Genomic DNA, 56,326 nt, shown 5'->3' on the forward strand with positions numbered 1-56,326 from the left:
CGCCGGGGTGCATGGGAATGGTGACGAGGCTGACCTCGATCAGGTCGAGGGCCGAGATCGTCCGGCCACCGCCTTTACGTGGTGCGGCCTTTTTGGCGACAAAGCCGACCGAAAGACCGCGAACAGCGCCGGACCTGACCAGCGCGTGAACCTCACGGGCGCGGGCGACCTCGTTCACCAGAAGCGCGCCTTTTACCCGGAACCCTTCGGCCTCTTCATGGGCTTCGGTCCATGTGCCGATCGGGTCGCCGTGGTCATGGGCAAACAGCATGGGCAGCGGCAGCGAGGCACCGGCAAAGGCACCCTTTTCGATCACATCGCCGATCCGGTCGGGAGTGCCAAAGGGCCATGCAAGGCCCTCGATTGCGCCGCTGTCATCGGTGACGGCGAGCTTGGTTTCGATGAAGAAACGATCCATGGGTCAGGCCTCCGGCGTGCCGTCCCCAACTTTGGGGGCAGCATCGGTGTTGATATGCGGATTGGAAAAGGTCTCACCGCCTTCATAGGGCGGCAGGTCAAGCCATGACCGGCCCTCATTGGCGTTGAGCACCCTTGAAGAGATCAGCGAGGAAATGGCGGTTGCCCGGTCGGTAAGATCGGCGCGGGTCAGATCGTCCCGGTCGAAGACAATGCGATAATCGGCACGCTCTTCCGGCAGGAACAGCGCCACGCGCAAAGCCCCTTCCAGCGCCCGAAGCCAAGGCTCAAGCGTGTAAGACAGGAATTCCTTGCCCATCTGTTCGGAGTTCGACCATGTGGCGCGCTCAAGGTCGTAGATCATCGACGGCGGAACGCGGAAGCCACGGGCGATTTCGAGGATCTGGAATTTCCGGTTTTCCAGAAACTGCGCATCGGTGGAGCTGAAGGTGATCGGGCGGAAGGTTGCCCCGTCCCACAAAATGGCCGTGCGGCCGGAATTATCCGCGCCCTCATGCGCCTTTTTCCAGGCGGCGGCCATCTTCTTCAGGCCCTCGTCACCAAGGCCCTTGACCATTTCGATAACACCGGCAGGCCGCGCGCCATTCCTGAACAGCTTGCGGGCATGGGTTTCCATGTCCTTGGCCGTACCGATCGCTTCAGCAGTCAGCGACAGACAGGACCGGCCAAACGGCCCGCGCAGATAAACCACGTTCTGCGCATCTTCGATCCGGTTGTTGATCCTGAAGCGCGGCTCCTGCCGCCCGTCCGTCGAAACATCGACCATCACATGCGACGGCTCGTAGCGGATGATCTCGCGGACCTCGCCGCCAACCCGGTTCACCCAGGCAACGCCACCCTTGTCGTGGGTCAGCGCCGTGGCAACGAGATCGCGGATCAGTTCGAAGGTGGATGTCCAGCCATTCGGCCGGTCGGCGAGAAGTGCGGCAACCGCGTGATTGCTATCCGGCGTCCATGTCGCCCCGTTGCGCTGTTCCACCCGGATATCGAGCGTTGCGCAAGCTTCAGAAATCAGGCGAATGGCCGATTGCACGGCCGGGACCGTGAGCGCCACGGCAAGCGAGACAGTCGAACCGGCAACACCGCCGCCGGTAAACAACGCAAATTCGGCGTCCGAGGGATCGCCGAGGCTCTTCTGATCAGTGCGGGAAAATGGCCATATCTTCATAGACCATTTTATGCGCCCTCAAACCAACCGCCGGGAACTGGACAACTTGGGACATTTGAGGACATGGGAATGAGATTTGACTCGCAGTCAAAAAGCTCTTTGCATCATCTAAGATGATGCCATCCTTAACCACCGATTTGGAAACACTACACTCCAATATAAATTATTGAATAAATTAATTTATCTGCATAAGATATTTAAGTTTTTTGAGGGGGGCATAACTTGGCGCGACCGAGAATTGAAAAATTTGACAGCCTTTGGGAAATTTTAAAAGAAATTGAGGCTTGGGGTAATATAGAAGGCAAGCGCTCCATCTACCGAGGCCATACAAGCTATCAGCATCGACTTCGACCAGGCATTTTCAGACGTCAAAATGAGAGAATAAAGAACAATGAAAGACACGTTTTTCGAGAATTAATAACTCAACACCCACGTGATTTCGCCGATGATATCGGTGTATTTGAAAAATTGGTTCGAATGCAGCATTACGGGCTTCCGACGCGTCTACTTGACGTAACATACAACCCATTGGTTGCAGTATATTTTGCCTGTGAAATATCGTCAGGTAAAGATGCTGAAGTTATTGCAATACATGTTGATGAAGACCATTTCAAGTATTTTGATTCAGATACCATCAGGTGTATATCGAATCTAGCTAACTTATCGCAAAGCGAAATTAGAGAAATTAAAGATTGCAAAAAATCAGACGAATTAAATAAGTCTAATTCTGGAGCACGTCTATATGATTTCATTATGCAGGAACGACCAAATTTTAAACAGAACATAAATATTGAGCATCTCAAGGATACGTATTTAGTCTCTCCGCGATTGAACAACCCGAGAATTCAATCTCAAGACGGAGCTTTTTTTAATATTTGGAGTCAATGAAGAGTTGGTTTCCAAAAAGAATGTGTTTGATGTTAAAAAAATAAGGATAAAAAAGGAATGTGTCGGCGACATTCGTAGAAGTGTTGAACTTCTAGGATTTACAGAATCAAAAATATACCCAGAATTAAATAAAACAACAGAGGTTATAAAAAGAAAATACGGTTTAACCATATAATCATCTTGATTAAAATACAAGTATATTTAATAATATTAATACCAAATAGAGTATATCGAAATTATATCTACGATCAACTTAGAGGAAAGCTCCGGAGCCATTGCAAATCATTAAATGGCGGGGCAAGCCGTTGGCGATCAGAGTTGATAATGGCTCGAAATACGTCAGTTCAACGCTCACCGAATGGGCTGAAGCCCAGGGAATCGCTCTGAATTACATCCAGCCCGGCAAGCCTCAGCAGAATGCCTATGTCGTGCGTTACAATCGAACGGCCTGACATAAATGGCTTGACCTATATATTTTTGACAGCATAGCGGAGGTGCAGGAGATCGCCACAATGTAGCTTTGGACATATAACCACGAACGGTCCAACATGGGTATTGGCGGCATCACACTCGCTCAAAAACTGAAAATAGCCGCGTGAATTCTCCCGCTGGATCCCGTTAAAATGGGGAGGATCACATCAGCATTAAAGACAAACAAGAGATAAAGAGAAATTTTTATTTTTGGGAATCGTCCCGCTCTGCTAACTTAATTTCCGATCCAATTCACATTTACAGAAAAATGTTTGCACCGAGCACAAAATGGAACAATGCATTTTCTGCAAAGCTCGGCTTGATGAGAAAACAAGCCCTGAACACATCCTTTTGCAGTCCTTAGGTGGGCGAAAAACTACTACAGAAGTAATCTGCAGCAGCTGCAATAACAGTTTCGGCTCTAGCATCGACAGCGCTCTCGCGAAATCGGTAGAACCTTTCAGAAACATAGCTAATTTCAAATCGGGAAACAGACGGCCTGCTCCTTCAATTTCCGGCATCGAAGCAGAGGGTAAAAGATACAACCTTCGTCCCGGCGCGATACCTATCCCTATAGAAAGCCAAAAGATAACCATCACGGAGAAATACGGACAAAAACAAATCTCCATAAGCGCCAATAGCGAGGCAGAATTCGAACGTCTATTACACTCTGCGATGCTAAAGCTAAAAGTGCCAAAAGAGAAAGCCGATTCCTTCAAAGAAGATTTCCTGAAAAGAGTGACAATTAATTCAACTCCAGCCCCACTCTTCGCGTTCAAATTATCTTTTGGCGACGATATATCACAGCGCTCAATGGCCAAATCCTGCTTAGTGCTTTGGGCCGATGCCGTTGGCAATGCAGAAATCTCGAACCAGCGATACACAGATGTTCGTGAATTCATTCAAAATGGCACAGTTCCCGATACAGGTGGAAATTTCATAAGGATCGACACACGTCCGCTTCCGCTTTTGGACCCAAAGTTCGGCACAAACCCAAATATCATCTGGGTAGGGAGCGACAATCAAGGTAGAGTTGTAGGGTATTTTCGCCTGTACGGAGCGATTGGTTGGCAAATTGAGATTGCAAGTGAAGGGGCGGCAGCCAACGTATTGGCTTCTCTCGTCTCGAATCCAGAAGATCCGGCCATTTGGTCCGATGATGCACGGGATCTGGAAAAGTTAACTTTTGCTTGGGCCACACAAAGCCCGGGAGCGCCAGACTTCGAGGCAGTCACCCAGTGTTGGGGCAAGCTAATCGAAACAGCAAGAGAGCGTTCTCAAAAGGAGATGATTTCGCGAATAGTTGATAATGCATTTAAACGATCAGGTGCAAAAGAAGGGGAATACCCAACAGATCAGCAACGAGATTTTGTTTTTCTAGAAATTGCATGGGAACTCACCCATGCTTTGATGAAAATCCCTTACTCAAAACCGCTTAAGCCACCTTCGAACTCAAAATGAAACATAGTCCTTCCAAGCCCGACACCCCTTCGAAAAATAAGTAGTTGTTTTAGTTTATTTTTTCCAATTAGAATATTTTTCACACTGACCTACACCCGCCGGTCTGGCCTGTATGCCGAAAGTTCATGACCACCCCCCGGCTGGCACGAGCGATCTGGACCGGCATTGCGGCATCTTCAGCTATCCACCCCGCTGTGCCAGCCTGTACCGACCTTGTGCCAACCTAGCGAATGAGGTCGGCACTGATAGACACCATTAAATTCAATTACTTAAGAGTCCCTGTGTCGGCTGTGTCAACTGTGTCAACCTAATTCGAAGATACATGCGCACGCACGCATACGGACTTATGAAAAAGGTTGGAACAGTCGACACAGTCGACACACCCGTTGATTTGATTGGCTTTTTCAAATCAGCAGGTCGACACAAGGTTGGCACAAGGTCGGAACATGAGGAGGGTCATTCACCCCAAGCAATGGGCTGCCCCATCGCTGTCTCCATCTCAGCGCGGCAATCGGCCAGAGACGGCAGCAGATATATCCGAACTGGCGGCCCGGATACCTCCCCTTCATCGCTGACGCGTTTGCGCATGTCAATGAAATTGGGCATGATCTTCTTCAACCGCATATGAAATTGCGTTGCTCCGGCCTTTCGTCGAACGCCAACGCGCTCAGCAGCATCAAGATAATCACGGAACACCTGCGCTTTCTGTACGTATTCAGGCCAGCAATCGTGCTTCTCGGTCGGCGTCCCGGCCTGCAAGCGGTCGAGGAGCCACGTTTCAATATGGTCGAGCGATTGTATCTTCTGCGATAGCAAGGCGTCCGTCTTCGGTATCTGTCGCAGGTTCACCGACGAAAGGTCGAGCCTCAGCAGGTCGTACAGCAGCGCTGCCCTACCGCCCGCGTCAAGCTCCTCGTCCATCTGCCGAAAATAGTTGTGGTCATTGGCGCAATTCGGCTGAACATCGAAGACGGCGAACCGTCGTTCATCCTTGCCCGCAGGGATCACCCACGCCTCGTTACTGGTCATCAACAGACGGATGAAATTCGGCAGTTGCACAGGGTCAACGCCCTTGGCTTCGATCATGTGTGTCTTCGACGTGATCAATCCTTTCAACCGGCCTTCGGCATTCTTGTCCCCGGCCCACACAGCCTCTTCCGCCTGCAATAACAGGCACGCGCCCATGTGAGCGTTGAAATTGCCAGTGATGTAACGCGGGTCGTCCACCTGAAAGTAATGCTCCCCGAGGAGAGAGCCGATCACCTCGCCGATTTTGGATTTGCCAACACCCATCCCGCCGCGCAGGACAACGGCCGTCCCCGGCTTCTCTCGCGGTTTTTGGACCATCTGCGCGAACCATGCGAAAAGCCACCGATACAAGCCCTCGTCACCGCCGCAGACGTTCGTCAGCATATGGTCACGAAAGATCGTGTACTTGCCGCCGCGCTCAGGCAACGCCGAGAATCCCCGCCACAGATTATAATGTCCCGGCTTACCCGGTGCATTCGCCACATCCGGGAAAAACTCAATTCCGGCATATTGCCGTCGATCCCAATCATTCAGCCAGGCACGCGCCCATGTGACGTTCTTCTCTTCACCGTCAGCGTTGACCACCTTGGTGAACCGGTTTTGAAAAAGCGTCTCAAAGGCATCTTTCCGCAGAAACGATACCGTGCCGCCTTCTTCCATCAGGATAGAAACGCCCGATCCCATCTTCACGACGGCATATCGGGCGTTCATATTTTCAACGTCATAGTCCCCTTCAAGTGGAAGCCAGCTTTTCTTGCCGTCCGTCTCGGCGTAGTGAACACCGATAGCCCGGCCATCTGGAAAGATAACCTGCCCCTGTCGGGCAATAATCTCCTGTTCCAGTTCATCGTCGCTGATCCCGCTCGCCTCGCGCTGCTTACGCGCTCTCTCAGCGATTGCCGCCCGTGCTTCTGGCGACAAGCCGCCAACCTTAACCGTCATCGCCACAATCACCTCGCTTCTGCTTCAGCCGCTCCAAGGCCTTTCGTTCCATGCGGATCGGCGAGGTTCTCCCGCCGATCTTGTAAGCTTCAATCATGCCCTTGGCGTAGAGGCGTCGAACGGTCTTTTCGGAGCACCCAAGTTCGTGGGCGATTTCGCCGACGCCAAGCGGGCGGTCATTCTTTTCCATGCCCGCTCCCGTTCTCGTCCATGATCTCGGTGATATTGCACACATGGTTGCGCGACACTTTGAGGCCTGAGGCAATTCGCCCCAACCGTTCGGCAACGTATCCGTCACACTCGCGGCGCAACGCCTCCACTGTCTCAATCGCGCCGGAAATGGACGAAGCCGCGTGCGCGGCCTCATCCCTCATGTCAGAATAGCTATTCTCATTCATCGTAATCATGCAGCGGCGAGCCTTTTGTTCTTCTTTTGTTCCAATTCACTTTCCAACCCGTCAATGGCGGAATCGAGAAGGTCAAGAAGCAGCCAAGAAATTCGCCCGATACTGCCGGCTTCGCGATCATCCTTGGCCGCACACGCCAGACTTATGACTTGGGCATAGTCACGTGCCTCGCTGACGATATCAGCCACGGTCACCAGTCCAAGCGGCTTGTTTTGGGTGCTGCTCATGACAGCACCTCTTCAATGTCCTTTTCCAAGCCCGTCGTCATTCGGCGCAAATGCCCGACGACAGTGCTCATGTCACCGGCGCGGATCATAAGGCCATCATTGAAGGTGCTCTCCGGAAGCGCCCGGCACCAGTCACGAACGAAATCGTCAAACTCTTCGACGTCCCTCTCAAACATCTGCATCAACGCCGCCAGTTCGCGCATAGCGCAACCAATTTTGACTTCGGCAGCCAGCAATCGGCCACCTATTGCGGCCAAGCTCGCTTCTGTGCTATTTGCACACTCGTTCATTTCGTTATCCTTTGGATTGAACCATGCCCTTGGAAGTTGGCGCTTCGCAGGGGCTTTCTTTTTTTTCGGCCAGAGATCAGGCCACCGCGCCGGTGAAAAAGCGATCCAGCTCGCCGCGCCGGGCAACCCAGCGATCACCGATTTTTTTGGCAGGAAGCTCGCCTTTACTGAGCATGTTGTATGTCACCTGACGCGATTGCCCGATGACCTTGGCGATATCCGCCGCGCCCCATACGAGGTCGAGTTTTTCATTTTCTGTCACTGTCGAAACTCCGTGTTAACGTTCGATAGGCATGACTACAGCCTGTAGTCATTGAATGTGATGACTACAGGCTGTAATTATCCCCGTCAACGATTTTTTAACGGCAGATTGTAGTTATGAGTGATCAACAAAGAGAACTGTTGGCAAATATCGCTCCGTTTGGCTTGCGAATGCAGCCCGAGCTCAAGGAAAAAATCAAGCAAGCGGCCGAAGACAATGGGCGTTCGATGAATGCTGAGATCGTGCAGCGACTCGAAGACAGTTTTGAGTTTGCGGACCTAAAGTACGTGCTAGAGTTTGTGGCATCTACGAACGGACGTAGAGTGGGTGAAGAAGTTGCCTTCCGTCTCCGCCAATCATTTGAAGCCGAAGAACAAGACCAAGATCCGAAAATTAGAGCAGAAAAGGCGGCACTCAGCGGCGACCTTAAAGCTTTGGCAAAGGAAATTGGGGATTTGCGTTACGAATTCGATACGTACGTTGAAGACACCTACGGCCATCTTGGAAGAATCATACGAGATGCTGTGCGTGAAGCGCTAGATCAAGCTGGATCTGGGAAATGAGCGTCCGCAAGCGCACATGGATCAATGCCAAGGGCGAGGAAAAAACTTCATGGGTGGTCGATTACGTCGACACCCAAGGCAAGCGCCGCCTGAAGACCTTTCGCCTCAAGAAGCAGGCCGACCAGTTCGCGACAACGGCAGCGGTCGAGGTGCGTGAAGGCGTCCATGTTGCTGACAGCGCCAGCGTCACGGTGAAAGAGGCTTGCGACTTCTGGACGGCAAGCTGCAAGAATGCTAACCTCGAAAGATCGACACTTGCGGCCTATCGCACGCATGTCGAACTGCATATCAAGCCATTTATCGGGGACACGAAACTATCCGCTCTCACTATTCCAATGGTCAGAACCTTTGAGGATGACTTGCAGGAAAGTGGTCGGTCGCCCGTCTTGCGCCGCAAGGTCATAGCCAGCCTCAGTTCTATCATTTCAGACGCACAAGAACGCGGCCTCGTCGGACGTAACATTGTTCGCGACCTCAAGTCGCGCCGACGCGGCAGCGACAACAGGCTCGCCAAGCGTCAACAGCGCAGACTTATCGTCGGAGAAGACATTCCAAGCCGCGAAGAGATCAAGGCGCTAATAGGCACTCTGGACGGCCGCTGGCGACCGCTTATTCTGACAGCGATCTTCACCGGCCTACGAGCATCAGAATTGCGTGGCCTTCGGTGGAGCGATATCGATTTTGACAAGCGCATGCTTCGCGTTCATCAGCGGGCCGACTTCTTCAACGAGATCGGCCGCCCGAAGTCAGCCACAAGCGAAAGATCGATTCCCCTGCCCCCAATGGTCATCACCGCCTTAAAGGAATGGAAGCTCGCCTGCCCGAATGGTGAGCTGGACCTCGTATTCCCGAACGGCAAGGGCAACATTGAGCAGTTGAACAACATTGTCCGGCGCGGCCTGCAACCGGCCGAGATTGCCGCTGGCATTGCTTTCGACACCGGCAAGAAAGACAAGAGAGGCGAGCCGATCATGAAGGCCAAATATCCCGGCCTTCACGCGCTGCGCCATTTCTATGCCTCATGGTGCATCAACAGAATCGAAGATGGCGGCTTAGGCTTGCCGCCCAAGCTCGTCCAGGAGCGCATGGGACATTCGACAATCGGCATGACGATGGACGTCTACGGCCACCTGTTCCCGCGCGACGATCACGGTGACGAGTTGGCCGCCGCAGAAATGGCGCTTCTTTCGTAAAATTGACGCAACATAGACGCAACATGAAAGCCACCTATTGAGTTTATATCATTAAATTCAATGTTTTATTTTTCTTGAGAATTTATTCCGATTCCAAAGGTCACAGGTTCGAATCCTGTCGGGCGCGCCATTGACCTCTCGCCTCGCTCCAAAAGGGAGCATTGATCTGGCTCCGTCAAGTCGAACGGTTAGCTAAGCTTTTCATCAGCCAGAAAGAACGACCTGAGCCGCTGACAGCTTTTCCCGGTCATGACGACCGGTCCGTTATCGCAGCAAAAAGCCCCCGCCGCGAAACGACGAGGGCCTCACAATCGGCAAAAGCTGAGATCAGCCAACCAGCCTTTCGGCATCGGCATTGTCCACGCGGCGCTTGGACGCATGTTTGCGCTCGGTCTCATCAATGCTCAGAAGCTTGAAAATATCGGCGCGGCGACGGACGAGGTCGGCGACAGTGTATTTTTCGAGAACCGCGAAGAAAGCGTTGAGCGCCTCCCGCAGTGCGGAGTTGAGACCACAGCTATCCACCAGCGGGCAATCAACATCGCCGGAATCATCGAAACACTCCGCCATGGCAAAGTTTTCTTCGGTCACCCGCACCACATCAAACAGGGTAATCTCAGCCGCCGGGCGCCCGAGACGGACCCCGCCATTGCGGCCCCGCACCGTTTCCATGATGCCGGCCTTGTGCAAGGGCTGGATGATCTTGAACAGGAACAGTTCCGATACGCCATAGGCCCTGGCGATTTCCGGAATCCGGCTCAGATTGCCGTCATTGGCCGCGCAGTACATCAGCATCCGGACTGCATAGTTGGTTTGCTTCGTCAGGCGCATGCCAAACTCCTTCCTAGAATGTCTCTACCTTATATAGCGCGTTTCCTTGTTTGGAACAATTCCAAAAAGCGGAATATTCCTCTTTCTCCAAAAAGGGACGGCATCGCCGATACTTCGCCATTCATGAGCAATAAAATCAAGTTAAAAGATGGTCAGTTGCCTGCACCGTTGCGCCACACAGTCCATTCCGGCCGCAAGGCAGCTGGCAAGCCGGTTGGGCCAGACATGACAAGTGGATTTACGCTTTCGTGCAAGGCTGCTATCGTCCCACCTGAGGTTGCCAAGCGCATGAAACCAACCCGTAGCTGTGGCGGTTCGTCCGCCGTCCATGGGACAAAGCCAGGAGGCTCGATTGCCCGATACAACCGGACAGAAACGCGACATGTCAATGTTGCGCCCGACCGCGCTCAGCCTCAAGCTCGAGCGCTTTCCTGCCGCTATGCGGCTCCTGCACTGGCTGATTGCCGCATTGGTCTTGTGCATCTGGCCATTGGGCTTCGTGATCCACCTCGTCAAGAACGAAGTTGCGCTGACCTTCTACACCCTTCATGAAAGCCTCGGCTTTCTGGTTTTGTGGCTGATGCTGATCCGGGTCGGCAACCGTCTTTTGTCGCGTGTGCCGGCAAGCGAGGGCGCAGCACTGGAACGCCTGGCCGCCACGACCGTCCACGGCCTGGTCTATCTGTTGCTGATCATCATGCCGGTAAGCGGCTTTCTTGCCACCAATGCCCATGGTTTCCCTCTCCTCTGGTTTGGCACTATCCCGATCTGGAGCCCGATCGGCAAGACACCGGATATTGCCTGGACGCTTTCCGCCATTCATTTCTGGAGCGCTTGGATACTGCTGGCTCTGATCGGCCTGCATATCGCCGCAGCCCTGTTCCACCATCTCATCCGGCGCGATGCCACTCTCTACAAGATCCTCTGAGACCCGCCATGCAATCTGTTGATGTGTCGCCCGAGCGCTGGGCGCAGCTTCTCGCGCGCCGCAATCGTGCCCTGCAACCTCAGCCTGTTGCCTTCGATACCGCGGATGCGGCTTGCGCCCTTTACGGACCGATTGCAGATGCAGGAGGACCTTTCGTGCTGGCTCAGGTCGGCCAGTCGCTTGACGGCCGGGTGGCAACGCAGACCGGTGATGCCCGCGATATTTCCGGGCCTGACGGGCTCAAACACCTGCACCGCTGCCGGGCGCTGGTTGACGCCGTCATTGTCGGCATCAACACCATCAAGGCGGATAATCCACGTCTTTCCGTGCGCCTCGTCACCGGGCAGGATCCTGTCCGCGTGGTGATTGACTGCCATGCAGCCCTTGATGGCAGTGAAGGGCTGTTCCATGATGGCGGCGCCAACATCGTCGTGTTCCAGAGTGTGGAAGCGCCACTGCGCGCCTATGCCAATGCCGAAGTGATCCGGCTTCGCCCCACAGCCGTTGGCCTTGACCCCGGCACCATGCTTGAGAGGCTGAACGCGCGCGGTCTCACCCGCATTCTCGTTGAAGGCGGCGCCAGAACGATCCGGCGTTTTATCGCCGCAGGCCGTGTCGACCGGCTGCATGTGGCTGTCGCACCGCTGATCATCGGTTCCGGGCCAAGCGGTCTCAGTCTCGCGCCCACGCCAACCCTTGCAGAAGCTCTTCGTCCGCCGACCACTGTCTATGATCTCGGCAGCGACACGCTGTTTGACTGCAGCCTGCGCCCGGCAACACGATCAGTCCGGTAGCGACAGCAGATCGAAATGGCCGACATGACACAGGCTTCCCGGCTGTTCGATCATCGCCAGCCGGAAGGACAGCCAGTCTTCGACAGCGCTCATGTCGATCATGCCGACCTCCCGCAGGGGCTGGCGGAAGCCTTCCAGAAAAGCGCGCTGAAGTGCAGCTGCCGATGCATCCAGCACCCACGGGCTCTTGCGCAGAAAGACCGTTCGCCCCTTTCGTGAAAGAGCAAGCGCCAGCGCCATGGTGGCATCCGGGCCGAGTGCCGGGCCGAAGCCCTTGTCGCCACGCTGGTGGAGATTGAAGCCGTCGACAACCTGGCTGTCCAGCGGATGAGCAATCGTCCAGTGCAGCAGGCCATTATAGGTAAGCGCGGCATAGAGCGCGCAGCCAGCGTCCGAAATTTTCGTGGCTATCGCGGTGCAGAAGGCATCTGAACAGAGATCAAACAGCGCCGAAGCCGTCACAAGAGCAGTGCCTTTGAGCGGCAAGCCTTCAAGATCGGCAAGATCATGCAGGAGACACTGATTGGCCACAGCGCTGCCAGCGAGCCGCTGCCGCGCCGCCTCAAGCAGCAAAGGGTCATTGTCAACCATCAGCCAGCGCGCTTCTTCAGGCAGGGCCGGCCCAAGCGCCCGAAAGGTCGCGCCCGTGCCACAGCCGATATCGACGACGCCCTCACCGGGACAGGCGGCGACATGACGCGAAAGCATGGCAATCAGATCCGTATCACGCGCGGCGCGGTCCGCCGCTTCGCGCAGATCAAGCCAGACTGCATGAAAGCCGCTCATGCCCATCCCTCCAGAACATCGGACACGATCATTGCCGTTTCATGCCAGCAAGGCAATGCCTGTCCCGCCTTACGTGCTGCGGCGGCCATCGCCTCACGTGCTGCGGCATTTTCCAGAAGCTGGCGCAGCGAAACGGCAAAGGCAGCAACATCATCGGCCGGTACGAGAATCCCGGCCGGTTTCGCCACAAGCTCGGGCACCGCGCCAGCCGCACAGCCAATGATCGGAAGACCATGGGCCAACGCCTCGGCAAAGGCCATGCCGTAGCCCTCGTGACGGCTGGCAAGCGCGAAGATCTGCGCTTTGCGCCAATGGGGCTCCAGCGCCTCAACCGCGCCGGTCAGTTCGATGCGATGGCCGAGACCGGCAATTTCAACCTGCCGCCGCAGGGCTGCAGCCGTCCTGCTGTCAAAGACATCACTGCCGACAATGGTCGCCGTCCAGGCAAGATCCTCAACCGCCTTCAGCGCCGCGATCAGCACATCATGACCCTTGCGCGGCGTCAGCGTACCGACAGACAGGATCTGCGGCGGCATAGTACTGCCCGTCACGATATCGACCGGGTCAGTTCCGGGCAAGGCGACCGCGATCTTCTCGGCCGGAACACCATAATCCGCAGCCAGCAGGCGCGCGGTTGACGGTGACGTCGCGATCACACCGCAGGCCGAGCGCAGCGCCATGCTTTCGCTCTGGCCAAGCTCCACCTGCTCGCAACGTCCAAGCCCGGTTTCGAGCGCCAGCGGATGATGCACAAGCGCGACAATACGAAGCCGTGAAGCCTCGCTTGCCGCCCAGTCGTCCATCACGCCAAAGGCAAGGCCGTCAACAATAACAAGCGCACCGTCAGGCAAGCTGGACAGCAGGCAGGCCGCTTCTTCACGCACGGCATTATCGGGCGCCGGAAATCCCGCGCCAAGTGCCACGCGATGAACCTGCCAGCCGAGCGCTTCGAGCCCGGCGATCAGGCGTCGGTCATAGCCATAGCCGCCTGTCTTGGCTGTCAGCTCTCCCGGATAGGCGAAATATAAGCTGCCCTTCAAAGATCGGCCTCATACCATCCGCGTGCGGCATGCGATTCGTGCAGCATCACCCGGATCCGGCAGATCCGGTGACTGCCCGTGCCGAGCCGCCCTTCACCAACAGCCATGCGCAAACGATCAAAAATATGCTTGGCGACAACCTCAGTCGTCGTCACCTTGCCAACAAAATCCGGCAATTCATCAAGATTTTGATAGTTGAGCGGCTTCAGCACGCCCGCCAGCACAGTGGTTGCCGCACCGATATCGACCGCCAGGCCATCGGCATCGAGATCACGGGTGAAGAAGGCTGCATCAACGACAAAAGTGGCACCATGCATGGCCTGCGCCGGACCAAAGACAGGCCGCGGCAGACTGTGGGCAATCATGATGTGGTCGCGAACCTCAATGGCAAACATCTACTCACTCTCCTCAATAGACAATACGGTGACAAAGCGTTGCCGGATCCGCCAGGATCGCGGCGTAACGCGAAGCCAGCGCCGGAAAATCGGTCTCGCCGGAAATCAGCGCATCGAGCCGGTCATCGGCCAGAAGCGCGAGTGCCTTTGCCATGCGCCGGGAAAATGGCCAGCGAGCCCGGCGGCCCGCCGGCACGGCGCCCACCTGGGAGCTGATGAGCGAAAGACGCCGGGCGTGAAACGGCCCCCCCAGCGGCAGACTGACATTCCGGTCGCCATGCCAGCTTGCCTCGACAATCCGCGCCTCTTGCCCGGCATGTTTCATGGCGTCGCCAAGCGCCTCGCCCGAGCCGCTGGCATTGATGGCCACATCGAAACCATCCGCCATGTTCCCATCGCCAAAGGCAATGCCCAGCGTCTTCGCCAAAGCCGCCCGCGCCGGATTGGCGTCGACGAGCAGAACGTCAGTACCGGGAATGGCATTTGCAAGGAAAGCAACAAGCGCGCCGACAACGCCGGCGCCATAGACAACCACCTGATCGCCCGGCTGAACCGCAGCATCCCAGATGATATTGAGCGCGGTTTCCATATTGGCGGCCAGCACCGCGCGTGCCGGCGAAATATTGTCGGGCAGAGGTGCCAGCATGGCGGCAGGCACAACAAAGCGATCCTGATGCGGGTGAAGACAAAAGACCATACGGCCCAGCAAGGCTTCCGGCCCCTTTTCCACGCGACCAACGGCGCAATAGCCGTATTTCACAGGAAAAGAAAACATCCCCGCCATATTCGGCCCACGCATGCGTTCCCGCTCGCTTTCCGGCACGCGCCCCTGAAAGACAAGCGCTTCTGTACCCCGGCTGATGCCAGAATAACACATGCGCACCAGCGCACTGTCCGTATCGGTAAGAGGCAGCCCCTCACTTCGGATCTCGGCCGCGCCTGCAGAGACGAACCACAGCGCCCGCGCCACACCACCGCCCACATGGCCATGCTGACTGATATTCAATACGCACCCTCCCCTGCCGGCAGCAAAGAAGCTGTTCGCCTTTGCCCGCACCCGCAATCTTCAGCCTGTCACGCGCAAACCGGCACAGCAACTGATGGGTGCACTTTAATCTGCATTATACTTGCCAGTCCCCACCAATATCGTAATCTGATATGCTATAGGAGCGAAATTACAACCATGTGCCTTGAACGACGTTTTGCCGACACACCAGACAGGGCAGGCCCTTGCCTATGAAACAAGGCGGACAAATTCCTGCGGCAACCGGCCCTCAGCCCGCAAGCGTGACGCGGTTGAGCCGAGGGCTCCTTGTGGATACGGTCTTCGCGCTTATTCTGGCCTATATTCCTGCGGTCGTCTTCTATCTCATTATCGGCGCATGGCTCTCGATTTCAATCACCACGATAGCCACGGCATCCATTGCGCTGCTGCTGCTTTTCATCCTGCTGCCGCTCGGCCTTACCGCCCACGATCATGAACGGTTTGGCTACGCCAATTTCGTCACCGCCCTTAGGGCCGCGCTAACGGTCTTTGTCGCCGTCACTCTACTGGTCGGCCAGATCTCGAACGGCAACGATAAAACCCTGCCAACGATCCTCGCCGTCATCTTTGCAACGCTTGCTCTGGACGGTCTTGATGGCTGGCTTGCGCGCCACTTCCACCAGGCCTCCGCTTTCGGAGCCCGCTTCGACATGGAAATCGATGCGCTGATGATCCTGGTTCTGTCGGCTGCGGCGCTGCTTTTAGGCAAGGCAGGCTTCTGGGTTCTGCTGATCGGGCTGATGCGCTATATCTTCGTCATTGCCCAATGGATCGCGCCCTTCATGCGGCGCCCGCTACCGCCATCTTTCGCTCGCAAACTGATCTGCGTGATACAGATTGGCGCACTCTGTATCATATTGCTGCCTGCCGTCATGCCGCCTGTCTCTGCTCTGATTGCCGGCCTGGCTCTTGCAGCACTCGCCTTCTCCTTCCTGCGCGACACCGCCTATCTGCTGCGCCATCGCAATGATGCCGGGACGCCCGTTCATCAGGATTGACAAGACGGACCCACACGGCAACAACCACAGCAACCGAGATGCGCAAACGGCGCATTGAAGATAGCCAGGGCAGCGCAGAGGACGGTTCAGCATGACGAATGATCAGGGCGACAGCCACCGCCAGCGGTCTTTCGGCAGCGCCGGCCTTGCCGCAATTGCCTTCGTCGTCATCGCCTTTATCGTTCTGACCCTGCCCGACTATCCTGCGGCCCTCGTACCGGCAACCTTTTTGCGCATTCCGCTGGAGATCCCGCTTGCAGGCCTTGCTTTGCTGCTGCTGCCCCGGCGCATGGCGCTTGCCCTCTCCGTCTGCCTGACCGCCATCATCGCCGTATTGCTCTTTTTGAAACTGGCCGATCTCGGTGTGCAGGCTGCCTTTCGCCGGCCTTTCAATCCCTATCTCGACTTCAAAATGCTGGCCGATGGCTGGAATGTACTCTCGGGCGCCATGGGAACCGGCAAAGCCGCTCTTTCGATTGGCGCAACGATCTTTGGCTATATTGCCATTCTCTACGCCTTCTGGCGTGCGCAAAAACGCATGGCAGGCGCGGGCCGGGTCGACGCCCATGTGACAGCACTCGCCTTCGTCGCCATCCTCGCCCTCGGCATTGTGCTTGTCATGTTGAGCCAAGTCGTCGCCGTTGGCTCTTTCGCCAATCTCAGGAGCCCGGCCTATGTGAGTGCCAGGATCCAGCTTGTGCTGCGCTCTGTGGCCGATATGCGCAGCTTTGAAACCGAACTGTCGAGAAAAGACACGCTCCCGCCATCCGATCAGCTGTTCCAGGCGATAAAGGGGCGTGATGTCGTCCTGATTTTTGTGGAAAGCTATGGCCGAAGCGCCATCGAAGATCCGCGCTATAAACCCGTTCTCGCCCCGCGTCTGCGTGCGATCGAGAAAGAGCTCGATAGCGCCGGCTTTTCCGCAGCCAGCGGCTGGAGCCTGTCGCCAACGATGGGCGGCCTCAGTTGGCTCGCCCACGGCACTTTGCTGTCCGGCCTGTGGATCGACAATCAGGCGCGCTATGACCGGCTGATGATCAGTGACCGCAAAAGCCTCAACCGGCTGTTTCACCAGGCCGGCTGGCGCACCGCCGCCGTCATGCCCGCCATCACCATGGACTGGCCGGAATCGTCCTATTTCGGTTATGACAACATCTTCACCGCCACCGATCTCGGTTACCAGGGCAAGCCCTTCAACTGGATCACCATGCCGGATCAATACACGCTCTCGGCCTTTGACCGGCTCGTGCGCCATGGCGAACCGGACGACAAACGGCCAGTGATGACTGAGATGGCGCTTGTTTCCAGCCACGCACCCTGGACACCGGTGCCAAAACTGATCGACTGGGCCAAAGTCGGCGATGGCCGGGTCTTTGATGGTCAAGCCACCAGCGGAAAGACGCCGGCCGCGGTTTGGTCCGACCCGGATGATATCCGTCGCCACTATATCGCCACCATCGACTATTCAATGCAGACGATCGGCGACTATATCGCCCGTTTTGGCAATAACGCTGTCTTTATTGTGCTTGGTGATCACCAGCCTGCCCCGCTTGTCACCGGAGAAAATGCCTCACGTGACGTACCGGTCCACATCATCTCCAGCGACCCGCAGCTGATCGCCAAATTCACCGGCCATGGCTTCACCGCTGGCATGATCCCGAAAAGCACGGATCCAGACCTGCCGATGAATATGCTGCGCCAGCGGCTGATCAACCAGTTTTCAGCACCCTGAAATAGCCCCCGGCATTCGCCGGGACTGACAGGATCTCGCGGCAAAACAAACAATGAAATCGCTGATCTCGTTCAAAAAGATTGAACAGCACTCTCGCCAGACAGCGACGCGTGCTTGCCTGTTGCCGGACGGTCGAAGAATTGCGCTAACCCGTGCCAAGAGGACCGAGAGACGGCCGGCCAAAAACCACAGGCTCCTGCTGAAGCGAAACACCGAAACGGGCGCGGACACGGTCCCTGACGAGCGCGGCCAGAGCCTCAACATCCCGGCTTGTCGTCGACGCACCATAATTGACGAGAACCAGCGCATGCCCTTCAAACATGCCAACCGGTCCGAGCCGTGCTCCCTTCAGCCCACATTGTTCGATCAGCCAACCGGCCGAAAGCTTGATACGGCCGTCATCCTGCCGGTAGCGCGGCCCACCGGCAATGGCATCGGCAATTTCCGGTGATACAATCGGATTATGAAAAAACGAGCCCGCATTGCCGAGCTGCCGCCAATCCGGCAGTTTCGACGCTCGAAGCGCCGTCACAGCTTCAAAGACAACCTCTGGTGACGCAGCGGATGCCAGATGCTCAAGCCCGGGATAGTGGCAGCGTGGCGACCATTGACGCGGCAATGCAAGTGAAATCGAAAGGATGACAAAGCGATCGGGATGCGCCTTGAAAAAGCTGTGCCGGTAGGAAAAGGCACAATCTGCCCGACAGAAGCGAACCATCCGGCGTTCACGCAGATCATAGGCTGAAAGCTCATGAAAGACATCCGATAGCTGAACCCCATAGGCGCCGATATTCTGTACCGGCGCAGCACCCGCAGTGCCGGGGATACCGGCGAGGTTTTCAAGCCCGCCTATGCCCTGACTGATCGTCCAGCGCACGAAATCGTCCCAATTCTCGCCGGCTCCCGCAGTAACAACAAACCCGGAGGCCGTTTTCTGCAGGCTCCGATGGCGAATTTTCATGACGCCGACCAGTCCCTCAATCACTTCATCGAGAACCACATTGCTGCCGCCCCCGAGAAGATAGAGCGGCAGCGCCTGCTGCTCCGCCATCGCCGCTATCGCCTCGACATCGGCAAGGCTGGCGATTTCCAGCCCACCCTTAGCGCGTGAAACCAGCCCCAGCGTGTTGGCACGCGAAAGATCGTAACCATTTCGAAAACCGGAGGAACCATGTGCGGAAGAATCGGTGGTCATATCACCTCAGGTAAATTACGGCACCGACGGCCTTCAAACCGCGAAGCCCGAACGCGTTGTGATCCATGCGCTCAGGCACCACAGCAGCAAAGTGGTTGATCCGTCCGTAACAGTTCGAAGCGGACAACACTGGCTGCAGCCTATCGACCCTCCCTCCCCCGTGCAAGCCATCGACGACATATGTGTTGACTTGAGCCCCAAGTTTCCTCGAGCCAGTAGGAGAACCCCAGGGGTGATTGACGTGGTCCCGGAACGGCGCTTACCGTCCTCCATCGTAGCTGGAGGTTTACTTGGGATAGAGCAAAACGGGCCGCCAGGGCGACCCGTTTTCAGAAGCAGTTTTCTTGTTTCAGCCGGTTTACGCGACAGCGCGCGCCAAAGCACACTGGGACCAGAGGCTGTGCAATGCCTCGACCAGATGGTCGATATCCGCATCGGAATGCAGCGGCGTCGGCGTGAAGCGCAGACGCTCGGTCTTGCGCGGCACGGTCGGGTAATTGATCGGCTGGACATAGATGCCGAACTGGTCCAGCAGGATGTCGGAAATCCACTTGCACTTGGCGGCATCGCCAACCATGACCGGAACGATATGGCTCGGATTATCCATGTGCGGGATGCCGCGTGCATCCAGCCTTTTGCGAAGACAGTGGACACGCTCCTGATGACGGGCGCGCTCCATCTGGCTTTGCTTCAGATGGCGGATCGACGCGACGGCACCAGCGGCCAGTGACGGCGGCAGCGCTGTCGTGAAGATGAAGCCAGAAGCAAAAGAACGAACGAAATCGATCAGCGCCTGTGAGCCTGTCACATAGCCGCCCATAACACCAAAGGCCTTGCCGAGCGTTCCTTCGATCATCGTCAGACGATCCATCAGGCCTTCGCGTTCAGCCACACCGCCGCCGCGCGGGCCATACATGCCGACGGCATGAACCTCGTCGAGATAGGTCATGGCACCATATTTGTCGGCGAGATCACAGAGCTCCTTGATCGGCGCAATATCACCATCCATGGAATAGACAGATTCAAACGCAATCAGCTTCGGCGCGTCGGGATCAGCTGCCTTCAGCTTGGCTTCGAGATCTTCAAGGTCATTATGCTTGAAGATCACGCGGGGACACTTGCCGTGACGAATACCCTCGATCATCGAAGCGTGGTTGAAAGCATCAGAAAAGATGATCAGGCCGGGGATTTTCTGGCCGAGCGTGCCAAGCGTCGCCCAGTTGGAAACATATCCGGAGGTGAAGATCAGCGCCGCATCCTTGCCATGGAGATCGGCCAGTTCCTGTTCCAGCAGGACATGGTAATAATTGGTGCCGGAAATATTGCGCGTACCGCCGGCGCCAGCGCCGCAGGCATCAATGGCTTCCTTCATCGCCTCGATCACGACCGGGTTCTGCCCCATGCCGAGATAATCGTTCGAACACCAGACAGTCACGTCTGATTCAACGCCATCCTTGAACCGGGTGGCGCGGGGAAATTCACCGCGATGCCGTTTCAACTCGGCAAAAACGCGATATCGTCCCTCGTCGTGCAATCCGTCGAGTTCGCTTTTGAAGAATGCTTCGAAATCCATCACTCAAGTGCTCCCGAGCGCCATCGCCGTGTTTTTAATCCGGGCGGCAGACGCATCAACTAGCCGGGCACTTCGATGGTCCGGCTTCTCATACTGGCAAAGCCTCATTTGAATTATTCCAATAAGGCTCTACACGCAACAGGCCTTGCGAAATCTTGATCGAGATCAAGTGCGGTGAATTTCTGTATCTTCCGAAATGACTGAAGCCCCGGCTGAAGGCATTTTTCAAGTCATTGTATAGACTTGTCATTTCGAGACCTGTGCCCGTCAGACCGGCAGGGGCGGCAGATTGACGCAAGACAGGCACAATGCCTGACAAAATCGTAACAAAAGCATGCGCCAATAGCCCAGGAGGCGTCTTTGTCCTTTTCTCTTCAGGCAAAAGCACTATTCTAGGTTTGCATTCGGCCGAATCCGGCACTCATGGGGCCCCGGAAACGGCTTCAGCGGTGGCAGAGGGTTGAATTGACCGCTTCACAAGTGAGGGATCAAATGAAGAGAATTATCGCAGGATTGTTGGTTGGCGCAGCCGCTATCGCGGCGTCTGCATGCACGCCCACACAGGAAGGTGCGGCCATCGGCGCGGGCAGCGGCGCCCTGGTGGGAATGGCCGTATCGGACGGCAGCGTTGGCGGCACGCTTGCCGGTGCAGCACTTGGCACGGCGGCTGGCGCATTGATCGGCAATGCCGTTGGCGGCAACAACCAGTGCTACTATCGCGACCGCTACGGCCGCCAGTACAAGGATGCCTGCCCGCCCGGTTATCACCGGTAAGCATGAGATTGCGGTCTCGAAGATGAGACCTCACAGTCCAGAAAAGCTCCGAAGCGGCCGCCGCCGCTTCGGATTTGTTGTTTATGACGGCAAAGGCAAGACATCGGCTTATTTTGCAGGCTTACCTTTGGTTAACTCTCTTTTATCCTAGAAATATTGTTTCAGTGGGCTGCGACGTATTTTATGCTATCAAGAAAATGTAAGAGTATGCGCGCCGCAGAGTAGTCAATGACGAGCCGTTTGAAGAAGACCAGCCCGCCATCCGGGGCCTCACGTATGGGCATCAGCGCCATGATGGCCGCCCTTGCCGTGATCCTGTGCCTTGGATCCGCGTCGAGCGCCATGGCCTTCTCTCTTTTCGGGGTCCATCTATTCGGCGCCCGGCCGGAATCCACAGCTGTCGACATGCAGAATCCCACCCGTTATTCGGTTGCTTTCTCGATCACCGGGGGCGATGCGGAGCTGGAGAAGTTTCTGCGGAACCGTTCTCAACTGATCGCCGATCAGTCCGATCCGGTCGATGGCGATCTTGGCGTCGTGGTCAAGGCGCGCGACGACCTGCCGATCCTGGTTGGCGCACTCTACGAAAAAGCCTATTATGGCGGCCTGGTGAATATCAGTATTGCCGGACAGCCGATTGAGGACATTGCCGGCGTCCCAGATTTCGGCAATACGGGCACGGTTCCTGTCACCATCCAGATCATGGCAGGTCCTCGCTTCACCTTTGCCAATGTGACACTTACCGACGCTGCGAGCCAGTTTGCGCCTGATGCGCTTGGCCTGAAGCGCGGTGAGCCTGCGAGTTCGGTCCTGATCCTTCAGGCGGCCTCCAAGATCAGCAAAACGCTTCAGGATCAGGGCCATCCCTTTGCCGAAGTCACCAAGCGCGATGTGATCGCCGACCATGCCAATTCGACGATTGATGTGACGATTGCCGCAACGGCCGGCCCCAAGGCCAATCTCGGCCCGATCGCGATTGACGGCAAGTCGGCCGTTGATCCCGATTTCATCCGCACCTATTCGAAGCTGAAAGCCGGAGAGCCCTATTCGCCGGAAACGTTGACCAAGGCCGCCGACCGGTTGCGATCGCTGAAGACGTTTTCATCCGTCAGCGTATCGACGGCTGGCGAACTGGATGAAAGCGGCCAGTTGCCGACCACCGTCCATGTCAAGGATGGTAAATTCCGCTATTACGGTGTCGGCGGGCAGGTTTCCTCGATCGATGGTCTCGGCCTCAGCGGTTACTGGGGGCACCGCAACCTCTTCGGACATGCAGAAGGGTTGAAGCTTGAAGCCTCGGTTTCGCGAATCGGCGCGGCAAGCAGCTTCAGCGACCTGGACCTTGAAACCGGCCTCACCTTTACCCGGCCCGGCGCCTTTTCACCCGACGGAACGCTGTCCGCCTCGATCAAGACAGGCACGGATAATCCCGATCCCTACAGCGCCTTCTACACGACCGCGGACCTGACCTACGCATTGAAGATGACGGAGGCCAACACCGTCTCAGTCTCCGCTGACACGACCTATTCGAATATCGAAGACGCTTTCGGCACCAATGACTATCTGACCTTCTCGACGCCGATCACTTTTGACCGTGATTCGCGCAACAATGCGCTGAACCCGACCAGCGGCGTCTATTTCCTGTCCTCGGCCGAACCTGGCTATGATTTCCTCAACGACACGCTTTATGGCAGCCTGAACGCGGTTGGTTCGAGCTATCTCTCACTCGACGACAATGACCGCTTTGTGCTTGCCGGACGGCTTGGCGCTGGCAGCATCTTCGGTGGCGACAGCCTGAAGGACATTGCCGCAACCAGCCGCTTTTATTCCGGTGGCGGTGGCACGGTGCGCGGCTATGCCTATAAAAGCATTTCGCCGCGCAACAGTGCCGGCCAGGAAACCGGTGGCCGTTCCTATGTCATGGCCAATGTCGAAGCACGCGTGGGTATTACCGAATCCATCCAGCTGGTTCCTTTCCTTGATGCCGCCGATGTTTCGGACAAGCAATTTCCCGATTTCAGCGATATCCGCTCCTCCGCAGGCATCGGTTTCCGCTACCTGACCGGCTTCGGGCCGCTGCGCCTCGATATCGCCTTCCCGCTTGATCGCTATTCCGGCGGTGACAGTTACGGTATCTATGCGGGTATCGGGCAAAGTTTCTGATTCGCCCGAGAGCGTTGCGTCACTTGAGTAAAGCGCTCGGAATTTTAGAAACTCGCGTGGCGTTTTGAACGGGGGAACCCTGTTTTCAAGGCCACGTCATGCAACCGGAAGGCGGCCGATTGCCCGAACCTTCCAGTGATCCATCATGGTGCAGCCTGCTGCCCTGAAGAGACATAGACGCGATACGATGAGACGACCCTTTTCACTGTTCCGATTTGTCACGCGCGCACTTCTCGTGCTTTTTGCCTGCGTGGTCGCAACCGTGCTTGTGGTCGTCATCGCCGTCGGCTTTACGGCACCCGGCGCCAATTTTGCCGTCCGCGAGATCACCCGGCTTGTGTCGTCCGACAACCTCAATGTCGAGATCGGCACTGTCAGCGCACCGCTGACCGGGCATTTCACTGTCGATCATGTCGCCATTTCCGACAGCGCCGGCCCCTGGCTGACACTCGACAATGCGGTTCTCGACTGGAGCCCGCTTGCGCTCTTTCGCGGGCGCTTTTCTGCCTCCAGCCTGACGGCGGGCAATATAGCGCTTGACCGTCTGCCGCAGTCGGACAACACCGAAAAGGCACCGAAAGCCGATACAGGCGGCGGGTTTTCGCTACCGATCGGCATCTGGATTGACAGTTTTGATTTCGCCGCGATCGATATCGATGAGAAAGTCCTCGGCGAAAAATTCCCGCTTTCGGCAAGTGGCCGCCTCGGCATTATCTCCGACCAGATCAGTGCGGTGATCGACGCAGAACATCGCGCCAAGCCATCGACCTACCTGAAGGCCGATCTGGAATATGCTCCAAAAGATGATGCCCTGACCCTGAAGGCCGAGGTCAACGAGCCTCAGGGCGGCATGGTGGCCACGCTTCTCAAGATCCCCGGTGAACCAGCTCTGAATATCGGCGTTGACGGCAGCGGCCCGCTGTCTAGCTGGGCCGGTCGTCTGATTGCAACGCTTGGCGGTGACAAGCTTGGCGAGATCGATTTCACCCACAAGCTTGCCAAGGATGATACGCGCGCGATCACCGCCAGCGGAACCGGCAGTTTCGCCACGCTTATTCCGGAAACATTCCGGCCGCTTTTTGCCGGAACGACCGATCTTGACGTGGCCGTTGCCATGGCACCCGACGGGCGGATCACCATCGACAAGGGCGATATCGGCACTGGTGCCTTCCAGCTGGCGGCCTCCGGCAGTTACGACGCGAAGGGAACCAATGATCTCAAGGCCAGTCTCACCGGTACGCTTGGTCCCGTGCCGCTTGACCTGCCCATGGGGGAAGACATGCTTGCCATCAGGCTGGCCAGCGCCGAACTGAGCCTTTCAGGCGACGCATCCAAGGCGACGATAAAAGCCGATGCGACACTTGCAAGCCTCGATATGGCGCAGGCCTCCATCGGCAATGCCACCTTCACCGCCTCGTCCGAGGGCTTCAACCTTACCGATCTTGAAGGCAATATCACGACAAGCCTGTCGGTCGCCTCGCTCGATCTCAAGGAAGACAATCTCAATCGCCTGCTGCAGGCGCCTGTGAAGATAACCGCCCCGATCACCCTTGCCGGAAACACGATCAGCGTCCAGCCCTTATCGATCGAAAGCAGCAGCATTGGTGGCACGGTGACGGCGTTTTATGACCGCAAGGGTGGAACCGTAAAAGGCGATGCCAAGCTTTTCGTACTGGCAAGCGCTTTGCCAAGCCTCGCCGATGGCAAGGTCGATGGCATGACCACACTGTCTTCGACCTATCAGGCGGATCTGACCGGCAATGTCAGTCTTTCCGACCTCAAGCTCGACAACAATCTTCTGTCAGTTTCGGGCAATGTTGCGCTTGAAAAGGGGGATCTCGATGCGAAGATCACCGCCGACCTCACCGATCTTGCCGCGCTCGCCCCGCAGGTAAAAGGCGCAGTTTCGGTATCGCTTGCGGCCAGCGGCGCGCTTGCAAAACCCGATATCGATCTGACAGCGACAGCCAAGTCGCTTGCCGTCAATGATATTGCAATCGACGATCTTGAAGCCGCGATCAAGGGCACAGCGGATCTCAAGGCACCGGTGGCCAGCCTCACCGTGAAGGCCAGCTATGCCGGTCAGCCGCTTTCGGTTGCGGCCAATGTTACCTCCAGTGACGGAATGATCAATATTTCCGATATTGCCGGCAAGGTGGATGGCAATACCCTTTCCGGCGCCGTTACGCTGGATGCTGACTACAATCCGAAAGGCCAGATCACCTTCGACCTGCCGGACCTTGCGTCACTTGCCGCCCTTGCAGGGCAGGATGCATCCGGCGATCTGTCGGGCAATGCCACATTCGACAAGAACAAAGATGCCATAAGCCTTTCCGTGAAGGCTTCAAGCGGCACACTTGCCTATGGCAGCAACAGCCTGTCAAAAACGGCCATCGACCTCACGGTCAGCGACCTTGCAAATCTCAATGCCAGCGGCACGGTGACGATCGGATCGATCCTCGCCGCCGGTCAGTCCATCTCATCCCTGAAGCTTGAAGCCGACAATGCCGGCAGCAGGACCAACCTGACACTCGGTGCCACCTATGATAATGCCCCGGTCGATCTGGAGGCCACTGTAACACGCGGCGATACGCTTGACGTGGACATCACCCGGCTTGAGGCCGCGCCGATGGCGCTGGCGGTGAAACTGCAAAAGCCGAGCCATATTTCCATCGATGGCGGCGAGATCACGATCGGCGATACGGTGATCGGCATTGGCGGCGGCACCCTTACCGCCTCCGGTTCACTCGGGAAGACGCTCAACGCCAAGCTTGGCATCAACGCCGTATCGGCCGCGCTTGCCGATCAGTTTGTGCCCTCTCTCGGCGCGAGCGGAACCATTTCCGGCACAGTGGAGGCGAGCGGCAGTCTCGCCGCGCCAAATGTGAAATATGCGATCAAACTCGATGGCGGCTCGCTTGCCCAGACACGCAGTCTCGGACTGACGGCAATCGCCATCAATACCAGCGGAAGCTTTGACGGCAAATCCGTCACGACAAATACCCAGGTCTTAGGTGGTGGCATCACCCTCACGGCCGCCGGATCCGTCGGCCTTGCATCCGGCATACCGCTCGACCTTCAGGTCAATGGAACGGTACCGATGTCGTCGGTTGCAGGCGTTGCAGCCTCCTCCGGCTTCTCGGTCTCGGGCAAGAGCGATATCAACGTCAAGATTGGCGGCACGGCCACCCAGCCCGCGGTCAGCGGCGCAATCGAGGTCGCCATCCCCTCGTTTACCGATATCCGCCGCAACCTCTCCATGAACAATCTCAATGGCCGGGTTACCTTTTCCGGCAGCACGGCGACCATCGAAAACCTCAAGGGTAATTTCAGCGGTGGCGGCTCAATCACCATTGGAGGCACGCTTGGCCTCACCGGCGCCTTCCCCGCCGATATTTCGGTGACCTTCGACAACGCCGTGGTCAACGACAATACGCTGGTGGCAGCAACGATTGACGGGTCGCTCGCCATTAAGGGACCGGTCATGCAATCGCCCGTTCTCACCGGTCATATTACCATCCCCCGGGCCGCGATCACGATCCCCGACCGGCTTCCCTCGTCGATTTCAGAAATCAACATCGTGCATCAGGATGCCTCCGCCGCCATTCTGGCTCAAGCGCGCGAGATCGCCCCCGCCGAGCCCGGCGGTGCGCAGACCGATATCGGTCTCAACATCGTTGTCGACGCGCCGCGCGCCATCTTCATTCGCGGTCGCGGGATCGATGCCGAACTCGGCGGCAGGGTGACCATTGCAGGAACGGCACAAAATCCGCTGGTATCCGGCAGTTTCAACCTTGTGCGCGGCCGTCTGACGGTGCTCACCCGCCGGCTGGATTTCGATAGCTCCTCTTCCCTCACCTTCGGCGGATCGCTGATCCCGATCATCAATCTTCAGGCCACGACCTCGGTCAGTTCCACGACCATCACGATCCAGATCACCGGCCTTGCCAGCGATCCGAAGATCGAATTGACGTCCTCGCCAAGCCTGCCGCAGGACGAAATCCTCTCCGAGCTTATTTTTGCCCGCGATTCCAGTTCGCTCTCGCCATTGCAGATCGCCCAGCTCGCCGATGCAGTTGCGCAGTTGACGGGCGGCACGCACCATTCGCTCTTCGAAACATTGCGCAGCGGTCTTGGTATCGATAATCTCGACCTGACGACCGATAGTGAGGGCAATACAGCCGTCAGTGTTGGAAAATATCTCAATGATAATACTTATATCGAGATCGAACAAAGCCGCGACACCGGCACAAAGGCAAGTGTAAATATAGATATAGGCAGGAATTTCACAGTAAAAGGCTCTGCCGATTCACGCGGAGAAACAACCGGCGGCATCTTTTACGAGCGCGAATACTGATTTTCTGCCGGAAAGCTGCCTTGTTTTACAATTAATCCCCCTTCCCCGCCTGCTCGCGGCATCACGCCGCAAGCAGAGCATTGTCTTTCATTGACAGGAAGGGGCCCGCTATGACGCATGTTGAAAACAGAAAGTCATATCTCCCTAAATTCGGATCATGCCTGGCAAAAATTGCCAAACGCGAATGGTTTTTGGCACCGGCCTATCTGAGTTCGCTGATTTTTTTCCATTTCTCGCAGCGACTTTTTGCCGATCTGTCGCAACCCATTTGGCTTGCCACCCTGTTCCTCTGGCTTATTGCAATGATCATCGGCTCGGCAACCAATGTCATGCGGCATGCCGAACAGCTCGCCCTGAAACTTGGTGAACCGATTGGAACACTGATCCTGACACTTTCGATCACATTGATAGAGGCCTTCAGCCTGACGGCTGTCATCCTGCATGGCGCCAACAATCCGGTCCTGGTCCGCGACACGCTTTATTCGGTCATCATGATCGTGATGGGGGGCATGGTGGGCACGGCACTGATCGTCGGCGCAATCCGGCACCGCGAGCAGGTCTTCAACCTGCAGGGCGCCAACGCCTATCTCGGCGTCATCATTCCGCTCGCCATTTTCAGCCTGGTTGTTCCCGGACTTCCATTGTCAGCACCAAACCGAAGCATCTCCGGCCCGGAAAAGCTTCTGGTCGGTGGCTGCGCCTTCGGGCTCTATATTGTCTTCCTGCTCATGCAGACCGGGCGCTACCGCGGTTTTTTCAACAATCCCAAGGGCTTTCGCGGCGCGAAAAATTCCAGACACTGCTGTCACGGCAACACTGCCTGGCATGGCTTCATGTTGATCGCCTATCTGATCCCGATTGTTTTTCTGGTGGAGCAACTGGCCCTGCCGCTCGACTATCTGGTCGAAACGCTCGGCGCGCCGCCAGCGATCGGCGGTGTCGTCATGGCACTTCTCGTCACCACGCCGGAAGGCATGACGGGCGTCCAGGCAGCTCTCGAAAACCGCCTGCAACAGGCCGTCAACATCTTCCTCGGCTCGGTGCTCGCATCCATCGGACTCACGGTCCCGATCATGATGGCCGTGTCCTCGGCCTTCGGTTTCGACATGGTCCTCGGGCTGAGAACCGATGATCTCGTCATGCTGATTCTCATCCTCACAATCAGCATCGTCACCTTCTCGGCTCCGCGCACCCATATTCTGCAGGGCGCCGTTCATCTGGTGATCTTCTTCGGCTTTATCCTGATGCTGTTTCATGTTTGAGCGATGAACACAAACGAAACAGCCCGGTTCCGAAAATAGCGGAACCGGGCTGCAAAAAGATATTGCTTTCGATCAGATCAACGCTGGGCGGTCACGCCAACAGCATCACCGTTCGGGCCGAATTCAGCGTCAACGGCGCTGGTGCCCGGAATATATCCCTTGATGGCAACCAGTTCGCCATCATGCAGTTCAAGCTTCCAGATCTTGGCCTGAGCCGGGTAGGCCGGATTTGCCTGAACAGCCTCGGGAACAATCGCTTCGACCTGACGGGCTTCAAAGCCGAGCTTGTCACGGGCTTCAACCTCGGTGATATCACCATTGCGGTCGAGATTGACCCGAACCGGCGTGCCATCGGGCAGGATGCCACGGAAAGCAACGCCCTGAACATTGCGATACTGCTGGGAAATGTCGGTCAGACCGAGCGACTGGATTGCAGAAGCAACGCCGTCATCCATGGCCGAAGCACCGGATGCTGCAAAGGTCAGGGGCAGAAATGCGAAAACCGCTGCTGCAATGACGCTGTTCTTGATCGTAACCATGCTCATTTCCTCGTTTCCCTTTTCCGCTGCGCAAAGCCTTATCAGCTGATATCGCGCCGCAAACTCCTTCTGGCCGACCACATGTCGCTATCGGCCACTCCAACCCGTTCAAGCTTTCTGGCTTGAGAACTTTCCGCACGGCAGATGAAACAACAGCGCCTTGCGGATGTCTGCGGCATGGCAAGACCTGAAATATTGATCTGTGCTTTGCCTGACTTTCATGTATCTGACACCGATCAACCTGAACTGCTCAGTTATACGGTGATTTCGCGTATTGATTTCGTGGTTTTGGTGATCAAAGTCAATTTACATTTGGGCGACCCAGCCACGCGCTCAGCGCATAGCAATCGTCAAGTCTTTGTTCAAATTGCATAAAGCACCACTCCACCGACCCCGCTCACGAACTGGTTCCACAGCGATCGCCACCAAATTTAGCCAGCATTCGGATCGTCTTTTATAAGATAAATCGAAAAGCAATTCAGCTGGCTCCCATCCAGACTGACCGGGAGGTGAAATACATCTTTCGTTTAGCAAAGGAGACCGGCTTTGGAAGGATCCTCAAGACCCAGCACCCCTGATATCCTGAACAAGTATGGTCACTTGTCTTCTGGTTCTACGGCCACACCCGCGCCCACCCCGGCACCACCCAGTCATCAGATGCAGAGGCAGGCCCGGTGGCAGCAAGCCACGGTCACGCCACTGACAAATCCGGTCCTTGCGGCAGCCCTGTGGAGCCATCGGGGACATGGTCAGGTCGCTGGCGGCAGGCAGGAACAGCCCGGGCACCAGCCCCCCAAACATCAGCGACCAGACGCAGGTTCCATCCTGAAACAGCCGATGGCGACCACCGGCAGCGTAGATGAACCAAAATTTGAGCGACCATCTCCGTTGCCGTCCGCAAAACGATCGCTCAGCGATACGCTCCCCAGACAACCGGTCAGGCGCAGCAATCAGGTTCAGGACCAGCCATCAACGTCATCCAGCGCCAAACGGTTACGTATCGCGACAGACGAAGAGGTTCAGCCGCACCGCCCCCCCACTCAGAAAGCGCCGGCTCCCGGCCCGTCCGTTTCCGCAGATACCAAGCGTGATATTCAGGAGATTTCTCACGCTTTCCCGGAAACGGCGCAACCGCACACGCCCCAGACCGGCAGCGATGAATTTTACAACTTCCTCCTCAACTGGGATGACGAACCGCTTTGATGCGCCTGTGCCGGAACCTCGAAGGCCTGGCAGATCGCGTCGAAAAGGCGCCCTGAAGCAATTTTGCTTCACGCATGCTTCCATGAGCAAGGCCGAGGACAATCCGCCCCGATCAGACCTCCTCATCGTCGCAGAGCAATTCCTGACACGCTGACACCATGCCGAAACGCGAAAGGGCGACCGCCGGACCGCCCTCAGGTTGCTAACAAACCCTAGCCCCTTCTCTAACGTCATGCCTGTGCTTGGTCCACAGGCATCCAGCCGACGCGCGTCCGCGCGGCGAAAGATACTTCTTATTCAAATCCTTAAGAACATGGATCCCCGTGACAAGCACGGGGATGACGACGGAGGCGATGGCTAATTCACCCCAAACAGGCAAGCTGAATGACTTTGTCTGCAAGCTGAAGGGCGACCACCGGGTCGCCCTTTTCTCATGGAAATCTCATTCCCACTCGATCGTGCCAGGCGGCTTTGACGTCACGTCATAGACGACGCGGTTGATACCGCGGACCTCGTTGATGATCCGGGTCGCAGCGCGGCCGAGGAACGCCATGTCATAGGGGAAGAAGTCCGCTGTCATGCCATCGACGGAGGTGACGGCACGCAGCGCGCAGACGAATTCATACGTGCGCCCATCGCCCATGACGCCGACAGTCTGCACTGGAAGCAGCACGGCGAAAGCCTGCCAGATCTCGTCGTAAAGGCCAGCCTTGCGGATCTCATCAAGATAGATCGCATCGGCTTCACGCAGGATATCAAGCTTCTCACGCGTGACACCGCCCGGCAGGCGGATGGCAAGGCCTGGACCGGGGAAAGGATGGCGGCCGATGAAGCTTTCCGGCAGACCGAGCTCGCGACCAAGCGCGCGAACCTCATCCTTGAACAGTTCGCGAAGCGGCTCGACCAGCTTCATGTTCATGCGTTCCGGCAGACCGCCGACATTGTGGTGCGATTTGATCGTCACCGACGGGCCGCCGGAGAAGGAAACGCTTTCGATCACATCGGGGTAAAGCGTGCCCTGACCAAGGAAATCGGCGCCGCCGAGCTTCTTTGCCTCGTCCTCAAATGTCTCGATGAACAGCCGGCCAATGATCTTGCGCTTGGTTTCAGGATCGGAGACCCCCTCAAGCTCGCCAACGAAACGATCGACGGCATCGACATGGATCAGATGCAGATTGTAATGCTCACGGAACATGGCAACGACATCGGCCGCCTCGTTCTTGCGCATCAGGCCGTGGTCAACAAGGATACAGGTCAGCTGCTCGCCAACGGCCTCGTGGATCAAAAGCGCGGCAACCGAGGAATCAACGCCACCGGACAGGGCGCAGATGACACGTGCGTCGCCCACCTGATCACGGATCTTCTGCACCATCTCGGCGCGATAGGCCGCCATTGACCAGTCAGAGCTCAGCCCGACGATCTTGTGCACGAAATTGGCAAGCAGCTTGCCTCCGTCGGGCGTGTGCACCACTTCCGGATGGAACATGGTGGTGTAGTAACGCTTGTCCTCATTGACGCAGATGGCGAAGGGCGCGTTCGGCGAAACGCCGATCACTTCAAAGCCTTCCGGCGCTTCGGTGACGCGGTCGCCATGGCTCATCCAGACCTGATACTTCTTGCCGACGTCCCAGATCCCGTCAAACAGCGGCGAGGCCTTCAGGATCTCGACATCGGCGCGGCCGAATTCGGCAGCGTGACCGCCTTCAACCTTGCCGCCCAGCTGCAGCGACAGCGTCTGCTGGCCATAGCAGATCGCAAGAATGGGAATACCGGCGGTAAAAACAGCTTCAGGCGCCCGCGGCGAGCCTTCACGCGTGACCGAATCGGGACCACCGGAGAAAATCACCCCCTTCGGCTTCAGTCGCTCAAACCCCTCCTCGGCCTTCTGAAACGGCACGATCTCGCAATAGACGCCGGTTTCGCGCACACGGCGCGCAATCAGCTGCGTGACCTGACTACCAAAATCGATGATCAGGATGGAATCTTGATGGGCAAGCTCTGTCATGGACGGGCCTCAACGGTTCTCAAGTGACAAGGGAAACCAAGGCAAGGCCTTTAGAGCGTAATGATCCCCGTTTCAATGGCGCTTTCCAGCCGATTAAGCGATATGGCGAGTTTTTCGTCGATAATATGCAGATATTGGGTCCAGTCCTCGGCATGTTTGAGGTCTTCGCGCCCATCGGAAATACCGCGAAGGCCGATCAGCGGAATATCGAAATTCTGGCACGCGCGCAAAAGTGCAAAGGTTTCCATATCCACCATATCCGTGCCGATAGCGGCATATGCATCGGCCCCGGAGACGATATTGGCCCCGGTTGACAGTGTTGCGGTGGCAATGCCGGGAATTTCGAAGGGCAGCGCCACATCCTTCGGCAGATCGAGAAAGGGCGTCCTGCCTTTCTCGAACCCGAGCGGCGATACATCCATGTCGCGATAGGAAACCGTCGAGACCTGATAGATTTCCGTCTGTTCGAGATGGGCGGAACCGGCCGAACCGAGCGAGACGACCAGATGCGGCAGATCTCCCTTTTCCGCAAGGCCCGACAAGAGCGTCGACAGCTGCACCGCCGCCTCAACAGGGCCTATCCCCGTCATCAGCGGATCGATCTTTGCCTTGAGCCTGTCACCATATTCAGCCGGCGCCGCCATGACGAAGAGCACCCGCTTCCCGCCGATTTCATCAATACGCATGTGGTTTTATCCTTCAATATCATCACGGCCGCGCACGATCATGCTCGTGCCGGTCATCGAGGCAATCAGCTTGGCGGGTCCATCACCGAGCGCGTAACCCCGGCCATCGGTGACAATGATGTTGCTGCCGGGTTTGGTCACCTCGCCGCGAAACAGAAAGCGCTCACCGCGTCCCGGTGACATCAGATTGACCTTGAATTCGATGGTCAAGAGCGAGGCATCGGTGTCGATCAACGTATAGGCGGCATAGTTGCAGGCAGTATCCAGCGTGGCGGCGATCACGCCGGCATGGAGGATGCCATGCTGCTGGGTGAGCTTCATGTCGAAAGGCAGTTCAATCTCAACCACGCCGTGACTGATGCTGGTCAGCTCGGCGCCGATCATCGCCATGGCACCCTGCTTGGCAAAACTGTTGGTGATCCGCGTGCGAAAGTCGCCGTGTTGAAAACCTGTCATGACCGCCATTCTTGGCCGGCGGCCCGATGCCGCGCCCTGCCCGTTTGATGCCGAGAGTGGCACGGGGCCGGAAGGGCTTCAAGCGCCAAACCTCAATTGAGGTAAACGATCGCCCCATTGAGAGCCATGGCAAAGCCAACCCAGACGAGATAGGGCAGAAAAAGCACGGCGGAGACCCGGTCGTGACGCCAGGCATAGGCGACAAAACAGAGAAGTCCGAGAAACAGCAATATGATGATGGCCAAGCCGAGCATGGGCAGCTGAATACCAAAAAAAGCGGGCGGCCATAGAAAGTTCAGCACCAGCAGCACAGCCCAGTCAAGCATCAGGCGCGGGCGGATCCGGCGCGCGAGGAATACGCGCGCGCCAACCCAGCCGATCAGCACATAGAGCAGCGACCATACCGGCGCGAACAGCCAGTCGGGCGGGTTGAAGACGGGTTTTGCCAGCTCACCATACCATTCACCCGGCAGGTTCAGCATACCGATGACGAAGCCAGCGACCACGACGCCGGCAATGAAGACCGTGTAGATGTAAATTCGCGCCATATATCACTCCGCCCACCGTTCAGCCCTCCCCACAATAGGAAGGTCGATGGCAGAAGCATGGCGGCGTGATCATGCCTTACCCGCGCCGGCGCAACGCCGCGCAGTAAAACCCGTCGGTCGCCGTGCGTGCTGGCGACAGGGTGAGCGAACCGAAACCGCTTTCCAGAGGAGTACCGGTGGTGAATTTCTCTTTCCAGACCGCAGCAAGATCAACGGGCTCGAAGGCGCTTTCTTCCGATAAAAAACGCTCGATCTGACGCTGATTCTCTTCCGGCAGCAGAGAACAGGTGACGTAGATCAGCGTGCCGCCAGGACGGACATAGCGGCTGGCCGCTGACAGAACCTCGCGCTGCTGGCCGGTACGCTCCTCGATATTGCGTTCGGAAAGCCGCCATTTGATATCCGGCCGCCGGCGCCAGGTGCCGGTTCCCGTACAGGGCGCATCGATCAGCACACGGTCAAGCCGCCCTTCCAGACGGTCCAGCGCGCTCACATCGTCATGAACCTGAACATTGCGGGTTCCCGCACGGCGCAGGCGCTCGATAATTGGCGACAGCCGGGTTCGGTCGGCATCATAGGCATGGATCTGACCGGTATTTTCCATCATCGCGGAAAGCGCCAGCGTCTTGCCGCCGCCGCCAGCGCAATAGTCCAGAACCTGTTCACCCTTTTCAGCGCCGGCCAGTGCCGCCACCAGCTGCGAGCCCTCGTCCTGAACCTCGAACCAGCCCTTCTGAAAAGAGAGTTCGGCGGTGACATTGGGCAGGCGATCAGCGCCGCTTCCCGGCGGAATTCGAAGGCCCTGCGGCGCGATCGGCGAAGCTAGCGCACCGGCGCGGACGAGCGCTTTCGCCACTTTTTCACGCGCAGCCTTCAGCGTGTTGACCCTGAGATCGAGCGACGGGCGCTGGTTCAGCGCCTCAGCCTCGCCAAGCCAGTCATCAGCAAAATTGGCCTGAAAGGATGGCAGGATCCATTCCGGCAGATCGGCGCGCACATGATCGGGCGCATCTTCCAGCTTTCGCGATGCAAAGGCGGCAAGCGAAGCCTCCGGCAAAGGTTCCGGCGCGAATTTGTCACCGTCAAGCGCAGCGGCAAGCGTCTCGGGCGACAGCCCCCACTGACGGAACAGCACCGCATGACCAAGTGCGGCCGGGTTGTCATCATCCATCAGCCAGGCATGGGACAGCTTCATTCTGAGAGCGTCATAGACGATGTTACCAATGGCGGCGCGGTCGCCGGAACCGGCAAAACGATGCGCCGTTCCCCAGTCTTTCAGAGCGTTTGCAATGGGGCGCGACCGGTCCTCAATATCTGCCAGGATCTCGATTGCGCCTGCTAGACGACCGCCAATGCGCATGAAGAAGGCTCCTCCACCAAATGTCCGGCCGCCGATGCAGCGGCATGAAAGAATGTCTGTGTCAGTTCAGGATGATATAGGTGGCAAGGCCTGCAAGATAGGCCAGAATCAGAACACCAAACCAGAGCGCCACCCGGCCGGAGCGACTGTGGCGCGCTTCCGCCCGGCCGATCGCATCCGCCGTTGCCGCGTCGAAACGCAGCCCGTCCTTGCTCATGGCGACGATTTCATTGTGCAGGGTCTCTGTCTTGTCGGCAATTTCCGGAATGGCCTCGGCCAATTTCAGCGCCGCTTTCAGCCCGTCCTTCATATCGGAGAGCACCCGCTTCGGGCCGAGATTGTCCTCGATCCACTTCGCCACGACCGGCTCGGAGGCCTTCCACATGTTGAAGCGCGGATCGAGCATGCGCGACACACCTTCAACGACAACCATGGTCTTTTGCAGATTGATCAGCTGCGTCTGGGTCGCCATGTCAAAAATTTCGGTGATCTCGAACAGCAGCGTCAGCAATTTGCCCATCGAGATCGTCTCGGCCGACTGACCATGGATCGGCTCGCCGATCGCACGGATGGCCTGAGCGAAGGAAGCCTTGTCATGATGGGACGGCACATAGCCGGCTTCGAAATGCGCCTCGGCCACGCGCATGTAATCGCGAGTGATGAAGCCGTAGAGAATTTCGGCCAGAACCCGGCGTTCTTTCTTGCCGAGCCGGCCGACAATGCCCATGTCGACGGCAACGATCTCACCCTTCGGATCGACGAAGAGATTGCCGGGATGCATGTCGGCGTGGAAGAACCCGTCGCGCAGCGTATGGCGCAGGAAGGACTGGATCAGCGTTACGGCCAGATGCTCAAGATCGTGCCCGGCCGCCTTCAGCCCCTCGACATCCGACATCTTGATGCCGTCGATCCATTCCATGGTGACGACATCGCGACCGGTGCGCTCCCAATCCACCTCCGGCAGGCGGAAGCCCGGATCATCGGCCGTGTTTTCCGCCATTTCGGAAAGCGCGGCAGCCTCAAGCCTGAGATCCATCTCGATCCGCGTCGTCTGTTCCAGCGTGCGGGTGACATCGACGGGACGAAGCCGCCGGCTCTTGCGAACGAAACGCTCCTGCAGATGCGAGACCAGATACATGGCCTCGAGATCTTCATTGAAGCGCTGGCGGATGCCGGGACGGATCACCTTGACAGCGACCTTTTTCGGCCCGTCCGGCGTCTGCACCCTTGCAGGGTGAACCTGGGCGATGGATGCGGCCGCAATGGGGTTACCGAATTCGAGATAGAGATCATCCGTGGACCGGCCGAGCGAGCCGCGAATGGCCTGCTGCGCCGCCTCCATGGAGAAGAAGGGCATGCGATCCTGCAGCTGAGCCAGGTCATCGGCGAAGGCATCGCCGACAACATCCGGCCGCGTTGCCAGGAACTGGCCCATCTTCACATAGGACGGCCCGAGACGCGACACGGCCTTGCCGATCCGGTCCGAGCGCGCCTCATTGCGCGCGCGGCGGCGGGCCAGAAGCGAAAGCGCGCCCTTGCCGAGCCGCATCAGCGGCGGCAGGCCATCCGATGGCAGGGCATTGATCACGCCCTCACGGGCAAGCACCCAGCCAACGCCCATGAGGCGCAAATAGGAACGGAAAACACTCATGACCGGCCTTAAAGCTTGAAGCCGGAGTGAAGCGCGGCAATACCGCTGGAATAATTGGTGAAGCTGACGCGCGAGAAGCCCGCCCGTTCGATCATGGTCGCGAAATCTTTCTGTGCCGGAAATTTTCGGATCGATTCGACCAGATAGCGATAGGGCTCGCCGTCGCCCGTAATCGCCTTGCCGATCGCCGGGATCGCCTGGAAGGACCAGAGATCATAGACCTTGTCGATCAATGGCGAATCAAGCGCGGAAAATTCCAGTACCAGCAGCCGGCCGCCACGCTTCAAAACACGATAGGCTTCCGACAGCGCCTTTTCGATATGCGGCACATTGCGAATGCCAAAGGCGATTGTATAGGCATCAAAGGTCTTGTCTTCGAAAGGCAGTTCCTCGGCATTGGCCTCGACAAAGGTCAGATTGTCGATCAGGCCTTTCTTGCGGGCCCGTTCTTCGCCGACGCCCAGCATCGAACCATTGATATCAAGAACCGTGGCCTTTGCCAGCCCGCCGGAGGCCTCGATAATGCGGAAGGCGATATCGCCCGTACCACCGGCAACATCCAGCACATGATAATCCGGATCGGGCCGCGGGTTGAGCGCGGCGATCATTGCGTTCTTCCAGGCGCGATGCAGGCCGGCAGACATGAGATCATTCATCACATCATAGCGCTTGGCGACCTTGTGGAAGACGTCATTGACGAGTGGTTGCTTTTCGCCATCGGCGACATTTTTGAAGCCAAAGGATGTCTCCATACCGCCTTCAGCGGTGGTCCGGTTCTCGGCCATAAGCGCACCTCGTCATTTACCCAACAAACATATCTAGCCAGACCATAGCGAAATCGCAAAGGCTTAGCTATCGCGGCCGCTTTCGGGAAAGGCGGCTTTCGGCCTATAAACCGAAAATAGGACAAACAAAACGTCAAAGACGGATTTTTGAGATCATGCCGGAACTGCCCGAAGTCGAAACCGTGCGCCGCGGCCTGGCGCCAGCCATGGAAAATACCGTGATTGAGCGGCTTGAGCTGAAGCGTGAGGACCTGCGCTTTGCCTTTCCGCAAGGCTTTGCCGCCGTGACGGAAGGCCGCAGGATCGAAAGTCTTGGCCGCCGCGCCAAATATCTGCTGATCGATCTCGATGATGGCATGACCATCATTGCTCATCTCGGCATGTCCGGCTCCTTCCGGATCGAAACCGGCGAAAAAAACGATACACCGGGAGCCTTCGCTTTGCCGCGCGGCAAGGATGAAAAACATGACCACGTCATTTTTCATCTGACGGGTCCCGGCGGGCCCCTCCGCGTCATCTATAATGATCCGCGCCGCTTCGGCTTCATGCTCCTCAGTGCAAGACGTGATCTTGAAACGCTCAGCGCCTTTCGCAATCTCGGGCCTGAGCCGGTGGGCAATGCCCTTGATGCGGCGGCGCTTGCGACCCGCTTTGCAGGCAAGAAACAGCCGCTGAAAACTGCCCTTCTCGATCAGCGCAATATTGCCGGTCTCGGCAATATCTATGTCTGCGAGGCGCTCTGGCACGCCAGGCTCTCGCCCTTCACCCTCGCCGGCAACCTGGTCAGCCCGACGGGAAGGCCGCGCGCATCCCTTGAACGTCTGGTTGAAGCGATCCGCACCGTGATTGCCGAGGCAATCGCAGCCGGTGGGTCGACGCTGCGCGACCACCGTCAGGCCGATGGCACGCTTGGCTATTTTCAGCATAATTTCGCAGTCTATGACCGCACGGGCGAGCCCTGCCGCCATGAAGGCTGCACGGGCACGATCGCCCGCGCCGTTCAGGGCGGACGGTCAACCTTCTACTGCGCCACATGTCAGAAGGGCTGATATCAGCGCCTGATGATCGGATGCAGCGATTTGCCCTCATCCTCAAAGGCGGAGATATTGCCCATCGTCGTACGGGCAATATTGAACAGGGCTTCCTGGGTGAAAAAGCCCTGATGGCCAGTGATCAGCACATTGGGGAAGGTCAGCAGCCGGGCAAAAATATCGTCGCGGATGACGGTTGAGGACAGGTCACGGAAGAACAGATCCTCTTCTTCCTCATAGACATCGAGCGCCAGCGCACCGACCTGGCCCGACTTAAGCCCTTCGATGACAGCCAGCGTGTCGATCACACCGCCACGGCTGGTATTCACCAGCATCTTGCAGCGTTCCATCTTGGCAATCGCCGCCTCATCAATGAAATGGCGAGTCTCCGGCGTCAGCGGGCAGTGAAGCGTGATGATTTCGGAGCGGGCCAGAAGCTCGTCCTTGTCGACATAGCGCGCACCAAGTGCGATCGCCTCGTCATTCGGATAGGGATCAAAAGCCAGAAGATTGCAGCCAAAGCCCGAAAAGGCGCGCATGACATTGCGGCCGATCCCGCCAGTACCGACAACACCGACGGTCTTGCCATGCAGATCGAAACCGAGCAGACCGTTCAGGGCGAAATTACCCTCTCGCACCCGGTTATAGGCGCGGTGAATCTTGCGGTTGAGCGTCATCACCAGCGCCAGCGTATGTTCGGCAATGGCATAGGGCGAATAGGAGGGCACGCGTGCAATTTCGATACCCAGCCGGTCAGCCATGGTCAGATCGACACGATTGAAACCGGCGCAGCGCAGCGCCACAAGCTTGACCCCCTCTTCATGCAGCACCGACAATGTCGATGCGCCGAGATCATCATTGACGAAGGCGCAGACGACCTTTGACCCCGAGGCCAGCTTGGCAGTCGGGGCATGCAGCGCCGCCTCAGTAAAGACCAGGTCATGGCGGCCCTCATTGGCGCTGGTGAGGAATTCCTCATCATAGGGTTTGGCGGAAAAAACGGTAACGCGCATATCATGTCCCCCGCTGCCGGCTGGAACCGGACAGCTATTGCAGGCTGGCATTGGCCGGACGGCCGGATAGCGGGGCGGGACAGACGGTCAGGCTGCGGGAACGCCCCGGATGCAGTAAAGTGTAAATGTCTTTGCAACAAAGACAATGGCACGCGGTGCGCGGCAAATGGCCATGGGCCGCAAACAGCCTTTCCGGCAGTCCACATGTGTGGCAAAACCGTCTTTTACACATTGACTGAGCTGGGTTTTGCCTTTATATGCCCGGCCACAGAGATCGAAAGCCGAGACGGCTTCACAACCATGCGCCATGCGCCGAGGTGCTTTTTTGCAACTTTGGAAGCTGGGGCTTAAGCTGAATTCGAAGAGAGACTTTATATGGCCAATACAACCTCGGCGAAAAAGGCGACGCGCAAAATTGCCCGCCGTACCGCCATCAACAAGTCGCGCCGCTCGCGCGTTCGCGGCTTCATCCGCAAGGTGGAAGAGGCGATCGCCGCTGGCGACATTGAAAATGCAAAGGCTGCGCTGAAGGCTGCCGAGCCGGAACTAGCCCGCGCTGCTTCCAAGGGCGTGCTGCACCGCAACACTGCCTCGCGCAAGGTATCCCGTCTGACGCATCGCGTTGCGACGATGAGCGCCTGAGCCATCAAAAGCTTTGATGAATGAAGACCCGGCCCTGGCCGGGTTTTTTTATGCCTAAAAAGTCGAAAAGACTCACTGTGACATTTTCGTCTCGTCAGCATGTCAGGAAAATGACGAACAAAAATGTTTACTTTCAATCGCATAGCCGAGGAAGCTGCAATTTTGTCAAGTTTGAGGCGCCACCTAACATGATAAATCGCTGTCAAGTCCAAATATTTTTAAGTGGCGACCGCGCCGTCAAAAACGTGTGGATATTTGAATCTAATTGATTCAAAAGCGATTCTTCTGACGGCTATCGTCGCGAGTCAAAATCGGGCGTAAGAGTCAATGCTAACACGACCGGTTCGGCAAAAATTCGCTGTTGAAATTCGCCGCGGTTCTTGCCTAAATGGCCCACACAGACGGCGGGCACACTGCTCTTTCTCTTCACGGAGATGGTAACACAGTTCTTGTGGATTGTGGGTGGCGCGGCCCCGCCGGGGCGGAACGTTAAGTTTCGTTATCCCTACAGTTTCAGGTTGCAGGCCGGGTAAAATACCTATTTTCCCGGGATGTGTATTTTTGTGCCTTTCAGCGAGGTGATAAGGGCGGGAAAACAAGATTTCGGGGACATACGTGAATGGCTGGCAATTACCTTCGATGATGAGGCATCGATGGATTGGTTATGGTTGCCAAGCCCGAGCCTGTGACAACAGGCCAATTCCAAACGAGACCGGCAATAACGGTCCGGACTTATTTTGGCGGCGCTTTCCGGCGGAAACCGCTTGCCAGGGTGATATTTCGAAAGGCGGCAAAAGAATGAAGATGAGAATGGTGGCCTCCCGCGACGAGCACGAGGAGGAGTTGTCCAGTGCACGCAATTTGGATGATGGACAGGCTCACGCGGACACCGACATGAACAGCGGCGACAATGAATTTTTTGAACGTTTTTGCACCTCCCTCAAGGCACAGGTCGGTACCGATGTCTATGCCAGCTGGTTTGGACGCCTGAAGCTGCACAGTGCTTCAAAAAGTGTTCTGCGCTTTTCCGTTCCGACCGCTTTTCTCAAGTCCTGGATCAACAATCACTATATTGATCTGATGACGGAGATCGCCAAGAGTGACCGGCCGCAGCTTCTGAAGGTCGAAGTGCTGGTGCGTTCGGCAACCCGCAGCGTGCGCGCCGTGCGCAAGCCGGAAACGGCGCTGAAGGTGCCGGCCCCGCAGGCGGCACCGGCGCGGCCGGCAACACACCGCACTGTTGCCAATACACCCACATTCTCCGATCCGCAGCCGTCCTCGGCGTCGCGCGGCAATGGTACGGCATCAACTGTGTTCGGCTCGCCGCTCGACCCCTATTTCACCTTCGACAATTTTGTCGAAGGCGGCTCAAACCGTGTGGCACTGGCCGCCGCCCGCACCATTGCCGAATCGAACGGATCCGCCTCGGTTCGTTTCAACCCGCTTTTCATCCATGCCTCTGTTGGGCTCGGCAAGACCCATCTGCTGCAGGCGATTGCCAATGCAGCGCTTGCCTCACCGGCCAAGCCGCGCGTTGTCTATCTGACCGCCGAATATTTCATGTGGAAATTCGCCACCGCCATTCGGGATAATGACGCGCTGACGCTGAAGGACTCGCTGCGCAATATCGATCTTCTGGTGATCGATGACATGCAGTTCCTGCAGGGCAAGACCATCCAGCAGGAATTCTGCCATCTGCTGAACACGCTGCTCGACAGCGCCAAGCAGGTGGTTGTTGCAGCTGACCGCGCATCCTGCGATCTGGAATCGCTCGACCCGCGCGTCCGCTCCCGCCTTACCGGCGGTGTGACGCTGGAAATCGACGCTCCGGACTACGCCATGCGTCTGGAAATGCTGAAGCGCCGGCTGGAACTTGCAAAGATCGAGGATCCGACCATCGAAATCCCCGAAAGCGTGCTTGCCCATGTGGCCGGCAAGGTCACCGCCAGCGGCCGTGAGCTTGAAGGTGCGTTCAACCAGCTTCTGTTCCGCCGCTCCTTCGAGCCTGACCTGTCGCTGGAACGCGTTGATGAACTTCTGGTTCATTTGGTCGGCAGCGGCGAGCCGAAGCGGGTTCGTATCGAGGACATCCAGCGGGTCGTCGCCCGCCATTACAGCGTCACGCGTCAGGAACTGGTCTCGAACCGGCGTACGCGGGTGATCGTCAAGCCGCGCCAAATCGCCATGTTCCTGGCCAAGACCATGACGCCGCGCTCCTTCCCCGAGATCGGCCGCCGCTTTGGCGGACGCGATCACACCACGGTGCTGCATGCCGTGCGCAAGATCGAGGAGCTTCTGGAAAAGGATCAGAAGCTCTCACAGGAAGTCGAGTTGCTGAAGCGCCTGATCAACGAATAAGACAGTCACAATCACTGCCAAGGGGCCCGGTTTCAAATCCGGGCCCTTTTCACATTCGTGACCGGCTGCTAGAGCTTGATCCGGCCGGAGCGAAGTGTGGATCGGCACGTTCATGCGGCAAGACAACTGCCTAGAGCACCGGGCGAAATAGTGGACGCCGGGTTCGCCAAGCCGATGCGCAATGCCGGGTATCTTGCGCCAAATCAGAGCCAAAAAGGATGCATCATGACCACCAAGCTTTACGGCATCAAGAATTGCAGCACGATGAAGAAGGCCTGGACCTGGCTGGATGCACACGCTATCGACTATGATTTCCATGACTACAAGAAGGCCGGGATTGACCGGGCGCATCTTGAAGCCTGGTGTGATACGGCTGGCTGGGAGAAAGTGATCAATCGCGCCGGCATGAGCTTCCGCAAGCTTCCGGATGAGGACAAGCAGGACCTCAGCCGCGACAAGGCGATCGCGCTGATGCTTGCCAATCCTTCGATGATCAAGCGCCCCGTGCTGGAACGTGATGGCGATCTCCTTATCGGCTTCAAGCCGGATATTTATGCTGCGTCCTTCGGGGCTGACTGACATGGCCAAGACAACCCAGGCGACCCGTTTCCTTGACAAGGCCGGCATTTCCTACACTGTCCAGACTTATGATTACGATCCCAACGCCTTCAAGGTTGGCCTGCAGGCGGCTTCAGCAATCGGCGAGCCCGCATCCCGCGTTTTGAAGACGCTGATGGCCGAGGTCGATGGCAAGCCAGTCTGCGCCGTCATCCCTGCCAATGAAGAGGCCTCGATGAAAAAGCTGGCAGCGATCTTCAAGGGCAAGCACGCTCATATGCTCACCCCGCAAGATGCCGAGCGGCTGACCGGCTATCATGTCGGCGGCATCTCGCCCTTCGGGCAGCGCAAACGGGTTCCGGTGGTATTCGAGGAACTGGCGCTCGGCGAAGCCTATGTGGTGATGAATGGCGGCGGACGCGGGTTGCAGGTGAAGCTTCTGCCGGGCGATGCCGTCAAGGCGCTTTCGGCCATCGCGGCAAGCGTGATTGCCTGACATTTCCCGACACGGCCCTTTGCCCCAATATTGCCGGTATTTTGGTACGACCTGTCACATACCTATCCACCCCGGTTCCCGGAGCATGCCGTGACACAGCCCCCTGACAGAATACGCATTGCGATCCTTTTCGGCGGCCGTTCGGCCGAGCATGATGTTTCACTGCTATCGGCCGCCAATGTGGTCAACGCGCTTGATCCGGCGAAATACGAGATTGTACCGGTTTTCATCACCAGGGATGGCCGCTGGCTGCTGGCAGAATTTATAAATGGCACGCTTACAACACCCGTTACGGGAACCGAACTGGCACTCGTTCCCGGCGGCAGAGGCCGGATGATCGCCATGCCGGAGGATGGTGCAGCCCATGCCTTGCCGCCGATCGACATCTTGTTCCCGGTCCTGCACGGACTTCATGGCGAAGATGGTGCTGTGCAGGGATTGGCCGAAGTGGCGCAGGTGGCGCTTGCCGGCTGCTCGATCCTCGGCTCCGCCACCGCGCTCGACAAGTCTGTCGCCAAGCGGCTGTTGCAGGCAGATGACATTCCCGTCGCCCGCGCGCGGATACTCGACAGGGCCTTGGCGATCCCCTTTGCCGAGATTGAAGCCACGCTTGGCCTGCCGGTCTTCGTCAAGCCAGCGCGGCAAGGCTCATCCGTCGGGGTCAGCAAGGTGAGGAACGAGGCCGATTATGCCCGTGCTCTGGAAGAGGGTTTCCTGCATGATGACAGGCTGCTGGCGGAGGAATTCATTGCCGGGCGCGAGATTGAATTCGCCGTTCTGGAAGATCCGGGCGGTGAGTTGATCGTCTCACGGCCGGGCGAGATCGCCCCGGCTGAGGCCCATGGTTTTTACAGTTATGAAGCCAAATATATCGACGAAAATGGCGCCATGCTGAAAGTCCCCGCAGCGTTGCCCGGGCCGCTGGAAGCAGAGATGAAGGCCATGGCGGTCCGCGCCTTCCGGGCACTTGGCTGCGATGCCATGGCGCGGGTTGACTTCTTTTTGATGGAAAACGGGCGCTTCCTCGTCAATGAACTCAACACCATTCCCGGCTTCACCGATATCAGCATGTATGCCAAGGCGATGGCAGCGTCCGGCATTGCCTATCCCACCCTGATTGACCGCCTCGTTGCCCACGGCCTGAACCGCGCGAAGCGAACCGAATAGGTTGGAACACCGCCTCAAAGATCCGTCACCTCTGCGTCCGTCACCCACGGTTTGCAGGCGGGTGATGTCTCGATGACCGATGCCAGATCGCGGTGTTTGAAGGCCTCTTCGACAAAAGCCAGCCGCTCCGCCCCCATCGCCTCGCCCAGGGTCGTAATAAGCGCGGGCGACATCGGCCGCAATTCCTCAAAGGCCACAAAACGTTCCAGGAAATAGCGGATATCAGGGTTGAGACGAACCATATCTTGAAGAAATTCGAGAGCAGTCAGTTCAAATACCGCGTTATAGCTGTTCAATTCTGCATAGGCGGTGAGTTTGGCAAACAGGGCAGCCAGATACCGCTCATCGTCATTTTTCGGGTCAGTCACGGGTTTCCCGCAGAAGAAATTCACAAACGGCCCGTGGCCACGATCAAGGCCGATAATCCCTTGCGCCAGCTGGTTGATGATACACATGGACGTCGTGTTCGCGCCAATGCTTACCACGTAATCGGCCCAAAGACTAAACGCCTGATCTGCCGCAATCGATCTGGAGAAAGCAGGGTAGCGTTGATTGTAGATTTCATAGGCCACCTCGACACGCGCAGGGCAACTTTCCGGCCAGTCCTTCGCGAAGGCATCATCCAGCCGCCTGCTCTCCTCGGCAGATAGATCGGCATCGCCGGGTTGTGGATGCATCATGAAGTTCCAGCCATCCGCGGCCACTGCACTGCCACAGCTAAAACCGCCAAGCCCCAAGACCAAGGCAATCACCACAAGATAACGCATTTCATCCCCGCTCATCCCCCTCCGCTACACGTCAAATACAATCATAGCGCAACCAAAGAAAGGTATCTATCTATGATTGAATTTAAGCAGCAAGGTAATAAATGCAAGATACACCGTGAAGCGCTTAGCCTTTTGAATGCGGAGATCAAAACCCTGGGTGCAAAACTGACCCAGGCATTTGCTGATCGGAATGCCGCGAGCAAAAAGAGAGAATCAGCCACAAACGAACTCAACAGGCTGAAAGCACTTGAGATCGCGAGTATGGCGGCCGGCATTGCTCCAAAGCTCGGTGCTACTGCCAGCTCATTGGCTTTCGGTCTGACTGGACAAATGTGGAGGATCGAAGAAGATCTCAGGAATGCGAAAGGCGATTATATCTCAGCGACCAACATAATTGAACAAACGAAGGCAAACCTTGAGCGGGCAAATGATGAACTCAAAGCGAATGCAGCAAGGTTCAGAGAACTGGGCTGCGACTGACCGCGCCATCTATTCTCGCCCCGACAAAGCGCCAGAGCGGCGCTTTGTCCATTCATGCAGTCGGCCGGGCAGACAAGCGCTTCAATTTTGCACCAAAGCACACTAGATAAGACAGGAACATAGCAAGCAAGAAGGCGCAGCGATGAACGTTCAGACCAACCTTCCCATCGACATGAAGAAACTGGAAAAGCTGGCCGAGGTTTCGGTGAAGGTCGGCCTTGACCTCGCCGAGGGCCAGGACCTGATCATCACCGCGCCGCTGGAAGCCCAGCCGTTGACACGGCTGATTGCAAGGCATGCCTATCGCGCTGGCGCCGGTATCGTTACCACGCTGTTCTCTGACCCAGAAGCGACGCTGGAACGCTTTGAAAACGGTCGCGACGGCAGTTTTGATGCGGCCCCCGCCTGGCTTTACGAGGGCATGGGCAAGGCCTATGCCAATGGCGCAGCCCGCCTGGCCATTGTCGGCGAGGACCCGATGCTGCTGTCCGGCCAGGACCCGGACAAGGTTTCGCGCGCCAACCGCGCCAATTCGCAGGCCTATAAGCCCGCCGGTGAGAAGATCTCCAATTTCGATATCAACTGGAACATCATCTCCTACCCGACGCTTGCCTGGGCCAAACGGGTTTTCCCAGGCGACACCGAGCCGATGGCCGTCGCCAAGCTCGCCAAGGCAATCTTCGCCGCTTCGCGCGTTGCCGAAAGCGACCCGGTTGCCGCATGGGCTGCGCATAATGCCAACCTCGCCGCCCGCTCGGCCTTCCTCAATGGCAAGCGCTTTGCCGCCCTGCATTTCACCGGCCCCGGCACCGACCTGACCGTTGGCCTTGCCGACGAACATGAATGGCATGGCGGTGCGTCGCCCGCCAAGAACGGCATTATCTGCAATCCGAATATCCCGACCGAAGAGGTTTTCACCACCCCGCACCGCCTGCGTGTCGAGGGCCATGTCTCGGCCACCAAGCCGCTGTCACATCAGGGCACGCTGATTGACGAGATCCGCGTCCAGTTCGAAAAGGGCAGGATCGTCCATGCCGCAGCGTCGAAGGGCGGCGATGTGCTGAACCGCGTGCTCGACACCGATGAGGGCGCCCGCCATCTCGGCGAAGTGGCACTGGTGCCGCATTCCTCACCGATTTCGCAAAGCGGCATCCTGTTCTACAACACGCTGTTTGACGAAAACGCCTCCTGCCACATTGCCCTTGGCCAATGCTATTCCAAGTGCTTCCTCAATGGCGCTTCGCTCACCCAGGATGAAATCGCCGCCAAGGGCGGCAATTCATCCTTCATCCATATCGACTGGATGATCGGCTCCGACAAGGTTGACATTGACGGCATTGACGCCAATGGCGATGCCACACCGGTGATGCGCGGCGGCGAATGGGCAGACTGAACCTTCAGCGGCTTTGCAGTTTCGAGGCGGCACTTCGGGGCCGCCTTGAGGCTGCTGACAAACCTCGCCACCTTTTCTGACGTCATGCCTGTGCTGGTCACAGGCATCCAGCCGGCGCGCGTCCGCACGGCGAAAAAACTTTTCTACTCAATGTCTTATGGATATGGATCCCCGTGACGAGCACGGGGATGACGACGGAGGGGGTGGCCATTGCACCCCCGAACAGGCAATCTGAACGACTTTGTCAGCAGTTTCGAGGCGGCACTTCGGGGCCGACTTTTTCGTTTCAGAGAGAGTGCGCCACGCTGCGCACGCGGGCGAGATGGGCCTCGCGCTGTTTCAGGCTCGACTTATCGACGCCATGCATGTTGACCATGCGAAACTTCGGGAAATGCGGACAATAGGAGCGCGTACCGCGCTTGAGCAGGCGTTTTACCGGATGGCCCATATAGAGATTGACCACCCACCAGGGCGAACCGGTGGTGGTGAAGGCATAGACAAATTTGAGATTTTTCAGCGCCGGACGGATCAAGCCGCCTGCTCTATTATGCTCAAAGCCGACACCGGGCGCAAAAACGCGATCGAAAAACCCCTTCATCATCGCCGGCATGTTGAAGCTCCACTGCGGGAACACCAGGATCATGCCATCGGCGGCCCGCAATCTTGCAGCAATGCCAGCCACTCCGGAGAGATCGTAATTCTCATCGTAATAGCCGCGCCGTTCGGCAACGGAAAGGCGCGGATCAAAACCCTCGGCATAGAGATCGAGAAAATCAACGTCATGGCCTTTTTCGGTCAGGCCATTGCGGAGTTCACCGGCGATGGCCGCGTTGAAGCTCTCCGGCAAGGGATGGGAATAAACCAGTAGAATGCGCATCATATATCTTTCCTGTCCGGCAGACAGGAATACGCCTTTTCCAACCGGATCGATGATTGAGAAGGAATGGTCAAGACCTAAAGCATCGGGCGATTGGTCGGCATCGTCCGCTGCTGCAGATACTTTCTTTTGGCACGTCGGGAGATCGAAAAACCGGCAACCACTTTTTCTCCCGGCGCTCTAGAACAGGCTGCCCTGTCCGCTATCATCATCTTTTTTGCGCTTTGCCGCAACGGGCTTTTTAGCCGCAGCCTTCTTCGGTTTTGACGCCGCTGGCAAAGGCGCATCAACCGCTTCGCCTGCGGCCGCTGCCAGCCTGCCATCGGCAAATTCGATCTCCAGCCCGTCGCCGTTACTGATCCCTGCCCGGCGGGTCAATGGTCTGCCATCCGCATTGCGGATGACGGCAAAGCCGCGCTCCAGCACATTGCGGTAGGAAAGCGAATTCAGCACCCTTTCCTGGCTGACAAGGGTGGCACGCCGCGTCTTCATGCCAGCGTTCAGCGCCGTATCGGCCCGCAAACCCAGTACATGAATGCGTTCGCGGGCGTTTTCCACCTTCGTGGCGAGCCGCTGCGGCAGGCCGGCAAGGCCGCTGGCGCGCTGTTCGAAAAGGCGGCGCTTGTTGATCGTATTGAGTTCGAGCGCGCGAGTAAGCCGCATGGCCGCCTCATCGAAACGCCGCCGCGGCAGCGCCAGAAGCTGATCAAGCGACGGCAGGCCGCGCGCAAGGCCGGAAAGGGTCTGGCGGCGGAAATCCATCAACCGGCTGACCGCTGTGGCAAGGCGCGCAGCAAGACGAGCCTGATCGGCAACCAGTTCCGCCTTGACTGGAACCGCCCGCTCGGCAGCTCCTGTGGGCGTCGGTGCACGGTAATCGGCGGCATGGTCGATCAATGTCCAGTCGGTCTCATGCCCGACGGCGGAGATCAGCGGGATCGCGCTGTCGGCTGCCGCCCGCACCACCGCCTCGTCATTAAAGCCCCAGAGATCTTCCAGCGACCCGCCTCCCCGCGCAACAATCAGCACATCCGGCCGCGCGATCGGTCCGCCCGGGGCAATGGCATTAAAGCCAGATATGGCAGCGGCCACCTGATCGCCCGAACCTTCCCCCTGAACCTTGACCGGCCAGACGACGACATGAACAGGGAAGCGGTCCGAAATGCGGTGCAGAATATCGCGGATAACCGCACCGGTTGGCGACGTGATCACACCGATGACCTTTGGCATGAAGGGCAGCGGACGTTTTTTCGCCGCATCAAACAGCCCTTCGGCCGCCAGTTTCTTGCGCCGCTCCTCCAGAAGCGCCATCAGCGCTCCGGCGCCTGCCGGCTCGAGTGCTTCAACCACCAGTTGATATTTTGATGCACCGGGAAAGGTCGTCACCTTTCCGGTCACGATGACTTCCATCCCTTCTTCGGGCTTGATCGCAAGGCCAGAAAATGTACCGCGCCAGATCACGGTATCGATCCGTGAGCGCTCATCCTTCAGCGAAAAATAGGCATGACCCGAGGAGTGCGGACCGCGATAACCGGAAATCTCGCCCCTGAGTCGAATACGATCAAAGCGATCCTCAACCGTCCGCTTTATGGCGCCGGACAGTTCGGAAACGGTGAATTCCGGCAGGTTTGTCGCCGAATCGGTATCAAAGAGTGACTGCATTTTTACAGCCTAGCCGATCCACAGCTGGTATGCAGCCCCGCAAAATCTCATCCCCCTTTATCCCCGCCTCCTGAAATTCGCCGATGATATCCATGGTTGCACATTCACAGAACGGAGACCCTGATGACCGACAGATTTGCCACCAGAGACTTTTCACTGACCAGCCCGGCCTATGACGGCTTTGCCATCACGCCCAGCGACAGCACAGGCCTGAGCGAAACCACGCGTGCGCTTTACATCGGCGGTGGTGGCGATGTGACGCTGATCATGGCATCCGGCAATAATCTGACCTTTACAGGCCTCAATGCCGGAACCATCCTGCCAGTCCGTGTCAAACAGGTTCTGGCAACCGGTACAACCGCCACGACGATCCTCGGGCTTGTCTGATGCTGGGGGCCGCTCTCTCACTCACCGCCACCCAGGCTGTCACGCCTTTCTGGCTGAAGGCGGCTTTAAAGGCTGAAGCGATCACCAGCCTCATCGTTTCAGGACCGGCCGCCATGCTGGATTTCAAGGCAAAGCGTTATGCACAGCCCCCACTGACGACCGCAGCCATCGAAAGCGCTACCGACAGCGAGCTGCAGATCCTCACCGCCATGGCGCTTGCAGACGTCATGACGTTCACCCGCGCGGGCAATGCGACCTATGTCGACCCGGCTGATGGTCTGATCAAAACCGCGACAGCCGACATACCACGATTTGAGGCCGACGGACTTCTGCTCGAAGGTCCGTCCACCAACTTTGCGACAACCTCCAGCCATACAGCCGCTACACCATGGAATAACCTGACGAGTAATGGGCTCACGGTTGCCGTTGTTGCAACCGGCATGCTCGGTGATGTTCCCTATGCGGATTTTTCAATCACCGGCACAATGACCGCGGCATCGGCAGCACTGTTCGTGCAGCCCACATCGACAATCACAGCTGCGGCAACCGGCCAGACATGGATTGCCTCTCTCTATCACCAGTTGATCAGCGGGACCTGGCCGGCCAGCTCAACTGGCCTGACAACCGAGGTATATGAACTTGATGCATCCTCCGGGTATCTTGTAGGGTCGGGGACATTCCAGCAGCCCACAACGACGCTTGCGCGCAGATCATCCGCCAGAACATTGAGCAATGTCTCCACGGCCAATGTTCGGACAGGTATTGTGATCAGCGGCACATCTGGAACGACGTCCTTTTCCGGGCAAGTCGTCAGGCTTTTCGGCCTGCAGCTTGAACAGGACAGTGTCCCAAGCTCGCTGATTCAGACGACAGGTTCAGCCGTGACACGGACCGCAGACAATGCACGACTTTCGGATCAGATCGCCGCGATCCTCCGGCGCAATGCCGTAAGCCTTGTACTGCAGGGCAAGGATCTGCGTGGATCCATCAGCCGTGTTATCGGCGGTGCAAATAGCGAGCGACTGCTTGGCTTCGGCGCAAATGACTCGGTGCTTGGGGCAGGTGCTTCCAACTATCAATCATTTGCCTCTGGCCTTGTAACGCCGTTGCCGGACTTTGGTATCGGTCTGGGTTTCGACGCGTCAGGCCGCTCGGCCAGCTACAATGGTGCAGCTGTCACCACATCTGCCACGCCAATCGACACAAACTGCTCTGAGATCTATCTCGGTCGCAGCGCGAACGGACAGTTCGCCAATGGGCACATGAAATGCCTGACGCTCTGGCCTTTCCGAATGACGGATACATCCCTCCAGACAAAGGCTGTCGCTTATGACGCATGATCTCTACCTGCAATTCGATAACAAAGCGGACGCTGTTGCAGCGCTTTCCAGTGCCAGTATCGAAAAGGTTGAAAATGGCTTCGGGGAAATGGCCCTCCCGGTTGACGGGAAACTCGCTGACGGCTGCGGTTTTGCCCTTTCGATCTGCGGCAATGGTACGGGCACGCTCTATGCTTTGACAGGTCAGACCATTCAGGTTCTCGATGAGACAGGGACAATGGTTGATCTGGCAGAGCGGGCGGCTATCGCCGGTTACCATATCAATATGCGGTTCGAAGGTGTCGTGCCAGCGAGCCTCGAAACATTCGATGTCGCACCAGAAACCCCATCCGAGCGCTTTGCCTGACATTTACTGTCATCGATACCTTAAAGGTGAACACGACAGATTGGCAAAGGGCGGGCATAGAAAGACCGGCCCTTTGCTGTGAGTGGTGACGGCTTCAACCGCCGCTCAGACCATTTCCCAGTTACCGCTTTCACCGGCACGATAGACAGCGTCGATGAAGGCCTGGTTTTTCACGGAATCCTCGAGTGTAAAGATTTGCGACGCGTTACCGGATACAGCCCGCGCGAAAGCCTCCACCTGCAGCTTGTACTGGCGTGTGTCCTGAAAACGGAAGATCTGCGTTTCACCATGCGACTGGTTTGAAAGGTGCACAGCTTCCTCCCCCCAGCGGTTGGCATTGAAGGGAGCAACGACCTCGATTAACCCTTCGGTACCGTGAAAAGCCATGATCTGCCGACCAGCCATCTGGGTCGAGATATAGAAGGAAAGTTCGAACCCTTCAAAGTCTGCACGCACCGAAGCATAGATATCGGTACCGAATTCGGGATCGAAGCGCACCGTTGCCGAAACGCGTTCCGGCTCCTTGCCGGTGGCAAAGCGGGTGGTCACGGTCGGATAAACGCCGATATCCGGCAGACCGCCGCCGCCCAGCTCCGGCTTGTTGCGCATGTTCTGCGCATCACGCAGAAAGTAGGAAAAGGCGCCCTGCACTTGCTTCAACTCGCCGATTGCGCCACCGGCAATCAGGTCACGCACCTTGGCCCAGACCGGTGAATAGGTGACCATGAAGGCTTCGCTGATGACAACGCCGTTGCGATCGCGGGCGGCAATCACAGGCGCGATATCGTCTGCGGCAAGGGCCAGCGGCTTTTCCACCAGCACATGCTTGCCGGCATCGGCTGCCTTGATCGCCCATTCCACATGCTGTGCGGTCGGCAGCGGAATATAGACGGCATCGATCGCATCGCTTGCCAGCATGGCCTCATAGGAGCCGAAGGCATGTGGCGCGCCAAACCGGTCAGCCATGGCGCGCGCACGGGCGGCGTCGCGGCTTGCCACTGCAGCCACGACAGCATTTTCCGCATCGGTGATTGCAGGCACGACCAGTTCGCGGCCGATCTTGGCCGTCGACATAATTCCAAAACGCAGCATCGGGGTGTCCTCACCATTTCATTTGTGCCCGAGCATAAAAAGCCGTCACCCCAAGGGCAAGCCACAATTCCGCTCTGTCCCTTCATTGCCATGAAGCAGATCACGGCATAGGCTTTGCCCATCGGGCATCCGGCGATGCTAAGTGAAGGGAGGCAGACCATGCATTTTCGCAACCTTGGGGCAACAGGGCTTTCAATCGCACCTGTTGTGTTTGGCGGCAATGTTTTCGGCTGGACCGCCGATGAGCCAACCTCGTTCGACCTTCTCGACCGCTTCACCGCAGCAGGCTTCAACGCCATCGACACTGCCGATGTCTATTCCGCCTGGGTTCCCGGTCACCAAGGTGGCGAATCCGAGACCATTATCGGCCGCTGGCTGAAACAGTCGGCGACCCGCCGTGAGGATGTCATCATCATCACCAAGGTCGGCTCCCCCATGGGTGAAAACCGCAAGGGGCTCGGCGAAACATGGATCATGCAAGCTGTGGAGGCTTCACTCAAACGGCTTCAGACGGACCATATCGATCTCTACCTGGCGCATTGGCCCGATGCCGATGTGGCCCATGCGGAAACCCTCTCCGCCTTTGCGCGGTTGCGTGACCAGGGCAAGATCCGCGCTTTCGGCTGTTCGAACTATGATGCAGCCCAGCTGCGCGCCGCCATTGAAGCGGCAAGACAGGCTGGCCTTCCATCCTATGGTGTGCTGCAACCGGAATATAACCTGCTGACGCGGGACAAATATGAAGGCGCTCTGGCCGAAATCTGTGTGGAGGAGGATATCGGTGTCATTCCCTATTACAGCCTCGCCGCCGGACTTCTGACCGGCAAATACCGGTCAAAGGCGGACTTCGCCGAAGTTGCAAGATCGGCAACGCTTGAGCGCTTCTGGGACGAACGCGCCGAACGCGTTGTGGCAGCCCTTATCCGGATTGCTGACGAGCTTGGCGAAAAACCTGCCACCATCGCCCTTGCCTGGCTGATGACCCGCCGGGGCATTACCGCGCCGATCGCAAGTGCGACCCGGTCAGAACAGCTGGAGCGTCTGCTGCGCGCGCCGGACGTCACGCTTTCGGACGAAGCCCTGACCGCATTGCAGGAGGCAGGCGCATGAGCAATTCCGTCACCATTCGCGACATCTGCCCGGCCGATCACGCAGCCTGGCTTCATCTGTGGCAGGGCTATCTGACCTTTTATAAGGTCACCCTGCCGCAAAGCGTGACAGATATGACCTGGTCGCGGATCATTGATCCGGTCAGCACCGTCTTCACCCGCGTTGCCACAATTGACGGAGCCGTGATTGGCTTTGCTACCTGCATTATCCATCCGCGTACATGGGCGGTGGAGCCGGCATGCTATCTGGAAGATCTCTATGTTGATGAGACACGGCGCGGCATCGGCGCCGGGCGGGCGCTGATCGACGATCTGCTGGCGATGGGACGGCGCGACAGGTGGACCTGTCTCTACTGGCATACCAATGCCGACAATGCGACGGCACGCCGGCTCTACGACCACTTCGCGCCCGCCGATGGCTTCGTGCGTTACCGCCTGGCGATCACCGCGCCACAATAGGCGCCGGATAACCGGCGCCTTCCATCACCTTACTTGGTACCGTACATGCGGTCGCCAGCATCACCGAGACCGGGCACGATATAGCCCTTCTCGTTCAGATGGCTGTCGATCGCAGCCGTGAAGATCGGCACGTCGGGGTGGGTTTTGTGGAAATGCTTGATGCCTTCGGGTGCAGCCAGCAGGCAGAGGAAACGGAGATTGGTCACGCCGCGTTCCTTCAGCCGGTCAATGGCAGCAATCGAGGAATTGCCCGTTGCCAGCATCGGATCGACGACGATAACCAGGCGCTCGGCAATATCTTCCGGGGCCTTGAAGAAATATTCGATCGCCTCCAGCGTATCGTGATCGCGGTAGACGCCAATATGGGAGACGCGGGCCGAGGGCACGAGATCGAGCATGCCTTCCAGCAGACCGTTGCCAGCTCTCAGGATCGAGGCGAAGACGAGCTTCTTGCCTTCGAGAATCGGCGCTTCCATCGGCATCAAAGGTGTTTCGATGGTTTCCATCGTCAATTCGAGATCCCGCGTGACCTCATAGCAAAGAAGGGTGGAAATCTCGCGCAGCAACCGGCGGAAGCCCGCCGTTGAGGTTTCCTTCTGACGCATGATCGTCAGCTTGTGTTGCACCAGGGGGTGGTTGATTACCGTTACGCCATCCATGGTCTTCATCCCGCTCTTACCGATAAAAATTCTTATCCGCTTTTG

At 57.5% G+C, this 56,326-nt stretch carries 56 protein-coding genes and 1 pseudogene; 28 read left to right on the forward strand and 29 right to left on the reverse strand.

Annotated features, from left to right (window positions below; genetic code table 11):
• Together FJU08_RS18825 and FJU08_RS18830 are read right to left on the reverse strand one after the other, a co-directional pair.
• On the reverse strand, positions 1-418 hold a 418-nt coding region (locus FJU08_RS18825; protein ID WP_141150598.1), incomplete at its 3' end, for an HK97 family phage prohead protease.
• A 3-nt stretch (positions 419-421) separates the two neighbouring features.
• Positions 422-1,606 carry a phage portal protein gene (locus FJU08_RS18830; protein WP_181409926.1) on the reverse strand — a complete coding sequence of 395 codons (1,185 nt, stop codon included), beginning with the start codon at positions 1,604-1,606 and terminating at the stop codon, positions 422-424.
• Positions 1,607-1,828: 222 nt separating this feature from the next.
• Here FJU08_RS18830 and FJU08_RS18835 point away from each other — a divergent pair, with 222 nt between their 5' ends.
• From FJU08_RS18835 to FJU08_RS18845, 3 genes and pseudogenes are all read left to right on the forward strand, one after another.
• Positions 1,829-2,494, forward strand: a complete 666-nt coding sequence (locus FJU08_RS18835) for an FRG domain-containing protein (RefSeq protein WP_141150600.1) — start codon at positions 1,829-1,831, stop codon at positions 2,492-2,494.
• A 278-nt stretch (positions 2,495-2,772) separates the two neighbouring features.
• Positions 2,773-3,093 (forward strand): annotated as a pseudogene (locus tag FJU08_RS18840) (integrase core domain-containing protein); the annotation flags it as partial.
• A 160-nt stretch (positions 3,094-3,253) separates the two neighbouring features.
• Entirely contained in the window at positions 3,254-4,426 is a 1,173-nt protein-coding gene (locus tag FJU08_RS18845) for an HNH endonuclease (protein WP_141150601.1), read from the forward strand.
• Positions 4,427-4,882: 456 nt separating this feature from the next.
• Here FJU08_RS18845 and FJU08_RS18850 read toward each other — a convergent pair whose 3' ends face one another.
• The 6 genes from FJU08_RS18850 to FJU08_RS18870 all read right to left on the reverse strand — a co-directional run bounded on the left by FJU08_RS18850 (position 4,883) and on the right by FJU08_RS18870 (position 7,583).
• Positions 4,883-6,397, reverse strand: a complete 1,515-nt coding sequence (locus FJU08_RS18850) for a primase-helicase family protein (RefSeq protein WP_141150602.1) — start codon at positions 6,395-6,397, stop codon at positions 4,883-4,885.
• Positions 6,387-6,587: a helix-turn-helix domain-containing protein gene (locus FJU08_RS22840; protein ID WP_181409927.1), complete on the reverse strand. Its 201-nt coding sequence runs from the start codon at positions 6,585-6,587 to the stop codon at positions 6,387-6,389. The genes FJU08_RS18850 and FJU08_RS22840 overlap by 11 nt, the downstream gene beginning before the upstream one ends.
• Positions 6,574-6,804 carry a hypothetical protein gene (locus FJU08_RS22845; protein ID WP_181409928.1) on the reverse strand — a complete coding sequence of 77 codons (231 nt, stop codon included), beginning with the start codon at positions 6,802-6,804 and terminating at the stop codon, positions 6,574-6,576. The genes FJU08_RS22840 and FJU08_RS22845 overlap by 14 nt, the downstream gene beginning before the upstream one ends.
• Positions 6,801-7,031: a hypothetical protein gene (locus FJU08_RS18860; RefSeq protein WP_141150604.1), complete on the reverse strand. Its 231-nt coding sequence runs from the start codon at positions 7,029-7,031 to the stop codon at positions 6,801-6,803. The genes FJU08_RS22845 and FJU08_RS18860 overlap by 4 nt, the downstream gene beginning before the upstream one ends.
• Positions 7,028-7,321 (reverse strand): hypothetical protein, encoded by a 294-nt coding sequence (locus tag FJU08_RS18865; RefSeq protein WP_141150605.1) that lies wholly within the window; start codon positions 7,319-7,321, stop codon positions 7,028-7,030. Before FJU08_RS18865 ends, FJU08_RS18860 begins: the two co-directional genes overlap by 4 nt.
• 76 nt (positions 7,322-7,397) lie before the next feature.
• A complete protein-coding gene (locus tag FJU08_RS18870) occupies positions 7,398-7,583 on the reverse strand; it encodes a helix-turn-helix domain-containing protein (RefSeq protein ID WP_141150606.1) in 186 nt (61 codons plus the stop codon).
• A 116-nt stretch (positions 7,584-7,699) separates the two neighbouring features.
• On the opposite strand from FJU08_RS18870, the gene FJU08_RS18875 reads away from it, so the two are divergent.
• Both FJU08_RS18875 and FJU08_RS18880 read left to right on the forward strand, forming a co-directional pair.
• Positions 7,700-8,146 (forward strand): Arc family DNA-binding protein, encoded by a 447-nt coding sequence (locus tag FJU08_RS18875; RefSeq protein ID WP_141150607.1) that lies wholly within the window; start codon positions 7,700-7,702, stop codon positions 8,144-8,146.
• Positions 8,143-9,339: a tyrosine-type recombinase/integrase gene (locus FJU08_RS18880; protein WP_141150608.1), complete on the forward strand. Its 1,197-nt coding sequence runs from the start codon at positions 8,143-8,145 to the stop codon at positions 9,337-9,339. The genes FJU08_RS18875 and FJU08_RS18880 overlap by 4 nt, the downstream gene beginning before the upstream one ends.
• A gap of 327 nt (positions 9,340-9,666) precedes the next feature.
• Here the strand turns inward: FJU08_RS18880 and rirA are convergent, their stop codons facing one another.
• Positions 9,667-10,170 (reverse strand): iron-responsive transcriptional regulator RirA, encoded by a 504-nt coding sequence (gene rirA / locus FJU08_RS18885; RefSeq protein ID WP_141150609.1) that lies wholly within the window; start codon positions 10,168-10,170, stop codon positions 9,667-9,669.
• 388 nt (positions 10,171-10,558) lie between these two features.
• Here rirA and FJU08_RS18890 point away from each other — a divergent pair, with 388 nt between their 5' ends.
• The gene (locus FJU08_RS18890; protein ID WP_141150707.1) at positions 10,559-11,098 is read left to right on the forward strand and encodes a cytochrome b; all 540 of its coding nucleotides are present in this window, start codon (positions 10,559-10,561) and stop codon (positions 11,096-11,098) included.
• Between the two features lie 8 nt (positions 11,099-11,106).
• The gene (locus FJU08_RS18895; RefSeq protein ID WP_141150610.1) at positions 11,107-11,892 is read left to right on the forward strand and encodes a RibD family protein; all 786 of its coding nucleotides are present in this window, start codon (positions 11,107-11,109) and stop codon (positions 11,890-11,892) included.
• Here the strand turns inward: FJU08_RS18895 and FJU08_RS18900 are convergent.
• Genes FJU08_RS18900 through FJU08_RS18915 form a run of 4 tightly spaced genes read right to left on the reverse strand, consistent with a single transcriptional unit; the run spans position 11,881 to position 15,119 of the window.
• Positions 11,881-12,678, reverse strand: a complete 798-nt coding sequence (locus FJU08_RS18900; protein WP_141150611.1) for a class I SAM-dependent methyltransferase — start codon at positions 12,676-12,678, stop codon at positions 11,881-11,883. The genes FJU08_RS18895 and FJU08_RS18900 overlap by 12 nt on opposite strands.
• Positions 12,675-13,718: a glycosyltransferase family 4 protein gene (locus FJU08_RS18905; protein ID WP_141150612.1), complete on the reverse strand. Its 1,044-nt coding sequence runs from the start codon at positions 13,716-13,718 to the stop codon at positions 12,675-12,677. The genes FJU08_RS18900 and FJU08_RS18905 overlap by 4 nt, the downstream gene beginning before the upstream one ends.
• Positions 13,715-14,113 carry a 6-pyruvoyl trahydropterin synthase family protein gene (locus tag FJU08_RS18910; protein ID WP_141150613.1) on the reverse strand — a complete coding sequence of 133 codons (399 nt, stop codon included), beginning with the start codon at positions 14,111-14,113 and terminating at the stop codon, positions 13,715-13,717. The genes FJU08_RS18905 and FJU08_RS18910 overlap by 4 nt, the downstream gene beginning before the upstream one ends.
• Positions 14,114-14,126: 13 nt before the next feature.
• Positions 14,127-15,119 carry a zinc-dependent alcohol dehydrogenase gene (locus FJU08_RS18915; RefSeq protein WP_141150614.1) on the reverse strand — a complete coding sequence of 331 codons (993 nt, stop codon included), beginning with the start codon at positions 15,117-15,119 and terminating at the stop codon, positions 14,127-14,129.
• A 308-nt stretch (positions 15,120-15,427) separates the two neighbouring features.
• On the opposite strand from FJU08_RS18915, the gene FJU08_RS18920 reads away from it, so the two are divergent.
• Positions 15,428-16,156: a CDP-alcohol phosphatidyltransferase family protein gene (locus FJU08_RS18920; protein WP_235890829.1), complete on the forward strand. Its 729-nt coding sequence runs from the start codon at positions 15,428-15,430 to the stop codon at positions 16,154-16,156.
• Positions 16,157-16,247: 91 nt separating this feature from the next.
• Positions 16,248-17,888: an alkaline phosphatase family protein gene (locus FJU08_RS18925; protein WP_141150615.1), complete on the forward strand. Its 1,641-nt coding sequence runs from the start codon at positions 16,248-16,250 to the stop codon at positions 17,886-17,888.
• Between the two features lie 145 nt (positions 17,889-18,033).
• On the opposite strand, the gene murB is transcribed toward FJU08_RS18925, so the two are convergent.
• Both murB and hemA read right to left on the reverse strand, forming a co-directional pair.
• Positions 18,034-19,083 carry a UDP-N-acetylmuramate dehydrogenase gene (gene murB, locus FJU08_RS18930; RefSeq protein ID WP_141150616.1) on the reverse strand — a complete coding sequence of 350 codons (1,050 nt, stop codon included), beginning with the start codon at positions 19,081-19,083 and terminating at the stop codon, positions 18,034-18,036.
• Between the two features lie 358 nt (positions 19,084-19,441).
• Positions 19,442-20,656: a 5-aminolevulinate synthase gene (gene hemA / locus FJU08_RS18935; RefSeq protein WP_141150617.1), complete on the reverse strand. Its 1,215-nt coding sequence runs from the start codon at positions 20,654-20,656 to the stop codon at positions 19,442-19,444.
• A gap of 492 nt (positions 20,657-21,148) precedes the next feature.
• On the opposite strand from hemA, the gene FJU08_RS18940 reads away from it, so the two are divergent.
• The 4 genes from FJU08_RS18940 to FJU08_RS18955 all read left to right on the forward strand — a co-directional run bounded on the left by FJU08_RS18940 (position 21,149) and on the right by FJU08_RS18955 (position 29,212).
• Entirely contained in the window at positions 21,149-21,430 is a 282-nt protein-coding gene (locus FJU08_RS18940) for a hypothetical protein (protein WP_141150618.1), read from the forward strand.
• A gap of 228 nt (positions 21,431-21,658) precedes the next feature.
• On the forward strand, positions 21,659-23,593 hold the full coding sequence (locus tag FJU08_RS18945; RefSeq protein ID WP_235890831.1) for an autotransporter assembly complex protein TamA: 1,935 nt from the start codon (positions 21,659-21,661) through the stop codon (positions 23,591-23,593).
• A gap of 187 nt (positions 23,594-23,780) precedes the next feature.
• The gene (locus FJU08_RS18950) at positions 23,781-27,950 is read left to right on the forward strand and encodes a translocation/assembly module TamB domain-containing protein (protein WP_181409929.1); all 4,170 of its coding nucleotides are present in this window, start codon (positions 23,781-23,783) and stop codon (positions 27,948-27,950) included.
• Positions 27,951-28,060: 110 nt separating this feature from the next.
• Complete coding sequence (locus FJU08_RS18955; protein WP_141150620.1) at positions 28,061-29,212, forward strand: calcium:cation antiporter; 1,152 nt, start codon at positions 28,061-28,063, stop codon at positions 29,210-29,212.
• A gap of 77 nt (positions 29,213-29,289) precedes the next feature.
• Here the strand turns inward: FJU08_RS18955 and FJU08_RS18960 are convergent, their stop codons facing one another.
• Complete coding sequence (locus FJU08_RS18960) at positions 29,290-29,751, reverse strand: hypothetical protein (RefSeq protein WP_141150621.1); 462 nt, start codon at positions 29,749-29,751, stop codon at positions 29,290-29,292.
• A gap of 144 nt (positions 29,752-29,895) precedes the next feature.
• On the opposite strand from FJU08_RS18960, the gene FJU08_RS18965 reads away from it, so the two are divergent.
• On the forward strand, positions 29,896-30,126 hold the full coding sequence (locus FJU08_RS18965) for a hypothetical protein (protein WP_141150622.1): 231 nt from the start codon (positions 29,896-29,898) through the stop codon (positions 30,124-30,126).
• A gap of 462 nt (positions 30,127-30,588) precedes the next feature.
• Positions 30,589-30,954: a hypothetical protein gene (locus tag FJU08_RS18970; RefSeq protein ID WP_141150623.1), complete on the forward strand. Its 366-nt coding sequence runs from the start codon at positions 30,589-30,591 to the stop codon at positions 30,952-30,954.
• Between the two features lie 442 nt (positions 30,955-31,396).
• Here the strand turns inward: FJU08_RS18970 and guaA are convergent, their stop codons facing one another.
• The 7 genes from guaA to ubiE all read right to left on the reverse strand — a co-directional run bounded on the left by guaA (position 31,397) and on the right by ubiE (position 38,445).
• Positions 31,397-32,959: a glutamine-hydrolyzing GMP synthase gene (gene guaA / locus FJU08_RS18975; protein ID WP_141150624.1), complete on the reverse strand. Its 1,563-nt coding sequence runs from the start codon at positions 32,957-32,959 to the stop codon at positions 31,397-31,399.
• Between the two features lie 50 nt (positions 32,960-33,009).
• Positions 33,010-33,645, reverse strand: coding sequence for a 5'-methylthioadenosine/S-adenosylhomocysteine nucleosidase (locus FJU08_RS18980; protein WP_141150625.1), 636 nt, complete (start codon positions 33,643-33,645; stop codon positions 33,010-33,012).
• Between the two features lie 6 nt (positions 33,646-33,651).
• A complete protein-coding gene (locus FJU08_RS18985) occupies positions 33,652-34,101 on the reverse strand; it encodes a PaaI family thioesterase (RefSeq protein WP_141150626.1) in 450 nt (149 codons plus the stop codon).
• Between the two features lie 92 nt (positions 34,102-34,193).
• Positions 34,194-34,649: a TspO/MBR family protein gene (locus FJU08_RS18990; RefSeq protein ID WP_141150627.1), complete on the reverse strand. Its 456-nt coding sequence runs from the start codon at positions 34,647-34,649 to the stop codon at positions 34,194-34,196.
• A 76-nt stretch (positions 34,650-34,725) separates the two neighbouring features.
• Positions 34,726-36,009, reverse strand: a complete 1,284-nt coding sequence (locus FJU08_RS18995) for an RsmB/NOP family class I SAM-dependent RNA methyltransferase (protein WP_141150628.1) — start codon at positions 36,007-36,009, stop codon at positions 34,726-34,728.
• Between the two features lie 61 nt (positions 36,010-36,070).
• Complete coding sequence (gene ubiB, locus FJU08_RS19000; RefSeq protein ID WP_141150629.1) at positions 36,071-37,660, reverse strand: 2-polyprenylphenol 6-hydroxylase; 1,590 nt, start codon at positions 37,658-37,660, stop codon at positions 36,071-36,073.
• Positions 37,661-37,668: 8 nt separating this feature from the next.
• A complete protein-coding gene (ubiE, locus tag FJU08_RS19005; protein ID WP_141150630.1) occupies positions 37,669-38,445 on the reverse strand; it encodes a bifunctional demethylmenaquinone methyltransferase/2-methoxy-6-polyprenyl-1,4-benzoquinol methylase UbiE in 777 nt (258 codons plus the stop codon).
• Between the two features lie 155 nt (positions 38,446-38,600).
• On the opposite strand from ubiE, the gene mutM reads away from it, so the two are divergent.
• Complete coding sequence (gene mutM, locus FJU08_RS19010) at positions 38,601-39,494, forward strand: bifunctional DNA-formamidopyrimidine glycosylase/DNA-(apurinic or apyrimidinic site) lyase (RefSeq protein ID WP_141150631.1); 894 nt, start codon at positions 38,601-38,603, stop codon at positions 39,492-39,494.
• Positions 39,495-39,496: 2 nt separating this feature from the next.
• Here mutM and FJU08_RS19015 read toward each other — a convergent pair whose 3' ends face one another.
• Entirely contained in the window at positions 39,497-40,489 is a 993-nt protein-coding gene (locus tag FJU08_RS19015) for a 2-hydroxyacid dehydrogenase (RefSeq protein WP_141150632.1), read from the reverse strand.
• A gap of 375 nt (positions 40,490-40,864) precedes the next feature.
• On the opposite strand from FJU08_RS19015, the gene rpsT reads away from it, so the two are divergent.
• The 5 genes from rpsT to FJU08_RS19040 all read left to right on the forward strand — a co-directional run bounded on the left by rpsT (position 40,865) and on the right by FJU08_RS19040 (position 45,710).
• Positions 40,865-41,131 (forward strand): 30S ribosomal protein S20, encoded by a 267-nt coding sequence (gene rpsT / locus FJU08_RS19020; protein ID WP_141150633.1) that lies wholly within the window; start codon positions 40,865-40,867, stop codon positions 41,129-41,131.
• Between the two features lie 894 nt (positions 41,132-42,025).
• The gene (gene dnaA / locus FJU08_RS19025; RefSeq protein ID WP_235890833.1) at positions 42,026-43,489 is read left to right on the forward strand and encodes a chromosomal replication initiator protein DnaA; all 1,464 of its coding nucleotides are present in this window, start codon (positions 42,026-42,028) and stop codon (positions 43,487-43,489) included.
• A 225-nt stretch (positions 43,490-43,714) separates the two neighbouring features.
• The gene (locus tag FJU08_RS19030) at positions 43,715-44,068 is read left to right on the forward strand and encodes an arsenate reductase (protein ID WP_141150634.1); all 354 of its coding nucleotides are present in this window, start codon (positions 43,715-43,717) and stop codon (positions 44,066-44,068) included.
• A gap of 1 nt (position 44,069) precedes the next feature.
• Positions 44,070-44,543, forward strand: coding sequence for a Cys-tRNA(Pro) deacylase (ybaK, locus tag FJU08_RS19035; RefSeq protein ID WP_141150635.1), 474 nt, complete (start codon positions 44,070-44,072; stop codon positions 44,541-44,543).
• 90 nt (positions 44,544-44,633) lie between these two features.
• Entirely contained in the window at positions 44,634-45,710 is a 1,077-nt protein-coding gene (locus FJU08_RS19040) for a D-alanine--D-alanine ligase family protein (protein WP_141150636.1), read from the forward strand.
• Between the two features lie 14 nt (positions 45,711-45,724).
• Here the strand turns inward: FJU08_RS19040 and FJU08_RS19045 are convergent, their stop codons facing one another.
• On the reverse strand, positions 45,725-46,492 hold the full coding sequence (locus FJU08_RS19045) for a hypothetical protein (protein WP_141150637.1): 768 nt from the start codon (positions 46,490-46,492) through the stop codon (positions 45,725-45,727).
• A gap of 57 nt (positions 46,493-46,549) precedes the next feature.
• On the opposite strand from FJU08_RS19045, the gene FJU08_RS19050 reads away from it, so the two are divergent.
• Complete coding sequence (locus FJU08_RS19050; RefSeq protein WP_141150638.1) at positions 46,550-46,957, forward strand: hypothetical protein; 408 nt, start codon at positions 46,550-46,552, stop codon at positions 46,955-46,957.
• 142 nt (positions 46,958-47,099) lie between these two features.
• A complete protein-coding gene (locus FJU08_RS19055) occupies positions 47,100-48,350 on the forward strand; it encodes an aminopeptidase (RefSeq protein WP_141150639.1) in 1,251 nt (416 codons plus the stop codon).
• Between the two features lie 286 nt (positions 48,351-48,636).
• Here FJU08_RS19055 and FJU08_RS19060 read toward each other — a convergent pair whose 3' ends face one another.
• A complete protein-coding gene (locus FJU08_RS19060; RefSeq protein WP_141150711.1) occupies positions 48,637-49,227 on the reverse strand; it encodes an NAD(P)H-dependent oxidoreductase in 591 nt (196 codons plus the stop codon).
• Positions 49,228-49,407: 180 nt separating this feature from the next.
• Positions 49,408-50,889: an exodeoxyribonuclease VII large subunit gene (xseA, locus tag FJU08_RS19065; protein WP_141150640.1), complete on the reverse strand. Its 1,482-nt coding sequence runs from the start codon at positions 50,887-50,889 to the stop codon at positions 49,408-49,410.
• Positions 50,890-51,012: 123 nt separating this feature from the next.
• On the opposite strand from xseA, the gene FJU08_RS19070 reads away from it, so the two are divergent.
• From FJU08_RS19070 to FJU08_RS19080, 3 genes are read left to right on the forward strand one after another with little or no spacing between them, the layout of a single operon-like run.
• Positions 51,013-51,276, forward strand: a complete 264-nt coding sequence (locus tag FJU08_RS19070; RefSeq protein ID WP_141150641.1) for a spike base protein, RCAP_Rcc01079 family — start codon at positions 51,013-51,015, stop codon at positions 51,274-51,276.
• Positions 51,276-52,616, forward strand: a complete 1,341-nt coding sequence (locus tag FJU08_RS19075; protein ID WP_141150642.1) for a phage head spike fiber domain-containing protein — start codon at positions 51,276-51,278, stop codon at positions 52,614-52,616. The genes FJU08_RS19070 and FJU08_RS19075 overlap by 1 nt, the downstream gene beginning before the upstream one ends.
• Positions 52,606-52,962: a hypothetical protein gene (locus FJU08_RS19080; RefSeq protein ID WP_141150643.1), complete on the forward strand. Its 357-nt coding sequence runs from the start codon at positions 52,606-52,608 to the stop codon at positions 52,960-52,962. Before FJU08_RS19075 ends, FJU08_RS19080 begins: the two co-directional genes overlap by 11 nt.
• Before the next feature lie 105 nt (positions 52,963-53,067).
• Here FJU08_RS19080 and FJU08_RS19085 read toward each other — a convergent pair whose 3' ends face one another.
• Positions 53,068-54,054, reverse strand: coding sequence for a Gfo/Idh/MocA family protein (locus FJU08_RS19085; RefSeq protein WP_141150644.1), 987 nt, complete (start codon positions 54,052-54,054; stop codon positions 53,068-53,070).
• A 159-nt stretch (positions 54,055-54,213) separates the two neighbouring features.
• Here FJU08_RS19085 and FJU08_RS19090 point away from each other — a divergent pair, with 159 nt between their 5' ends.
• Positions 54,214-55,164 carry an aldo/keto reductase gene (locus tag FJU08_RS19090; RefSeq protein WP_141150645.1) on the forward strand — a complete coding sequence of 317 codons (951 nt, stop codon included), beginning with the start codon at positions 54,214-54,216 and terminating at the stop codon, positions 55,162-55,164.
• On the forward strand, positions 55,161-55,622 hold the full coding sequence (locus tag FJU08_RS19095; protein WP_141150646.1) for a GNAT family N-acetyltransferase: 462 nt from the start codon (positions 55,161-55,163) through the stop codon (positions 55,620-55,622). Before FJU08_RS19090 ends, FJU08_RS19095 begins: the two co-directional genes overlap by 4 nt.
• 29 nt (positions 55,623-55,651) lie before the next feature.
• Here FJU08_RS19095 and upp read toward each other — a convergent pair whose 3' ends face one another.
• On the reverse strand, positions 55,652-56,281 hold the full coding sequence (upp, locus tag FJU08_RS19100) for a uracil phosphoribosyltransferase (RefSeq protein WP_141150647.1): 630 nt from the start codon (positions 56,279-56,281) through the stop codon (positions 55,652-55,654).
• Positions 56,282-56,326 lie beyond the last annotated feature (45 nt).

Source organism: Martelella alba, assembly GCF_006516955.1.
GTDB lineage: Bacteria > Pseudomonadota > Alphaproteobacteria > Rhizobiales > Rhizobiaceae > Martelella > Martelella alba.

Excerpts from the sequence above, each read along its gene's own strand:
- FJU08_RS18890 (WP_141150707.1), top strand. The coding sequence starts at position 10,559 with ATGTTGCGCCCGACCGCGCTCAGCCTCAAGCTCGAGCGCTTTCCTGCC.
- FJU08_RS18925 (WP_141150615.1), top strand. The coding sequence starts at position 16,248 with ATGACGAATGATCAGGGCGACAGCCACCGCCAGCGGTCTTTCGGCAGC.
- FJU08_RS18830 (WP_181409926.1), bottom strand. The coding sequence starts at position 1,606 with ATGAAGATATGGCCATTTTCCCGCACTGATCAGAAGAGCCTCGGCGAT.
- FJU08_RS19050 (WP_141150638.1), top strand. The coding sequence starts at position 46,550 with ATGATTGAATTTAAGCAGCAAGGTAATAAATGCAAGATACACCGTGAA.
- FJU08_RS22845 (WP_181409928.1), bottom strand. The coding sequence starts at position 6,804 with ATGATTACGATGAATGAGAATAGCTATTCTGACATGAGGGATGAGGCC.
- FJU08_RS19060 (WP_141150711.1), bottom strand. The coding sequence starts at position 49,227 with ATGCGCATTCTACTGGTTTATTCCCATCCCTTGCCGGAGAGCTTCAAC.
- FJU08_RS18865 (WP_141150605.1), bottom strand. The coding sequence starts at position 7,321 with ATGAACGAGTGTGCAAATAGCACAGAAGCGAGCTTGGCCGCAATAGGT.
- FJU08_RS18955 (WP_141150620.1), top strand. The coding sequence starts at position 28,061 with ATGACGCATGTTGAAAACAGAAAGTCATATCTCCCTAAATTCGGATCA.
- FJU08_RS19070 (WP_141150641.1), top strand. The coding sequence starts at position 51,013 with ATGACCGACAGATTTGCCACCAGAGACTTTTCACTGACCAGCCCGGCC.
- FJU08_RS18960 (WP_141150621.1), bottom strand. The coding sequence starts at position 29,751 with ATGGTTACGATCAAGAACAGCGTCATTGCAGCAGCGGTTTTCGCATTT.
- guaA (WP_141150624.1), bottom strand. The coding sequence starts at position 32,959 with ATGACAGAGCTTGCCCATCAAGATTCCATCCTGATCATCGATTTTGGT.
- FJU08_RS19045 (WP_141150637.1), bottom strand. The coding sequence starts at position 46,492 with ATGAGCGGGGATGAAATGCGTTATCTTGTGGTGATTGCCTTGGTCTTG.
- FJU08_RS18995 (WP_141150628.1), bottom strand. The coding sequence starts at position 36,009 with ATGCGCATTGGCGGTCGTCTAGCAGGCGCAATCGAGATCCTGGCAGAT.
- FJU08_RS22840 (WP_181409927.1), bottom strand. The coding sequence starts at position 6,587 with ATGGAAAAGAATGACCGCCCGCTTGGCGTCGGCGAAATCGCCCACGAA.
- FJU08_RS18900 (WP_141150611.1), bottom strand. The coding sequence starts at position 12,678 with ATGAGCGGCTTTCATGCAGTCTGGCTTGATCTGCGCGAAGCGGCGGAC.
- FJU08_RS19055 (WP_141150639.1), top strand. The coding sequence starts at position 47,100 with ATGAACGTTCAGACCAACCTTCCCATCGACATGAAGAAACTGGAAAAG.
- FJU08_RS19090 (WP_141150645.1), top strand. The coding sequence starts at position 54,214 with ATGCATTTTCGCAACCTTGGGGCAACAGGGCTTTCAATCGCACCTGTT.
- murB (WP_141150616.1), bottom strand. The coding sequence starts at position 19,083 with ATGACCACCGATTCTTCCGCACATGGTTCCTCCGGTTTTCGAAATGGT.
- rpsT (WP_141150633.1), top strand. The coding sequence starts at position 40,865 with ATGGCCAATACAACCTCGGCGAAAAAGGCGACGCGCAAAATTGCCCGC.
- FJU08_RS18895 (WP_141150610.1), top strand. The coding sequence starts at position 11,107 with ATGCAATCTGTTGATGTGTCGCCCGAGCGCTGGGCGCAGCTTCTCGCG.
- FJU08_RS18950 (WP_181409929.1), top strand. The coding sequence starts at position 23,781 with ATGAGACGACCCTTTTCACTGTTCCGATTTGTCACGCGCGCACTTCTC.
- FJU08_RS19095 (WP_141150646.1), top strand. The coding sequence starts at position 55,161 with ATGAGCAATTCCGTCACCATTCGCGACATCTGCCCGGCCGATCACGCA.
- dnaA (WP_235890833.1), top strand. The coding sequence starts at position 42,026 with ATGAACAGCGGCGACAATGAATTTTTTGAACGTTTTTGCACCTCCCTC.
- FJU08_RS19030 (WP_141150634.1), top strand. The coding sequence starts at position 43,715 with ATGACCACCAAGCTTTACGGCATCAAGAATTGCAGCACGATGAAGAAG.
- FJU08_RS18985 (WP_141150626.1), bottom strand. The coding sequence starts at position 34,101 with ATGACAGGTTTTCAACACGGCGACTTTCGCACGCGGATCACCAACAGT.
- xseA (WP_141150640.1), bottom strand. The coding sequence starts at position 50,889 with ATGCAGTCACTCTTTGATACCGATTCGGCGACAAACCTGCCGGAATTC.
- FJU08_RS18940 (WP_141150618.1), top strand. The coding sequence starts at position 21,149 with ATGAAGAGAATTATCGCAGGATTGTTGGTTGGCGCAGCCGCTATCGCG.
- upp (WP_141150647.1), bottom strand. The coding sequence starts at position 56,281 with ATGGATGGCGTAACGGTAATCAACCACCCCCTGGTGCAACACAAGCTG.
- ubiE (WP_141150630.1), bottom strand. The coding sequence starts at position 38,445 with ATGGCCGAGAACCGGACCACCGCTGAAGGCGGTATGGAGACATCCTTT.
- rirA (WP_141150609.1), bottom strand. The coding sequence starts at position 10,170 with ATGCGCCTGACGAAGCAAACCAACTATGCAGTCCGGATGCTGATGTAC.
- FJU08_RS18965 (WP_141150622.1), top strand. The coding sequence starts at position 29,896 with ATGAAACAACAGCGCCTTGCGGATGTCTGCGGCATGGCAAGACCTGAA.
- FJU08_RS19075 (WP_141150642.1), top strand. The coding sequence starts at position 51,276 with ATGCTGGGGGCCGCTCTCTCACTCACCGCCACCCAGGCTGTCACGCCT.
- ubiB (WP_141150629.1), bottom strand. The coding sequence starts at position 37,660 with ATGAGTGTTTTCCGTTCCTATTTGCGCCTCATGGGCGTTGGCTGGGTG.
- ybaK (WP_141150635.1), top strand. The coding sequence starts at position 44,070 with ATGGCCAAGACAACCCAGGCGACCCGTTTCCTTGACAAGGCCGGCATT.
- FJU08_RS19085 (WP_141150644.1), bottom strand. The coding sequence starts at position 54,054 with ATGCTGCGTTTTGGAATTATGTCGACGGCCAAGATCGGCCGCGAACTG.
- FJU08_RS18875 (WP_141150607.1), top strand. The coding sequence starts at position 7,700 with ATGAGTGATCAACAAAGAGAACTGTTGGCAAATATCGCTCCGTTTGGC.
- FJU08_RS18850 (WP_141150602.1), bottom strand. The coding sequence starts at position 6,397 with ATGACGGTTAAGGTTGGCGGCTTGTCGCCAGAAGCACGGGCGGCAATC.
- FJU08_RS18945 (WP_235890831.1), top strand. The coding sequence starts at position 21,659 with ATGACGAGCCGTTTGAAGAAGACCAGCCCGCCATCCGGGGCCTCACGT.
- FJU08_RS19015 (WP_141150632.1), bottom strand. The coding sequence starts at position 40,489 with ATGCGCGTTACCGTTTTTTCCGCCAAACCCTATGATGAGGAATTCCTC.
- FJU08_RS19080 (WP_141150643.1), top strand. The coding sequence starts at position 52,606 with ATGACGCATGATCTCTACCTGCAATTCGATAACAAAGCGGACGCTGTT.
- FJU08_RS18970 (WP_141150623.1), top strand. The coding sequence starts at position 30,589 with ATGGCGACCACCGGCAGCGTAGATGAACCAAAATTTGAGCGACCATCT.
- FJU08_RS18980 (WP_141150625.1), bottom strand. The coding sequence starts at position 33,645 with ATGCGTATTGATGAAATCGGCGGGAAGCGGGTGCTCTTCGTCATGGCG.
- hemA (WP_141150617.1), bottom strand. The coding sequence starts at position 20,656 with ATGGATTTCGAAGCATTCTTCAAAAGCGAACTCGACGGATTGCACGAC.
- mutM (WP_141150631.1), top strand. The coding sequence starts at position 38,601 with ATGCCGGAACTGCCCGAAGTCGAAACCGTGCGCCGCGGCCTGGCGCCA.
- FJU08_RS18990 (WP_141150627.1), bottom strand. The coding sequence starts at position 34,649 with ATGGCGCGAATTTACATCTACACGGTCTTCATTGCCGGCGTCGTGGTC.
- FJU08_RS18860 (WP_141150604.1), bottom strand. The coding sequence starts at position 7,031 with ATGAGCAGCACCCAAAACAAGCCGCTTGGACTGGTGACCGTGGCTGAT.
- FJU08_RS18880 (WP_141150608.1), top strand. The coding sequence starts at position 8,143 with ATGAGCGTCCGCAAGCGCACATGGATCAATGCCAAGGGCGAGGAAAAA.
- FJU08_RS18845 (WP_141150601.1), top strand. The coding sequence starts at position 3,254 with ATGGAACAATGCATTTTCTGCAAAGCTCGGCTTGATGAGAAAACAAGC.
- FJU08_RS18910 (WP_141150613.1), bottom strand. The coding sequence starts at position 14,113 with ATGTTTGCCATTGAGGTTCGCGACCACATCATGATTGCCCACAGTCTG.